Here is a 53742-nt window from a genome sequence, read left to right on the forward strand (position 1 = left end):
GCACCACACTGAAAAATCACTTTTGATAAACCTTTCCATTTTCGACGAGCTCATCCCATTATTGTTCTGATCTGAGTGTAATTCCGTGGGAAAAGCAAATATGCCGTTTCATCTAACCGCTATCAACGGCGGCGCAAAAGTGTACAGATTTGGGCGGAATAACGTGTACACCTGATCGCATAATGGTATCGAAACTCACCCCATGGGTGCGGGAGAAGATCCCCTACTTCGTCGTTCTTTCAACCGGTAGCTATCACCCTTGAAAAACTTATCCGCCGTGGGACATCCCCCGTGTCCGTAATCCAGCATGCCTACACCCTGCTTCATGCCGAAAAACCCGGCAATGAGGGTGCCGAGCTCGTCCGATGCCATCCGCCGTCCGTTTTCAATAGCCGGAAAACGTTTGTCACCCATGGTCTTGACGCGGCGCTACACCGGAAGATCCGTGATGAAACCCTGATTCCCCGGAAACTGGACGGTGCCGGCGAAGCATGCCATATCCAGATCGCCTGCAGCGAACCGCCGGAAGGTCGTTCCCGCTGGACGTTGCAGTTGCTCGCCGATCGCCTCATGGAACTGCAGGTTGCTGACGCCATCTCAATCAAGACCATGGAACGGACACTGAAAAACGAGCTCCATCTGCATACAAAAAAGCAGGGGGTCATCCCGCCACACGAAAACGGAAACTTTGTCGCCGCGACGGAATATGTGCTGGCGGTCTACCAGCGACCTTTTGATCCGGAACACCCCGTTATCTGCATGGACGAACAGCCGATACAACCGCATGCCGAGGTCCGGGAGCCGATTCCAACACAGCTCGGCCGTCCGGAAAGGCACGAGTACGAGAGAACGGGGTTGTCTGCGGGTTCATGTTCACCGAGCTGCTGGGGCAGTAGCGGCGGAACACCCTCTCGGAAACCCGAACTAAGAAGGATTGGGCTCATCAGGTGCAACACCTTCTCGCCGTGGACTATCCCAACGCAAAGAAGGTGATACTTGTCTGCGACAATCTCAATATACATGTACCGGGAGCATTGTACGAGACATTCCCTCCCGAGACAGCAAGAAACATCTTGAGCCAACTGGAAATTTATTACACCCAAAGCATGAGAGCGGGCTGAATATTGCCGAGATTGAACTCAGTGCCCTGACACGGCAATGCCTGAAACGAAGGATCCGACAAACGAAACAATCCAGACGGAAACAGATGCCTGGAACCGGCAACACCAACCAATCCCAGAAAGGCGTCGACTGGCAGCTCACCGCCGAGGACGCAAGAGTGAAACTCAAGCGGCTCTACCCGAAGATCTTAGAAAATTAGAGGACAAGGAGCACTAATAATGCTATGCAGGGCAGAAGGAATGCAAACAGTGAGATACCCCGTGCTAACACAAAGAGCTCATCCCAAAATTTTCCATCTCATGATGGTGCATGCCAAGTGTATCAACCCAAGAAATGAGTGCTCATAGCGTTCAAACCGGGGAGTAATCTTCTTGAACGCCTCTATCCAGCTGAAGAACCGTTCAATGGCACTGCGCTTCTTATAGGGTTCCGGATCGAACCAGAATGGCCTTCCTCGCTTCGGGTGTGTCCGGGATCTCTGGTTAACCGGGATATTACTTTTAATTCTTCTCTTCCGGTTGTACTGGCGAATCTCCCGTGAATCGTAGGCTGCATCTGCGGAGATTATCGAGGAGTGATCCTGAACATCCGGAATTGCAAATGCTTCGAGTGTTGGTTCATAAAGCCGGGAATCATGGACATTTGCCGGGGAAACCGTACAGGCAAGCGGGAGACCATGCCGATCGACCAGGGCACTCAGCTTACTCCCGTTTACCTTTTTATAGCCATCATAACCGGTTGATCCCCCTTTTTGGCTGGGATATCCTTGGTATCGGTGGAACAATGCGTGAGATCGACTTTCCGGATCTCATACCCCGATTGGAGAAGGTTGAGGAAGATCGCCTGGTACACCCTCTTCTCGCAGAGTTCGAGGTGATATCGGGGAACCGTCGATTTTGTGCCGTATTTCTCCGGTACGTCGTGCCAGGTGCAGCCGGTGGTCAGGACGTACAGGATACCGTTGATCAGCCCGCGGGGGTCACGCCGCGGTCGGCCGATATGGGGCTTTGTTGGGGGAGGTGTTTTCGGATGATGTCCCAGAGATCGCCGTCGATTTCCCGGAAGGCCATGACCCTGAGTATTATCTAAAGTGACTTATAAATTTGGGATGACCTCAAAATTAAAAAGAGATTAGTAAAGGATGTTTATCTTGTCCACATATGCCGGGACGGATTTCTTAATCTGGAAAACCGCCCCTACAGCAGGCTGTAGGTTGATAGAGAACGGTTTGTTCACAGTCGTGGATGTGGGAACGGATACGCCTATGATAAACTGCTCACCAGGCTCAAGAAGGGAGTCGTCATCAGCATTGATCTTACTAATTACTCCCCACTGCATGTTTGCTGTAGCAGATGCGGTGTATAACTTGTCCGTCAGGTCATAACCGCTGTCAGTCTGATAGTCCGCATCCGCATCTCGGGCAGTATCATCGCTATAAGATACAGTCATCTTTGAGATATCAAGCCCAGTACCGCCAGCGGTGTTTCCGATCGTAAACTTGACATATTGGAGATACTGAACAGCAGCAGATCTGATGCCATAAGTGTTACCTATGATCTCCATGCTGGAACTCGCCTGATCGACACCGGTGTGGACGACCTCCTGGCTCTTCTGGGTCGTGAAGAACCCAGCACCCAGCACCACATACGAGAACACCGCCGCAACGACGACGAATGCGATCAGCACGATCGCAGCCTCAAGGCCAGTAAAACCTTCATCGTTCTTCATTCTGAAACTCATGGGTCATCACCTCAATAGACCTCATAGTAGTTGTTATCGGTCATTGCAGCAGGGGCCGTTCGTTCAATCGGCAGAGCTGCACCCTTGTCCGGCTTTACCTCAATGGTAAATTTATCATTCACATCAATCTTGTCAGTACCTATGAACTGACCCCCGGCACCAGCAGTGGCAACGGTGATCTGAACCATCTCAAGGCTCTCCAGAAGATCATCTGTATCATGCTCTGGACCGACATAAGCGCGAGTGACGGTATCAATGGAACCCGCGTCATCAGAGTCTGCATCCACATAGGTATACTGTTTACCAGCCGTCGACACCGTATAAGTGACTTTGCTCATGTCAAGAGCAGTTCCACCAGCAGCCACCTGCAAGAAGAAGTAGACCTCCTCAACGGTGTCTGTACCCGAAGCCAGCACTGTAACCGGCCCTGATAATTCTAAGCTAGAACTCGCCTGATCGACACCGGTGTGGACGACTTCCTGGCTCTTCTGAGTCGTGAAGAACCCGGCGCCCAGCACCACATACGAAAACACCGCCGCGACGACGACGAACGCGATCAAGACGATCGCCGCCTCAAGGCCGGTGAATGCATCCTCATTTCGAACGATTTTACTCATTACACGTTACCTCCTGTTCCGGAGGCCGAATGAACGCGTCATTCGGACCATTTCGGTTTAGTTGGAGTATATACTTAAGGAAGTACTTAAACCTATCGAACAGCAAACACGCGCACAATCAACTTATTTCATAATCAGGGGATAATACAAATCAATTTGTTCCGGTTTCATCGCTGAATTGCGTATTTGTTTCACAAATGACACGGGGATTTGCCGATTTGGGTTACTCTTGCCCACCACTTTCCCACCCGGGATCTGTCGCACGGTGCATCAGAATCCCCGCCTGCCGCATCCTCCCCCGGAGAACCGATATCGAAGGTATAAATGGTTGGCAGATCAACACGATGAACGAGAGGCATGGAAAAACAGGATCTGCTCTATGTGGTGCTCGCCGTCGGCATCGTGGTGATCATGGCGCTCGTAGTGAAACCGATGGTGACCGGCGAGCCCGTAAACCTCTTCGGGACGCCCGAGCCTGAGCCGACCACCGCTCCGACGCCGGTCTGGACACCGGCGGCCACCGTGGTGCCCACCACGAGAGCCCCGACACCCACCCCGACCTGGAACGGCGTGGCAAAAGAGCTCGGGTTCGTCGACCCGTCGACGTACCAGATCGACCTCACCAGGGAGACCCCGGGCATCACCGCCCCACCCTCGGGGAGCATGCCGAATGTCACCTGGGTGACCTACACCACCATCACGGGGCAGTGGTCCGGCACGACGGGCATCTTCCATATCCCGACGCCCTACTGGCGGCTCGACTACACCCGCATCGTCCCGATGAACGAGGAGTTCCCGCGGTTCAACCTCCAGGTCATGGACGCGGACGACCCGAACCGCTTCGTCAAGGTGATCACCCTGAATCGCCCGGACTTTATCGGTTACAATACGACAAACAGCACGGCGTACCGGCAGAGCCAGTGGAACACCAAATTCTATGAGGGCAACCGGAACTACTACTTCGTCATCAATACCCTTGGCATAACGTCGTATGACCTGCAGGTGCAGGTCCCGGAGAGCTACGTCTGATCCCCGCCAACAACCTCTTTTTTCCACCGTAACGCGATGAACTCGCGGATCAGCTTCGCCGCCACCGCCGCCGTCTGGCCGGCATCGATCGGGCAGACCTCGACGTAATCGAACCCCACCACCTGCGGGGCGAGGGTCCGCACCACCTCCCGGAGGTCGTAGGTGCTGATCCCGAACGGCTCCGGCGTCCCGACGCCGGGTGTCTCGCAGCAGTCGACGGCGTCGGCATCGATCGAGAGGTAGGTCCGCTTCCCCGCGGTCGCGGCAACGATCTCCCGGAGAATCGCCGTGATGCCCCGCCCCCGAACCTCGTCGGCCGTATACAGCGTCACCCGGCCGGCGAACGCGTACTGCTCGGCACACCCGCTCCGGGCGCCGATGATGAAGATATTCGTAACACCGGCGTCGTAGACCCGCCGCGACACGCAGCCGTGGCTGTAGGGCGTCTCGTAGAGCTCGTCCCGGAGGTCGAGGTGGGCGTCGCAGACGACGAAGCAGTCGGGAGCCAGTGCCTCGACCGCACCGATCGTCACCGTATGCTCCCCGCCGAGCAGGATCGGGAACTTCCCGTCGCGGGCGAGATCGGCGACGACCTCGCGGACCTGCAGGGCAACCAGGTCGGGCAGGCGGGCGGGTTCGATATCACCGATATCGGCGAGGGGAACGTCTGCAAGGTCTATCCCGGCGGCGGGTTCGTACGACTCGAAGTTGAACGAGAGCTCACGAATGGCACGCGGCCCGAACCGGGTGCCGGGGCGAAACGAGGTCGTGCCGTCGTAGGGCACGCCGAAGATGACGTAGGCCGCGTCCTCGTACGCTGCGGAGGCATCGGCAAAATGAGACCGGGTGAACTGATCGAGATCCATAACAGACCTATCGCTTCCTGATAATGTATGTTGCGGGGCGAGGGGAAGCAAGGGTCACCTTCTAAGGTACTCCCGCAACGCTCCCGGAACCTGAGACGTTTCCTCCATCATGGCATTCCCGCCGGATCGTCACGCAAGATCGATACCAGGCTGCAGCAGTGAAACAATCGGATAACGGGATAACACGGCATCCCGGGGAAGAGAGAGCGTTGTACTCCGGGCAGCACCGCATCCAGAAGCATCTGTCTGCAAAAAGGAGTCGCGCACGGCTATCGGGCGCGGCACGCACTATTGAACCCAGAGCCTCCCCCCGGGAAAAGAAATGAGGCGGAAAGTCCAGCCTGAGAAGGAGGCGGGGACTGTTCACTCGAGTTTCTTCTTGTTCATCGAGGCGATATAGGGGACTTCCTTCCCTGCCTCGAGCCCGGCGAGCTGCTCGTCCGAGACGTTCATCTCGAACATCTCGAAGTCCTTGACGTCCATGAACTGAACGGTGTTGCCTGCCACCGAGATGACCTGGGCGGATTTGCGCTCTACGATCGGTACATAGGTCTTCGCCGACACCGGCTGGACGATAGATCGCTTGACCCCGTCGAAGATCCCGACACAGTCGACACGGGACTTCGCCGCTCCGTGCTTGCCCGGCTTTGAGGTTGCAATGGAGAGGATCTTGCAGGGTTCATCTTCGACGACGACGTAACGCCCTTCTTTCAGCTTACCAACTTCAGTCTGTTCCTTCATATTGTCACTCTCGTAATAATCGCGTTATTAATTTATCTTGGTTGCATTACATAAATACAACGCAGGAGAAGCGTACGTAAGAGAGGTTTCATGGTGTTTGTCCGGGCGTGCGAAGAGATGGCGGAATGCGTCAAAGATGCCGTATCAGACCTTGTAGGAAGGCCGGAAGGCGCCGAGTACGTGAAGATGGGCGCGGACGGAACACCCACCAAGAAGATCGATCAGGTCGCCGAGGACGCCGTCGTCGAGTATCTGCGGGAAAAACCGATCTGCAGGACCCTGATCAGCGAGGAACTCGGGAGCATGGATCTCGGCGGCCCGGAAGGGACGATCTTCCTCGACCCCATCGACGGCACCTACAACGCCGTCCAGGGGATCCCCTTCTTCGCCCTCTCGATCGGGTACGCCATAGACGGCACGCTCCTGAAAGGCTACGTCCAGAACCTCGCCACCGGGGAGACCTTCTCCGCGGAGCGGGGATGCGGGGCGTACCTCGACGGCCGGCCGCTCCGGGTATCGGCGATCTCTCTCCTCGAGGAGAGCGCCATGAGCGTCTACGGCCGCCGGTTCGACCCGGCACCGGTGCTCCACCTCGGCCGGAGGCTCCGCCGCTGGCGGCTCTTCGGCGCATCGGCTCTCGAACTCTGCTACGTCGGGGCGGGGAGAATCGACGGGTTCATCGACTTCCGGGGCACCCTCCGCGTAACCGATGCGGCGGCGGGGATCGTCGTCTGCGAAGAGGCCGGCGGACGAGCCACCGACCTCGACGGCGGGCCGGTCCGGTTCGGGAATGAGGTCACCACCGGGTACTGCCTCGTCGCCACGAACGGCGTGCTGCACAATAAGGTGATCGAGTACCTGAGGTAGATGGGATGCGGATAGTACTCATCTCACGGATAGACGACGCCGAGGCGCTCGAGTTCACCGCATCCCTCGCCGGATACCTGACGGGGCTCGGCCACGCCGTCGCCTTCGAGGCGGGGACGGCGAGAAGCCTCGGGAAGGAAGGCATAGCCTTCGAGGATTTCTCCGCCGACCTTGCCGTCGTCGTCGGCGGCGACGGATCGGTGCTGCTCACCGTGCACCGGATGCGCCGGCAGATCCCGATCCTCGGGATCAACTGGGGCGAGGTCGGGTTTCTCGCGAACCTCGAGCCGGAAGAGGCGGAGGCCTTCTTCGCCACCCATACGGATACCTTCGAGGTCGAACAGCGGATGCGGATCGCCCTCTCCGTCGGCGGCGAGGAGTTCGGCACTGCCTTGAACGAAGCGGTCATCGTCACCGAACGGCCGGCAAAGATGCTCAGGTTCTCCGTGCACGTCGACGGGATCGCCGCGGAACGGTTCAGAGCCGACGGCATTCTCGTCAGCACGCCGACGGGCTCGACCGCCTATGCCATGAGCGCGGGAGGGCCGATCATCGACCCGCGGATCGAGGGATTCCTCGTTATACCGCTCGCACCCTACATGCTCTCCTCGCGGCCGCACCTGATCAGCAGCGACCGCGCTCTCGATATCCAGCTCGAGACAGAGAAACCCGCCCACCTCGTCATCGACGGCCAGAGCACCTTCGAGCTCGAGAAGAACACGGTCATCTCCGTAAGACGCGCAGAAGAGCCGGCACGATTCGTCAGGGTCGGAAAACCCTTCTTCGAGAAGGTCGAGTACAAACTTCGCCGCCTCTGACCGATCTTTTGTCACGGACAGAAGGTTAATGCCACTCTAGGAGAACTCTTCCCCCTATAGGAGCGCGATTATGGAAGACCAGATGCGGATGAAACTCCCCTACGCGGCGATAGCAGATATCCTCAAGACCGGCCTTGACCTCAAGGGTTCGCCGGTCGCGGTGAAACTCGCAAAGAGCCCGGAGGGCATCCCCGAAGGGGTGGAGCCGATCGAGGAGACGGTTCGGCACTGCCAGATGATCAGCAGAGCCCGGAAAGACGGCGCCATCTTCTATGCGACGGCGGATAAGCACACCTGCATGGGCGGCAGCTGGGCGCTCGGCCTCAGAGAACTCACCCCGAGCCTCCGCTCCGGAGAGTTCTACTACAAGCTCGGCAAGTTCGAGAGCTGGGCGGCCTGCATGCGGACGATCAACGCGGTCCCGCACGTGCCCGAGAACGAGACCTACGCCACGGTCTACGCACCCCTCGAGAAGACGCCGTTCGACCCCCACGTCGTGATCATCGTCGCGTCCCCGCGGAGCATGTTAAAGCTCGCCCAGAGTGCAATCTATAAACTCGGCGGACGTATCCAGTCGTCGATGTCGGGTATCCAGTCGGTCTGTGCCGATGCGACGGCGCAGCCGTACCTGACGGGCCAGGCCAACTACTCGCTCGGCTGCGACGGATCGCGGAAGTTCTCCGGGATCGAGGACGACGAGATGGTCATGGGCATCCCGGCCGAGCTCCTCCCCGAGCTTGCAGAGGCCGTGACCATCGTCACCGGCGCACCCGGCTCAGTGCGCTAAAGAGACACCTTCTTTTTCAGGCCGACGGTGATGAAACCCGGCGAAGTGGGGTCCATTGTAAAAGGCTTATCATCACGGCGGGTCAACGTACAGGCAGGTGGTTTTTTTTGCGTGTATCCATGAAACTCGAGATGAAGGATACGCCCGGACAGTTGGTTGCCGCGCTCAAACCGATATCGTCAGTGGGTGGCAACATCATCGCAGTCATTCACCAGCGTGACCCCTCCTCGACGGCGGAGACACTGGACGTCCAGATCGTGCTCGAACTGCCGGAGGGCAGGCTCGAGCGGCTGCTCGAACTCCTCCGGGAACAGGGTGTCGACGTGGTGCGGCTCGGAGAGGAACGGCTTTTGCACCAGAGTTCGCTTATCCTGATAGGTCATCTCATGCACACGGATCTCTCGGATACGGTCGACCGTATCGACAAAACCGGATTTGCGGAGGTCACGGAGATCTCCCTCGTCATGCCCGCGATCGATCAGCCCTCTTCGGCACGGATAACCGTCCGTTCGGTCAATCTCGACGATATGAAAGAGGCAATAGCGATTCTCCGCTCGGTTGCGCAGCAGAAGGACATCCTCATGATCGAACCGCTGGAGGAGATCTGATGCGGATCGCAATCCTCGGTTTCGGCTCGGTCGGCCGGGGCATCGCCCGGGCGATTCTCCAAAAAGATCTCGGGATCACCGTCACGGGACTCGCCGACTCAAAGAGCGGCCTTATCGACCCGGACGGTATCGATATCGAGGCGGCACTCGCACGAAAGCAGGAGACCGGCGCTCTCGGCGACCCTGCAGTCCGGCCGATCGACGTCGTCAGAGACGCAGAGTACGACGTTCTCGTCGAGGTGACGCCGACAGACGCCGTAACCGGCGAGCCGGCGCTGACGCATATCAGGACCGCGATCGAACTCGGCAGACATATCGTCACGTCGAATAAAGGGCCGATAGCCGTCGCATACGCCGATCTTGCGGCCGCCGCAGAGAAGCGGGGCGTCTGCCTGAAGTACGAAGCGACCGTCTGCGGCGCGATCCCCCTCATCCATGGCATCGGCGAAGGACTCGCCGGGAACAGCGTCTCACGCCTCTACGGCATCTTCAACGGCACCTGCAACTTCATCCTGACCCGGATGTCAGAGGAAGGGCTGACGTACGAGCAAGCGCTCCTCGAGGCGCGCGAGCTCGGCTATGCCGAGGCCGACCCGACCTACGACGTCAAGGGGATCGACGCCGCGATCAAGCTCGTGATCCTCGCAAACACCGTCTTTCAGAGACAGAGCACACTTCAGGATGTCGATATCACCGGTATCGACCAGCTCACCCCCGAAGCGCTCAGGCTTGCAGAGGAGCAGGAGTGCACGATACGGCTGATCGGTGAGATCGCACCGGCAGAGAATATCCTCCGAGTCTCCCCGCGGATCCTCCAGAAGTCCCATCCCCTCGTGGTCGAGGGGACGCTCAACGCCGTGACCGTGGAGACGGACATGGCAGGCGAGATAACGCTCATCGGCAAAGGAGCAGGCTCGATCGAGACGGCAAGCGCCGTCATCGGTGACCTCATCTTCATCCGCGACAGGTATGTCAAGGGTACTTGAACGAAGGAAACAGTTCCTGCGGCAGATGCGTCAGCTGACGCTTGAAAACGGCTACTTTACGGTGACGGATATCGCGGACGTAACGGACGTTCCCCGGAGCACCGTCCAGGACTGGATCAACCGCCTCGTGGAAGAGGGGTGCGTAGTTCTTCGCGAAGAGAAACGGGGGCGGCATCCGGCAGAGTACATGGCGACCAGCGTCATGCCGACGAGCACCTGCCGCCGCATCTTCACCACCATCGACGGCGACTGCGTCGAGATCTATCACGAGTGCATGAGCGGCGGATGCGCCGCCTTCTGCGCCTTCCACCACACCCGGGCGGGCGGCGCCCTCACCCGGATTCAGCGGGACGGTACGCTCCTTCGCGAGCGCGCACGCCTCGGCCACCAGGATATCGTCATAGGGCTCGACCCGAACGCCGCGGTCGGCATCGCCGGCATTCAGCGGGACGGGGAGTATATCGTCCAGCACATCAAGTGTATCGGCGGGCCTGCCTACTCCCTGACCGATATGATCTCGCTTGCAGACGGCGTCTGCGAGGTGCGGGTTCACCGCACCGGCGCTCTCGTCGAGGGCGACGTCATCACCCGCGCACTCTCCTATGTAGCCATCGGGATCGACGATACCGATACCCGAGAAGAAGGAGCCACCTTTGCCCTCGCGCTCGCACTGCTCCAGCATATGAGCCGGATCGACGGCATCCTTCCGATCGGGCACCGCGTGGCGATGCTCAACCCGAACCTCGAACCGAGGACGGCGGGCAACTCCTGCAGCTGCATCGAACTCGCGGTCGAGCCCGCCCTGCTCGAGCATATCGCCGGGACGGCGGCCCGCTTCGTCGCGGGCGAAGCGCTCTCTCCTGACTGGGGGATCGCCGTCAAAGAGGGGTTCATCGTCCCGAAGGCCATGCGGGAGTACGGGAGGCGCGTCCGGAAGACCGTCACCGACCGGGACGACGCCGAGTCGATCGCGGCAGCGCACGGCATACGCCTGATCGGCGGACGGGGCGTCATCGGAGCGCTTGCCGCGGTCTCCCTCATCGGGCTTCCGCATACCGTTCTCCTCGACCCGGGGCGGGAGATCGGTGCGGAGGGGGAGGACGCGGCAGGGACGTCCGCCGGAACCGACGAACAGGAGACGCTACCAACACAGTTTATATTGTAGCAGACCCAATACCAACGTTCAGTTGTGTGTACGTAACTGTGTGATCGCTCGCGGGTGTGCAGCACTTTTGATACGGGAGCATATCACGCGAGGATCGCCTGTCAGAATACCGCTCTATCAAGTAAATACACAAAAGGTACGGAATGCATATGCAGTTTCAGGATTTTAATTTCACACCGGAGATATTGAAGGCTATCGAAGATATGGGATTCGAGGAACCGAGCCCCATCCAGACGCTCGCCATCCCCCCCATCTCTGCCGGCAGGGATGTAACCGGCCAGGCGCAGACCGGCACGGGCAAGACGGCCGCATTCGGGCTGCCGCTTCTCGAGAAGATGGACCCGGCCGATCGCAACGTCCAGGCGATCGTGCTCTGCCCTACGCGGGAACTTGCCATCCAGGTCGCCGAGGAGTTCCAGAAACTCCTGAAGTACCGGAGGGGCATCAACGTTCTCCCGGTCTACGGCGGCCAGCCTATCGAACGGCAGCTCAAGGCTCTCCGGCAGGGAGTGCAGGTCGTCATCGGAACGCCGGGGCGCGTGATCGACCACCTCGAGCGGGGCACCCTCTCACTGAACCACGTCAAGATCGCAGTCCTCGACGAGGCCGACCAGATGCTCGATATGGGCTTCCGGGAGGATATCGAGACGATCCTCGACGAAACCCCGGCAAAGCGGCAGATGGTGCTCTTCTCCGCGACGATGCCAAAGCCCATCTTAGAGATCTCACGCCGGTTCCAGACGAACCCGGAGTTCCTGCAGGTCGCCCACCGCGAGATGACGGTTCCGCAGGTCGAGCAGTCCTACATCGAGGTGCGGGAACGCGATAAACTCGAGGTGCTCTCCCGGCTGATGGACATTCACGATCCCAAGCTCGCCCTCATCTTCTGCAATACGAAGCGCAAGGTGGACGATCTCATTCAGCACCTGCAGACCCGCGGGTACTTTGCAGAGGCCCTCCACGGGGATATGAAGCAGACGCAGCGCGACCGCGTAATGGCAAAGTTCAGGGGCGGTTCGATCGATATCCTCGTGGCGACCGACGTTGCGGCACGCGGTATCGACGTCGAGAACGTCGATGTGGTCTTCAACTTCGACGTCCCCCAGGATACCGAGTACTACGTCCACCGTATCGGCAGGACGGCACGAGCGGGCAGGGCCGGCATGGCAATCACTTTCGTCGCCCCGAAGGAGATCTACAAACTCCGCGAGATCCAGAAGTTCGCCAATATCCGGATCACCAAGATCCCGGTGCCGACCCTGACGGACGTCGAAGAGACGAAGACCCGAGTCTTCCTCGACAAGGTCAAGACCACCATCCAGGAAGGAGATATCGATAAGTACATCCGGATCATCGAGCAGGTGATGGAAGAGGAGTTCACCTCCACCGAGATCGCCGCCGCACTCCTCAAGTTCGAGCTCGAACCGCGCCAGGAGGCCGCTCCTATCCAGGAGACTCGCATCGCCGAAACCGGAGCAGAGCCCGGGATGGTTCGGCTGTTCATCAACGTCGGGAGGAGCCACAATGTCGGACCCGGCGATATCGTCGGGGCAATCGCCGGGGAGACCGACGTTCCGGGCAAGGCGATCGGGGCGATCCGTATTCACGAGGGATACTCCTTCGTCGAGGTGCCGGAAGAATACGGCCAGCACGTTCTCTCAGTGATGAAGGGACGGACAATCCGGGGGCACGAGATCGACATCACCCCGGCGCAGGGCAGACAGCGGTAGGGGATGAGCCCGACCCCCTTTTCCGCAGATACCGTCCGTAAACGCTACCAACACTATATCGAGGAGCAGGAGCGCCTGCATCGGCGAGACCTCCGCGCTCTCCTCCGCCTCGACATCATTCCTTCCGAGACCTATGCCGTCTACGAGCGATGGCTGCCGGAGGACGGTGTCGACATGCTTCTCATCGCCGAGGCACCGCCGTGGCGGGGCGTCGGGGATCCGCACCGGTACCGCTATTTTTACAATCCGGATCAGGCGCCCATTACCGGGATGAGCCGGGAGATCTTTGCCGGTCTCGGGATCCGGGGCGGCACGAAACAGGAGTGCCTCGAGGCATTTCGGCAGCGCGGCCTCTTTCTGACGGATACCATCAAGTGCATCGTCAACAAAGACCTTCGTGCCCATATTCCGCGATCCCTGATCGAGTACAGCGCAAGAACGCTCCTTGCCGATGAGATCGGGCGGCTCGACCCCGGCACGATCGGCCTGCTCGGTTCGACGGCGCTGCATGCTCTCGCGTCCATCGAGCCGTATGCAAGCGAGTTCGGGGACAGCAGGACGATCAGAGATGCCGTGCTCCGCCAGCGCGAGCAGGTGTTCCGCATCGACGGACGGTCGGTTATCGTCTCGCCGTACCCGAGTGTGCGGAACGACCGGCGGGCGATCACCGAAGCGTTCCGGCTGCTCGGAGAGCATACGCGCCGAAGATAGAGATTATATATAGAAGGTGCTCCGGAGAGAGTGCCGATGACCTCTCCTGCAGGCAGGCGGAACGCACTTATCACCGTGGCGCTCGCCTCGTCCCTGGCACCCTTCATGGTGGCGGGCACCATCGTTGCGATCCCGACGATCGGCGAAGAGTTCGCCGTCGATCCGGTGACGCTGAGCTGGGTGCCGACGGCATTCTTCCTCGCAGCGGCCATGTTCCTCGTTCCGTTCGGGAGAGTTGCCGACATCTACGGAGTTAAAAAGGTCTTTTCGATCGGGGTCGCGGTCTATTTCGCTTCAGCTCTCCTTGCCGCCGCCGCACCATCCGCCCCCATCCTGATAGGCGCAAGATTCTTCACCGGCGTCGGGGCGGCGATGATCTTCGGCACGTCCTTCGCTCTTTTAAGCCTGGTATTGCCTGATACTGAACGGGGGACGGCGCTCGGCACGAACATCGCCGCGACGTATACCGGGTTCGCCCTCGGATTTCTGCTCGGCGGTCTTCTCACAACCTACCTCTCCTGGAGAGCGATCTTCCTCCTCATCATCCCGGTAACGGTGCTGGTGCTCTGGCTCATCCGCACGAGGCTCACCGGGGAGTGCGCCCTCTCGCGTGGGAAACACCTCGACCTGCCCGGCGCCGTCTTAAACATCACCATGCTGCTCCTCATCATGGTCGGTTTCTCGATCCTCCCCGAGCCGGCGGGTATCCTTGCCCTGCTCCTCGGGCTCGTCACCCTCGGCGTCTTTGCCGCCTGGGAGCGTCGGAGCGAAAGTCCCATCATCGACCTCCGCCTTCTTGCCCGGAACCGATGTTTTGCGCGCACCATGGCCTCGGTGCTGATCTACAACACAGCAACATTCGCCGGGATCTACCTCTTCAGCCTGTACCTGCAGTACATACGAGGGCAGAGCCCGGAGGCGGTCGGCCTCATCCTCCTCGTCTCAACGCTGATTACGGCATTCCTCGTACGATTCTCGGGGAAACTTGCAGATCTCGCACGACCGCATCTGGTCGCGAGCGGCGGTATCGTCGTTACGGCCGCAGGAATCCTCCCGCTCACCGGCCTCAACACGGCAACGCCACTTGCGATTGTACTCTTCGCACTGGTGATGCTCTCCGCAGGGCTCGCCTTCTTTCAGCCCCCCATCTACACCGCAGCCATCGGGGCTGTCGAGCGGGAGATGTACGGCGTGGCATCCGGCATGGTCGAGACGATGCGCCTCCTCGGGATGACCGTCAGCATGGCCGTCACCATCATCGTCTTCGCCGTATACTTCGGCGGGTCGGCGATCGGCCCTGCGACCTTCCCGATGCTCCTCGAGAGCATGCGGGTAATTTTCGTCATCTTTCTCATCCTGACAATCCTCGCTCTCCTCACCACGCTGCTCGGAGAGCGGGCGGCACGGCGGCGTCAGGAGCGGGAAGGGTGACCGGCCGCCTCTTTTACCCTCTGCACGACCTTCGAAAGATGCCGGTTGACGGGGTGAGCCCTCCGGATTGTAGCGGAGGCTCCGTCCAAGGCGGTGAGAAGCGTTTTCGGGTCGTCGAAGAGCGGGATCTCGACGTAGGTGCGGGAGAGTTCATACGGCAGGTGAGCATCGGAACCCGCCGAGATCGGCTTGCCCAGCTCCTGTGCATAGGCCGCCGCCAGATCGTTCTCCGCAGGCGAAGGGTTCCGTGCGTTAAAGCCCTCGACAATATCGATCCGGTCAATGATCTCGTAGAGCGTCTCCCGGCGGATCGCCGTCGAGCGGAAGGTGCAGAACGGGTGTGGGACGACTGCAAGCGCCCCCTGATCGCGGATAGTATCGAGCGTCTCGGCGGCGCTCATGCCGGGGCGGATCTCTTCGGTGAGGAAGACGCCGATGATTTCTCCATCGTCTGTCGTGATCTCCTCAGCAAGGATCAGCGGAATGTCAGGGTCGATCTCTCGTATCCGCGTGTACGCCCGCCGTGACCCCTCGATACTGTCGTGGTCGCAGACGAGGGAAAGAACACGGTTCTTCCGCCATGCCCTGACAAGAGCATCGATGCTCACCATCGAGTCAAGCGAGTATGCCGAGTGCACGTGCATATCGAGCCGTAAAAGATCGATCCTCCGGTCTCCCGGCGAACCTGCCGCTGCGTTACCTGTTTCCTGAATAAATGTCATTCGTGCTCCCGCCTGCCGGGCGGCCACCAGAATACGGGCCGCCGCACAATACCCATATAGTTCGAGTGAAGAAAATATATCTTTTTCCGGAAATCTCTATTGCACCAAGGTGCGGGAGCGCCCCGATGCCGGGCATGCCACCAACACTTATGCCCTACAACGTTCAACCTCCCGCACACGGTGGTACGAATGAGAGAAACCCTTGGAGTGTATGTCACCTACGTCGTACAGCTCCTCATCCTCCTCAACGCCGGCATCAGCATAGCGGCAGGAAACCTCCTTTATGCCGTATCGTCACTCGGCGCATTCGGCCTGACGCTGGTCCCCTACATCCTGACAAGGAGCAGGAGAATGCAGTTTCCGTGGGGACTCAACCTCCTGATCGCAATATCCCTGTACATGCACGTCGCCGGCCATGTCGGAGGATACTACGTGCAATACGCCCCGTACTACGACAAGGCTGCCCATTTAATCTCGTCCGTAACCATCACGACAATCGGGCTTGTCGTCGCTCTTCTCGCCGACCGCCTCTTCAGGATGAAGATGACACGAGGGTTCATCGTCCTTTTTGCCTTCCTTCTTACCATGGCAACAGGGGCGATCTGGGAGATCTACGAGTTCGCCTTAGATCAGATCTTCGGCACGTCGCTACAGCACGGAAATATCGATACCATGGTTGACCTCATCGTCGATATGGCCGGAGCCCTGCTCATCACCGCGCTCGGATACCTCTACCTCCGAAGTTCCTCGAAAGACGAGGTAGTAAACAGGTTATTAACCCCGTACGTAGATGAGGCGGATACCCCGATGCACCTTGACGAATCAGAGATCGTGCTCTCGGTCCGCGAACAGTAACCACGGTAGTGCACCACCCTGCATTATAAATATTTATGAGATCAGATAGAAAAGGAGTGAAGCTTTCCAGACATAATCTCCAATATCTCGGACTATTCGCCCTCGTCTTTCTGCCATCGATGTTCGGCTATATGGCATGGGAGGCGCAGGAGACCGATGTTACGGTCCTGAGCGTGGAAGGCGGCCCTGAGGGAGTTATCTTCATCTCCGACCCGCATCTCAAGGAGAGCAACATCGGTCACGTGCAGAGGACAATCGAGGAGATCAATCGCCTCGATCCCTCGCTCGTCCTGATCGGCGGAGACTTCGTCAACGGTGACGAGTCCGACTTCTCCCTCCAGGCGGTATGGAGCGCCGTCGATGCCCCGGTATACGCGGTGCTCGGCAACCACGACTACCGGGCGGGAACCGATGCCGGGGGCGGTTTTGCGAAAACAATCGCGCTGGCCGGCCTCGAGCTGACGGCTGAGGAGTACGACGTCAGCGCCCTGCGGGGAGACGAATCCGATCTCCGATTTGCCGACGAGCTGAGAGCGACTCTTGAGGCGAACGGGGTCAACGTACTGCAGAACGAGTACAAGATCCTCCGTGTCGGCGAGAAGGATCTCGTCCTCGTCGGCGTGGACGACGTCTGGGCAGGGATGGCGGAACCCCCGGAGGTGCCGGAGACCGACGCCTTCACCCTGTATCTCATCCACGTCCCCGACGGCAGGGCGAACTGGGACGCCGACCTCATCCTCTCCGGCCATACCCACGGCGGCCAGTTTATGTTCCCGGTTGTCCAGCAGTTCAGCGACTTCGGGTTCATGGAGGTGCGCGGCCTCATTCAGAAGGACGGAACACCGGCGACGTATATCACCCGCGGGATCTGCGGCTCGAGCCTCGGCGGGATCGATCTCCGCTTCAACAGCAGACCCGAGATCGTGCTGATCAACCCGACGGACGAGCAACTCCGCCTCCTTGACGCGAAGACCGGCACCGTGACGGTCGGGTAGAATGCCCGGCGCCGGAACGGTCAGGAGAGGAGCGCTTCGCCTCGTTCGATCAGGATGTCTGCCGTATGCCCCGGAATCCCTGCCGTCTCTACGAGCGCGGCCCTGCCCCGGGCGATCAGATCTCTGACGGTAAGAATTCCGGCGGCGGTCAGCCGTTTCCTGACTGCAGGCGTCACCCCGGTGATGATGGTAACCGGGTAGGACTGCGTCTCTTCGATCATGGTCCGGATGTTCCGGTCGAGCGGATAGTCCCATCCGAGATGTTCAATCCCCCAGCATGCCGCATAGCGTTTCGCATGCTCGGAGAGTTTGGTGTTGCAGACGATCAGAGCGGTATCGACCCGGAACGAATTCTCCCCCCGGCGATAGCCTTCCTGAACGTCCTCGACGATCGCCCGGGCGATCCTGCCCTCATCAAGCCCCGTCACCCGGTGATGGCTGAAGTGATGCTTCACCTCGACGAAGTATACGACGCCGTTCTTCCGTGCGATGGCGTCCACCTCGTGTTCGCCGCACCGTCCCGCAAGAATACGGCCGCCCTCCACCTCGTAGCCGTGGTCACGGAGCAGCCCCTGCACGTACACCTCAAAATCGGGTTTCGGGCTCAGCAGTGCAAGCGCCCGGCGAAGGTTGGTGCGATAGGCAACGGCCGGCCGGTATACTCTGGCACGCGCCCGGATCATCCGGAGCAGCGTCGAGGTCGGAATCCCGTCGTAGACCTGTTCCTCGATCTCATCGACGATCTGCTCGAGATGCTCGGGCGAGACCCCCAGGTTTCTGACAGTCCGCTTCACCCTCTCCCGGTCGAAGGGCTGCAGGCTCCCGTTCATCTTGGTGACGTATCTCATGGCGTAGTGATACCGTTCTTTGGAGGACGGAAAAATGTTTTTAAACGGTGACGCACCGGATTACCGCTCGTGATGTTTTGCGGCAAGTTTCCGGGCGGCCTCCCGGGCTTTCATCTCCGAAGGGTACAGGCCGGTCTTCCCGATCGAATTCCCCGCCGCATCGAAGAGTTCGACGTAGTAGGCACGTTCCTGGCGCGAGAAAGAGACTTCACCAACGATGCCGGGCGCGTATTCAGTCATGCAGAAGATCTCGGAGCGGGGAGATATGAGGATTGTGCACGGGCACCTCACTCCTGCTCGCGGGTCCCGAGTTCCGCCGGGTAGACCTCCGGCGGGGCGATCCCCTGCCGCTTCATCTCGGTCCATGCACGCCTCGTCACCTCCGACGAAAACTCGAACTCGTAGCGGAGATCGCTCGCGTAGGCTTTCGCACGGACACGCTTGTAGAAGGGAAAATCTTCGAGGAGAACCGTGTAGGGACGCGAGGGGGAGATGTAGACATACTTCGAAGTCCGCACGGCATCTTTGAGAATTGCCATGGCGGCGACGGCATCGCTCCGGTGGTCGATATACACGTCGACCACGACCATCATCTCGGCTTTCCCTGCGTTGCTGCTCGAGGTCGCTTCACTGAAGATGACATAGTTCGGTATGGAAACCAGTGAGTCGTCGGGCGTGACGATACGGGTCGACCGAAGGCCGATATCCACCACCTCACCGTAGTTGCCCTGGATCGAGATCTTGTCGCCGATCTGGTAGGGGCGCTCGAAGGAGATGACAAGCCCCCCGACGATATCGGCAAAGACGTCTTTCAGCCCGAACCCGAGTCCCGCCCCGAAGAACCCGGCAAACGCGACGACCTGGGAGAGCGACGGTTCGACGAGGGCCTGGAGGATGAGAATGATGACTGCGATGTAGACAACGATCTTGACGAGCGGGATCAGCATCGTGACCGAGAGCCGCCGTTCTCCCGGCCGGTCGGCGAGCCTTCGGAGGAGGGCGGGTACAATCCGGACGAGTATGTACGCGACGACGATGACGTAGACGATGAAGAGCGCCGTCCCGAAATCGATCTCCTTCAGTGGCAGCCCGGTGATATCGGGAGAGAGTATCTCGGCCATCACCACACCATCCGGATCTTCTGCAGGTAGGCGCTGACGCAGTGAAGCGCCTCGGGTTTGACGCGGTAGGAGTCCCGCTCCTCCTCGATCAGCCCCTGAACCCTGAGGCGGTAGAGCACCTGCCGAACGTCGATATCGGTATGCGCGATCTCCTCAAGGTCGCCGAAACTGATGGACTCCATCGAGAGAATGACCGCAAGAAGGAACGCCTCGTCGATGGTGAGGGAAACGGTGCAGGGGTTTGCAGGGATACTGCTCATCCTGACCGTATCGGACTCGAGGCTCCGCTCCCATATCCGCAGAGCGACCCCGTAGTTGCCGAGGGCGATACGGTTAATCCGATCGAAGATCGCATCCTCGGCGGCTCCGGCCGTCTCCGTCGCATCCCCGGAAGCACCGGGGCGCGGAGCGATCTTCGGCCACGGCAGCGCAACCGGGGAGTCGGAGAACGGCAGGTCGACAAGACGCCTTTCTATGGAAAAACGGCGTTTTTCCTGCGGCGGCGTATCGTCCACAAAAAGGATGGGCCGGTCGTATTGCGAGAGGATCATCGCCTTTAACGTTGCGTTCTCGATGGGGGGGAGCCGGATGGCGACGGGAAAATGCTCCTCAAGACGGGTGACGGCGTTCAGGTACGACCACGCAAAACCGTTCCAGCCCGTAATGAAGAGCTTCTCGGAGGTTGAGAGGAGTTCGAGGAACGCATCGAGCATCGCGAATCCGCCGATACGCCGGAGGGCGAGGAAGTGACACCCCTCCACCAGCACGATATCCTCGGTGCGGCGCATGGTATCGAGAAAACCGGTGTTCCTGACGACCGAATAGAACGGGAGATGGGTAACCCGGTGCGGATAAAACCGGATGATCTGCTGCATCAGCATGCTCTGACCGGCGAAAGGCTCTGCGATCACTGCAATATGAGCGGGGCTCTCACCGGTATACCCATCGATCGCCTCCCGGATCCGGACAACCTCACGCTCGAAGAGTGTTCCGGGCGTCCCGGCATCTGCCTCCACCATACAGAAGTATGGTCAGGAACTCCCATTTAGCCGTTCCGAAAGGCGTGTTACGGGTACTGCCCTCGCGGCCTTCCCCGAATAGATACCTCTCGCAGGGAAGCCGTAAACGCCGCAAGGGCGGGGATCATGGGGCAGCATAGTATCACCCGGGATCAGGCTTTCAGGGGAGCTGTTCTGCTGGCCGTATTCATCGGTATCCGGGCGGTTCCCTATGGGTTCCTCGCCGAAGGTCCGGTGCCGGGAAGCCTTCCTCGTGATCGCGTTCCCGGTGCTCCCGGTCGGACTCGTGTACATCGGGTTTACACGGTGGATCTCGCGTCGTCTACGGCCGGGTGCAGGTTGTACGCGGGTCGGTCATCGCATCCTTCATCGCCTACGGGCTGATCGGATAATCAGAGAGGGCGGCCTGCAAGAGACCTCCGAAAAGCCGATCAGGGGTTCCTGACCGACGGGTATATCTTCAGCCCACGGCAAGGGGAAAAACATGACCTATCTTCGGGCAACCATCGGCAGGTGGACGATCGACCTCTCCTCCGGCGAGGTGGTCGCTGCTTCGGAGCCTTCCGACTGATCCGGACAGAGCAGAACATATCACTCTTCAGCGATCCAGTCGCAGACGGCTCGCCACGCCTTGAGCTTCTCGGCATAGGGCATCGCAGCATAGGCAGAACTCGTCGAGGGGAGCCTGTGGACGGCGAGCTGATCGAAGATACCGGTAAAAGCCCTTCGTAGCAGGTCTTCGGCCTTTCTTCCGTCGCATACGATATGCCGGATCGTCGGGTGCCCGCCAAGCAGGGCAGGGATATCGTTCAGCTCCGCTTCCGTGATCCGGGCATCGCTGCTCCCCTCACGCCTGCACGACCCGATGACGTTCCAGAGCGCAATGCCATGCCGTTCGAGTACGGCAACCTTTCCGGGGTATGGAAGATCGCGGGGATACCGAAGAGATCGGCCATAATGCGCCAGAACTGGTTCTGCCGGTGCCGGTAGTACTGCCCCCGGAGGAGGGCCTCAACACTCGGAAAACTCCCGAGGATCAGAATACGAGGGCACGGACCTATCTCCGGCGACAGACCAGACTTCCTCCCGGAGCCGATCATGCCTGCAGGTGGGTGCCGGAATAGAAATGATCTTCGCTGCCGCTCCCGGTCACGGGGAGGCGTAGAATATCTTCGATGATAGAAAGAGTATTTTGGGTATTCCCAAGGATCTACAGTTCCGGGAGCACTCACTCCGAAGGGCCGGCGGACGCATGTGCTGCATCCGGCGTCCGTCCCGGTGAGATGAGTGCGCCTGTTATGGTAATCCGTTAGAACCCACGAAACTCTCTTCGCGGCTGCTGGGGACGCGCTTCGTCGATCCGTAAGGTACGGCCTTCGTAAACGGTTTCGTTCAGCGCCTCTTTTGCTTTCTCAGCCTCTTCGGGGCTTCCCATCTCGACGAATCCAAAGCCTTTGCGTTCGATGACTCTGACTTCTTTGACTTCCCCGTACTGGGAAAAGAGTTCGTTTAACTGTTCTTCATTTACCGAATAGGTAAGGTTTCCAACGTACAGCTTATTGCTTTCCATTCGGATCTCCTCTGCAACCTAATTTCGCTCGAAGCATAATGTATCTTTTGGAGAAAAGGTTTTTGTTGCCCCGGTAAGAGGCGATTTGGATCGCCGATCACTACCGGGGTCGAGAGATACCGGGTGAATCACCCCCGGCAGAGCGGGTAAACCCACACCTGCCGCACCCGGCATTTGCAGTGAGCATGCCCGCCATACCCGGATAGCAGCCCGGAGGTTCTCCGCCAGAGACCCGCCGGATGACAGTTAATTTATTAACAGTGCGGACCGTTGATATACAAGTGTACATGAGTCTACCTTATGGAGGAGAAGTACCAATGCATCCGGAGTTGATTAACTGACAGAGAAGAAAGGCCAGAGCGAGAGTACGGAGATCGTTCGGGTACGGCTGCCGAAGAAGCGGAACAGAGAGATCTTCGCCCGTGCCGAACTCATGCTTGGATCCAACCATATCCGTGTGCGGTGCGAAGACGGCGTCACCCGCATGGGAAGAATCAAGGGCAAGATCAAGAAGAGACTCTGGATACGAGAAGGCGATCTTCTCATCGTCGTCCCCTGGGATTTCCAGGACGAGAAGTGCGATATCATCTATCGATATATCCGGCCGCAGGTCGAGTGGCTGCAGAAGAACAACTATTTAAGCAAATAACTTTTTTCGACCTCTCCTACACCGCCATCCTGTTTCCGGAAATCCCGGAGGAGGCCGGGGAGGAGTCCGGCTTGCAAAGACCCGATCCCTGCCTCGCCCGACAGGTAACAGGGTCGGAGTGCGGCACTCAGCAGAGGCATGCATTCATTTGAAAGGCCTTGCATGAAGCCGGCCGTTCGGAGAGCCGCTATGCGCACAGGCCATATCGCCGTCGTCTCGCAGTCAGGCCCGGTTGCAGAGCAGAGAAGATTTCCGGGCGACCTACCTGCTGACCCGGCCGATTGCCATCGGGTTCCCCGTCGAGGCTGGAGCAGTTTTCAGATCGCCGGCAGGAGGTGACGGGTGCCGGACGTATCCGTCCCCCCTCGAGCACATGGTGCAGAACAGAATAGATCGTGTGTCGGGGAATGAAAAAATGTCCGGTGCCGGGCTACGGGAGATCCCCGCCCCCGTCTTCGTGCGGACAGGTGTCGCATCCCCGACGGGCACATCCGGCGATTCCGAGGGTCTTTCCGTTCAGCAGGGCATCGGCGACCTTCCGCCGGGCTTCGTGCAGATCCCGCCACGCCGTCTTGCGGGAGACACCAAGCAGGGCAGCTGCCTGTTCCTGGTCGAGACCCTCGAGATCGATGAGCCGCAGCACCTCAACCTCCTCGGGGAGCAGCATCACCGTCCCGCCCTCATGCTCGTCTGCAGGGCAGAGCGGAGCAAAGCAGCGATAAGTGCCTTCGCGTGCGATCGTCCGACGTACGCGCGGCCTCCCGCGCTGTTTCCGGCAGCATCCGTTTCCCTCCGGCGACATTACGCTCTCCTCAGTTCCGAGAAGAGGTTCTCGCTCAGTTCTCCGATGGCTTTCGCTGCAGGAGAATCCATGCGGGTCACCGGCCGGTTGTTCCTGACGGCCTGTACCACCAGCGGGTCGAACGGGATCCGGCCCACCACAGTCAGTCCCTCGGCATCGCAGTACGCCTGTATCTCCTGCGTGATCTGCTCCGCGAGATCGAACCGGTTGACCGCGACGAAGATATCGACGTCGAATCGGCGGCAGACCGTCACCAGCCGCTTAAGATCGTGCAGTGCGGAGATGCTCGGCTCGGTGACGATGAGCACCGCATCCATCCCGCTGATCGTCGAGATCAGCGGGCACCCAATTCCCGGTGGCCCGTCGACGAGCAGGAGATCGCACCCGTCTGCCATCCTGTTCGCACGTTTTTTAACCTCATGCACGAGCAGCCCTGAAGTCCCCGCCCCGGGGTTCAGCCGGGCATGCGCCAGGCGTCCGCGTTCCGTCTCCGAGGTGTAGATCTCCCCGCAGACCCGGGGTTCCATGGTAATCGCCCCCATGGGACACGCGTGTGCACAGGCACCGCACCCCTCGCAGTGCATGGCGTCGATCTGCCAGGCATCGTCCCTGCGCACGATTGCGCCGAACCTGCACCGGTCCGCACAGATCCCGCAGTCACGGCAGTACTCCGGATCTATCCGGGGCACTTCGAGCCCCATAAAGGGCTCCGTACTGATCCGCCGGGGCGCAAAGAGCAGTTCGAGGTTGGAGGCATCCACATCGCAGTCGGCGAGCACCTGGGTCTTCCGGCTGATATCCGCGAGAGCGGCCGTCACCATCGTCTTCCCGGTGCCGCCCTTCCCGCTGATCACGGCAAGCCGGATCATACCTTCACCCCGGCAAGTTCCGAGACCTTCCCAAAGAGGTCGGTGAAACGCTCACTCCAGCCAGGCAGATCACGACTTATCAGGCCGCCGGCATTCTGGACAGCGGCGATCTCGCGGTCGAAGGGGATCGTCATGAGAACCGGCAGTCCATGCTCCCGGCAGAACTCCGTAATCATCTCGTCCTTCCCGTCACTCCGGTTGATCACGACTCCCGACGGGAGACTGAGCCTTTCCGCCACCTCCGCGGCCAGGCGAAGGTCGTGCAGGCCGAATGGCGTCGACTCGGTAACGAGAATGCAGACGTCCGACCCCTCCATTGTTTCGATGACCGGGCAGGCAATGCCCGGCGAGGAGTCGTACAGAATAAGCGGGTGACCTTCCGCCAGCAGTTTAGCCATGTGTATCACCTGCGGCGCCTGCACCTCGCCTTCGCGTAAAAACCCGCTGATGAGGTTCAGTGCAGGAAGAGGCCGGGAACACCGGACAAAACCGATTGGGCGCCGGATCTCCCGTATTGCACCTTGCGGGCAGACGAACGTGCATCCGCCGCAGGAGTGGCAGAGTTCGGGGAAGACGAGAACCGTGTCCTTAAGCACGCTCAGTGCACCGTAACGGCAGAACTTCCCGCATTCACCGCAGAACGTGCAGCGCCCGGAATCGATCTCGGGGACGGTGACGGTAACCGGCAGATCCGTCGAAGCCGACGGGAAGAAGAGGTGGAGGTTCGGCTCCTCTACATCGCAGTCGACGACCGCCACATCGCGTATCAACGAGAGCGAGTACCCAAGGTTTGCCGTCACAGTGCTCTTGCCGGTGCCCCCCTTCCCACTGGCAACGACGATCTTCATCTCTGCATCACTCACAGCAGCGGCTGAAGGGTCCCGGCGGCGTACTGCTCCAGCGCATCCGCCACACTACCGCCTTTGCGGTAGGTATAGCCTTTGATGCCGGACGTCTGCAACGCTTTCGCAGCGTTTCCACCCATCTGCCCGGTGATTAGGACTTCTGCTCCGTTATCGGCGACGAGCTGCACCGCTCTCGGACCGACACCGCCTGCCGCATCAGCAAAACCGTTCGCTACACTCTGCGACTCACCGGTCTCCGTGTCGACGAAGACAAAGTAGGGTGCTCGTCCGAATCGCTCTTCTGCCGGGGCTTCCGTGCCGGAGGCACGTGCTGTAACACATACTTTCATACTAATGTCAACTCCTTTCTGAGATTGATAAACCTATAAGCGTAATAATTGTCTGATTCGCCACTGAACGGCAACCAGAAGCAATCGAATACCTTTAAAAACACCCAGGAAGGGTGATGAAAGGCATCGATGACCGAGATAGTGGTTCGGCCACGGGGCGTTCCCCGGCCGAACCATGAGGATACGTGCAGTCTGATCCGCTCACGCAGGAACCCGGGCGGCATCGGTCGATGCAAGTGCAGGCGCCCGGTGCGGGAAGAGCAGATCCTTCAGTTAGTGCGTTCCGTCGCAGCTCTCGTGCCCGTGGTGGCACGAACTGTCACCCGCCGTGAGGCGGCCTGCGATATACTCCTGTGCGACGAAGTCGATCGGTCCGCCGACACCGAGGAGCACCTCGATGCCGTTCGCTGCAAAGAGCTCGACGGCTCGAGGACCCATGCCGCCCGCAATCACGAGGTTGACCCCGTTTTCACTCAGGAATACCGGAAGCCGTCCGGGCTCGTGTCCGGGGCTTGCAAGGTCGTCCTCTTTGAATATGATCGAGTTCTCGACGCGGTACATTGCGTACCCTTCACAGTGTCCGAAATGCTCGGAGACCTGATTCCCGTCTTTGGCGATTGCTATCTTCATTGACCGATCGCTCCTCACACTCTCCGCCGTCGTCCGCCGGAAAAGCCTCTGCCGCAGCCGCATGGCATGCCGCCGCGGCCAAGACCGTATACCTGGGCCGCCTGTGCGTCGGCGTTCTGTTCGCTTCCGGCCTGTACCTGAGCCGGCACGCACCGTCCCAGACGCCGTCCTGTCATTGCCCCCATTCCCCGGGGTCCTGTTCCATCAAATCCAGGCATAATAGTATTCACCTCACATGTTGTGATATACTACACATATGCGCATAATGCCATAAAGGTTTGGATACCGGAACATGCCGGGAAACCACCCTGAATAGCTCCAAAATGCCAGACAGGTCTCTTTGGCAAGGCACATCCGGCACGAGCGGTGTGCTGCCATGCCACCGAGAAAGAGGGGGCTGCATACCTCATCATGGCGAGAAGGCCGGAAAAGCGGGATCAGAAGCCGGAGGGGAGAAGAATCTCACGAAACACTAGGCTTCGTTCCCCCGCTGGGCCTGCATGTCCGCGACCCTCAGGTCCGGGTGCCGGTACCGCCCCCGTTTTTCTGTGCCCCGCATGACGTGGAGCTGGATTGCCTCGATCGGGCAGAAGTGGAGACAGGCGCAGCAGAGTTCGCAGCGGTGGTTCCAGACCGGGCGGCCGCGTTCGAGCGTGATATTTCCCGCCGGGCAGACCTTTGCGCAGGTGCCGCAACCGGTGCAGGCGTCCGATACTGAGAAGTCTTTGTCCCCCCCGTGAACATTCCGTGCAAACCGACCATACGTTATGGCCTTCGCGAGCAGAGAGATCGGTGCGAATCCCGGCGGAGCGGCCGTGCCGCTGCCGATCACCCCTGCTATATCCCCAAGCCTTTTGTCCGCCGCGGCAAGGATCTCGTCGCGTTTTTTTCCCGACGCCGGGCGATAGAGCGGTGGGAAGTTTCCGGGCATCCCGACCGCAAATCCGGCATCAAGTCCTCTACCCTGCCGTTCCCGAATAATCCCGTTCAGCTGGTGGAGGGCCGAGACGCCCATGCCGCCCATCGTAACGATCGCAAAGACGTATCCGGTACGCGAGAGGTCGAGTCTTTCGGCGAACTCTGCGACCATGACCGGCACACCGCAGTCATATACAGGGCAGACGATCCCGACCCGGTCCGCCTGCGGGCTGATCCTGCCCGTGGTATTTCTCAGCGACGCTATCGGGATGAGATCCGCATTCTCGAGCTCCGCCGCAACCCGTTTTGCTGCTGCAAGCGAATTGCCGGTGCCGGTGAAGTAGTAGATACTGGTCTTCAGGCGGCACCTGCTGGCGGCACCGCAGTCGGGAAGGTCGTCCATAGAAATCGTATTTGCGTGGAGAGACATAGACCTTCTGCAGGGAAACGGCAAACAGGAGCAGAGGAACGTCCCGTTATGCTCAAAGCCGTCGCATCGGATTCCAAAGAGAGATAAAAGATTCATTAAACGACTACCTATCAAAAAAGAGGCTGGAAACACACCCGGAAGAGAAAACTGCGATCTCTCTTCTTCGGCGGTCTTGCCCTCCTTGTGGCCCTCTGTGCCTCCAATTCGTTTATTGTGCCGACCCACCAGGTGAATGCCTTCCTGATGGCACCCGGTGGCTACCGCAACGCGGATTCTATACGGACAAGGGATCTCCTGACCGTACTATTCCTCATCGTTGTAGCAGGATGGCTTTATCTGATCCTCGGGTAATTACCTGCTCGTAGAAGATCCGGGTGAATCAAGCATGTTCATTCAACAATTTTTCATTCCTGGGATCGCGCACAGCTCCTATCTCATCGGAGCTGGCAGCACATGTGCAATCGTCGATCCGGCACGGGATGTCGGGAGATACCTCAATGCCGCAAGAGATCTCAATCTCACGATCACGCATGTCCTGGAGACGCATCTCCACGCTGATTTCGTGTCCGGGCATATGGATCTCGCCGATATCACAGGAGCCGGGATATACGCACCGGAATCGGGGAACTGTGAGTTCGAACACGTTCCGGTTTCGGATAGCACCCGATTCGAGATCGAGGATATCCTCTTTGAGGTCCGGGACACCCCCGGGCATACTCCGGACGGTGTGACCTATGTCATCTCGGATCGCTCCAGGGGGGATGATCCGGTTGCCATATTCCCCGGAGACACCCTGTTTGTCGGTGATGTGGGGCGGCCTGACCTCTTCCCCGGGAGAGCCCGCGAACTTGCAGGCATTCTGTATGACAACCTCCACGCAAAGATCCTCACCCTGCCCGACTCCTGCATGGTATTCCCCTCCCACGGTGCGGGTTCCCTCTGCGGCAGGGCAATGGGTGCGATGCGGTTCTCCACCCTCGGCTACGAGCGGAAGTACAACCAGGCTCTGACCATCGCCGACCGAGAAGAGTTCATCCGGTCCCTTACCGAGGATATGCCGCCGGCACCCGATCACTTCAGCAGATGCAGCGAGATCAACCGCCGGGGTCCCCCGCTCACCCGCACGCTCCCCGAGATCCACCCTATGAGCCCGGAAGAGTTCAGGGTCAGGGCGGAACAGGACGACACCATTGTGCTCACGGTCGGCGATTACACGGCGTTCGGAGGGCAGCACATTCCCCGAAGCTACCACATCGATATCGCCAGCAACTTCTCCACGTTTGCAGGATGGACACTCCCACCCGACAGAGACATTCTGCTCGTTGCCGACAATCCCGCACAGTGTCGCGACGCAGTCACCATGCTCCGCCGGGTCGGACTTGACCGGACCGTCGGCTACCTCGAGGGAGGGACCCATGCCTGGGTCATGGCCGGATGCGCCACCGATTACGTCCCCCTGATCTCACCCGTACAGACCCGCGCCATGATAGAGGGCGGGGCGGTACAGGTCATTGATGTGCGATCCCCGGCGGAGTATCTCGAGGGACATGTCAAGGGGGCTATCAATATCCCTGCGCCCGACCTGAGAACACGGTTCACCGACCTCAATCCCGACCAGCCCATCATCGTGATGTGCAGGACGGGGCACCGGTCGAGCCTGGCATGCAGCCTCCTCAAACAGAAGGGATTTACCAGGGTATACAACGCAGCTGGCGGGATTACCGGGCATCGTGCGGCAGGATACACCTGAAGGGTGAGCGCATGGACTGGACTCCCTATCTCGCCGGCTTGGGGATAGGCATTCTCAGCTGGTTTACCTTCCTCCTCTCGGGCAGACCTCTCGGATGTTCGACGGCCTATGCCCGAACGAGCGCCATGATAGAGCGGGCTATCCGCGGCGATTCGGTGCTTGAGAAACCCTACTACAGGAAATTCGTCCCGCAGATCGATTGGGAATGGATGCTTGTCCTGGGCATTGTCATCGGAGCCTTCATCACAGCGATCATTCAGGGTGAGTTCGCTCTCATCTGGGTCCCCTCGACATTTGAGGCGGCATTCGGATCGAGCAGCCTCCTCCGGCTCGCAGTCGCGCTCGTCGGGGGCGTTCTGATGGGTCTTGGTGCCCGATGGGCGGGAGGCTGTACAAGCGGGCACGGGATCTCCGGGACACTTCAACTGGCGATAGCAAGCTGGATCGCTGTTGCCGTCTTCTTTGTAAGCGGAATCATCGTCGCCTTTCTGCTCTACGGGGTGATCGCCCCATGATAGAGCGTGACGGCGGCGCTCTGCAGCGCCTTCGCCAGAATCAGTCCTTGCAACGGCTTCTGGGGCTGGTGATGGGTGTCGCGTTCGGGGTCTTCCTCCAGCTCGGGGGCGTCACCAGGTACGACGTCATCATCGGGCAACTCCTCCTCTATGATTTCACCGTGGTGAAGGTGATGCTCTCTGCGGTGGCTGTCGGCATGGTGGGCGTCTATCTGCTGGTACATCTTGGTCTTGCCAGCCTCAGCATCAAGCCGGGATCGATAGGCACCACGGTGCTCGGAGGAATCATATTCGGGTGTGGGTTTGCTGTCCTCGGATATTGCCCAGGAACGGTCGCCGGTGCAGTCGGATCGGGGGCGCTCGACGCTCTCTTTGGGGGGGTGGTCGGAATTCTCATAGGTGCCGCGATCTTTGCCGAACTCTACCCCCGTCTGGATGCATCGGTTCTGCAACGGGGGAACATTCCCGACACGACGATACCCGAACTTCTCGGCGTCCGTCCCGGGGCGGTGATTGTTCCGATGGTCATTCTGATCGTCGCCGTCCTCTACGGGATCGAGTACCTGGGTCTCTGATCCCCGTGCAGTGGCTTGAAACCCGGCTCTTTTTTTCTTTTTCAGACCTTGAACGGTCCGGGATGTCACGGCGGTACCTCTGGCTCGACGCGATCGCGGTATGTATCTGGAGTTGTTCAACCGCACAGGCGGCGAGACCTGGCGGAACCTCGGACTGTGCCTCGTTAACCAGAATGACAACCTGCTCTTTATCAGGTGACGTGTTAAAAGAGTGTCATTTCTCACTGCGAACTATACCCGCAGCATCGATGCGAGGGGAGCGATTCGAACGCTCGAACACCTTCGTGACAGGGTCCTAAGCCCTGCGCCTTTGGCCAGGCTCGGCAACCCTCGCTTCCCTATACAGTGGAAGAGTACCGGATTTATACCTTGCTCCGAAGCTCCGGCGATTCCGGGAGAATCAGGGCTGCAGAGCCGGATCTGCGGCCCCGGATCAGGGTGGCGTATCCCGCGACGAGCAGCGCGAGGAAGAGGGGCCCAAGAACGAATCCGATGATACCCATAACGGCGAGTCCGCCGAAGAATCCGATCCACATGATCACCGGATGAATACTGGCACGCCGCCCCATCATCAGCGGGCGGAAGTAGATGTCGGGGAGGGCGCAGACAACCGGATAGCCGACCAGCGCCACGAGCACCGCTCCCCGCATATCCCCTATGGAGAGGGCGAAGATACCGAGGAAGAGCATGATCAGGGACGGGCCGATGATCGGCACGAGCTGGAAGACGCCGGCCATGACCGAGTAGAAGAGAACGTGCCCGTAGCCGAGGACGTAAAAGAACGGGAGGGCAAGAAAGAAAGTGATGACCGACGTCGCCACGTGCACGACGTAGATGGCGTAGAGCGTATCGACGGTGACCTTCGACATCCGGCCGACCGCGTCTCCAAACGCCGCGGGCAGGTGAGATGCGAGCCCTTTAACGGCCTCGGCGCCCTTATGGAGGGCAACGTACAGCGTGAGGAAGAAGACGATGATCTTAACGCCCATAAGCGGGGCGAGCGCCGCCGTGCCGGAGAGGGACGCCTTCAGGTTCGCAGCCTGCCCGGCAAACAGTGCGGCTATGTCGTCCTGCGGTATCGGGAGCAGCGCCCCCGCCTCGCCGAGCGTCGGTGCGGCGATCCAGTCGGCGATGATGCCGAGGATCCCGATGAGGTACTCCGCGTTCCGGGCGAGCACGAGCGTGACGAAGGCTCCGGACGCCAGAAGAACGATGACGACGGCCGCAACCGTCGCACCGGCCGCCGCCGCTCCGGGCATAAAGCGGGAGAGAAAGCGGTGAACCGGGTAGATCACCACGGCGACCGAGAGGGCGAGGATGACCACATCGAGAAGCGGCCAGAAGAGAGCGGCGGCGGCAAGGAGAATGCCGGAGAGAAGCGCGAGCGTGACGGGATCGATGCGCGAGGTATCGGACGGCATGGCGCTCTCTTCAAGGATTGGATCCGAAGGATACATAATGGACTCGAAACTCCACCGATGCGTCCTGCCGCACCTGCCCGGCCGCCCCCTGCAAGCCCGTGGCTTTCCTGCGGCGGTACCGGCAAATCCGGTGAGGGTTACTAATATGCACTAGTAATTATATAAAGTACATCAGATCCCGTCGATATCCGGGGCACCTGCGGTGGCGGCAGAAAAGCCAATCTTCCGGAACGAAACGGGAAAGATGGTAACATGAAAACCTTTATCGAATAGACCGCACGTATTTTTCCATAGTTGGAGTACCGATGCTGAATGAACTCATTCACATCCTGGCAGCGGCGATCATCAGCTGGGCTCTGTTCGTAACGATCGACATTCTCTTCCGGCTACCGGAGGCAGGGGGCGTCAGCGGGGCATCCGCCATAGCCGAAGACATAACGAAAGGCGGAGGTTCCCTGCACGGCGGCACCATGATGGGGAACATCGTCTGCTCTCCCGATGCCTCCGCGGGAACCCTGCTTGCCGCGTGCGGCGTCTACGTGGCCGGGATTCCGGGAGGGCTTGCAGCAGCGGTGCTCGTTTACATCGGAAACCGCATCTGCCACGACCCGGGATATGCCGGGACGACGGGAGCGGTCATCGCCACATTCGTGGTGTACGGATTCACGCTTGCCGGATTTGCCGCCTCCGACTTCATCGCCGGAACTGTCGTCGCTATTCTCGCGATCCAGGGAATATCGCATGTTCACGCGAGCGCCCTGCTCACACGGCTCTCGAGGTGGCGCTCGTGATCGCCCTTCCGCTTCTCGGCGCCATAGCCGTCTTTGCCGCCCTCCGGGCGGTCTTTGAACGGAAGACAGGCAGGAAACTTCCCTACCTCAATGCCATGAACTTCGCCATAGCGGGTTCGCTCGTGCTGCTCCTCGACCACCCGCTCGCACTCGTCGCCGCCGCGGCGTACTTCGTCGGGTCGACGCTCGAATCGAACGCAATCGCGAGCACCTACGCGGGAGGGATACTGAAGGATGAATGATCTTCTCGCGAGTCTTTACGGAGCTATCGCCCTCATCGGGGCGGTGAGCGCCCTTCTGCAGACCAATTCCTTCAATAAACTGATCTCCGTCGGGATCATCGCCGGGGGCGTCATACCGTTCCTCGTCGACCGCGGGTACCTCGACGTCGCGATCGCCGTCGGGCTCATCATCCCGGTGACGACGATCATCATCCTGCTCGTCTGCAGGAGGGGTGCGGCATGACTCCGGAGTTCCTCCTCGGGTGTGCGATCCTCCTCATCGGGGTCGTCGGCGTCGGGTTCCCCCGGGAGAAGACCTACGTCGGCAGACTGATCAATCTCGAGATCCCGGCGTTCGGGCTCCTCTTGATCATGCTCTCGTTCGACGAGACGCTGGCACTGCTCACCTTCGTCGGCGTGACGGCGATCTCGACCTTCGTCCTGGTGCGGGTCATCGAGCGGAGGGGTGAGCCATGAAGCGGCCAGGGCTCCTCATCAGCAGGATATCCCGGACGGTCTCGGACTACACGAACCTCTCGGCGCTCTACGCCCTGCTGGTCGTGGCGGCCGTCGTCATCGGCATGGTCACGCTGCCGTTCATCGGCTACGACGAAGACCAGCTCTACCCGAAGACGATCGACCGGGCAAGCAGCCTCGACCCCTACGACCGGGGCGGGGTGCCGTTCGGCACGACGGACGTCGCGGCGCAGTATCCGGAGAACTCCCCGTACCTCGGCTACGTGACGGCATACCTGACACCGTTCTCAGCGTTCCTGGCGGGGCAGACGCTCCACCTCGGCACGACGATCGTCTCGCACCCGGGCGGTATCACCGACGAGATCCTTTACAATACCCGGGGGCTTGACACGGTCGCGGAGACGAGCATCCTCTTCGTGGCGTTCGCCATCGCCGCATACCTCTTCCGGAGGGATGAGTGATGGATCTCGTCTACAGCCTCGGCCTGCTCGTCGTCTTCCTCGGGATAATCGTCGGGTTCTACGCCCTCATGCGCGAGCGGGACGACCTGCACCGGATACTGCTGACCGATCTTGCGGAGATCCTGGCGCTCGCCCTCATCGCCCTCGTCGCCACCGACCTTGCCGAGGCGCTCATCCTCCCCGGCCTCGTCGTCGGGATATCCGAGCTCCTGGCCGTCTCGGAGGTCTACCTCGCCAAAGAAGAATTACGGACGCCGCCGGTCGCTCCGCCGCTCCGGATCGAGGTGATGGAGAGCGCACCAGGGATCATGGCGCTGATCCTGGTCACGTACGGCATCGTCCTCTCCGGGTTCACCGGCGGGGCGATCGCCGCCGTGGGCGCGCTCTTCTACTACCTCTGCAAGGGGCACGACGAGCGGTTCGACCTCATCGAGACCGTCAGCGGCTACGCCTGGGTCTTCTGGATAGGGGCGTTCTTCATCTTCATGTTCCTGCCTGCGTACTGGTTCTTCGGCGTGATGATCGCCGGCGGCGCGATCCTTGTGAAAGTGATGGCAAAGATGTCCCTCATCGGGACGATGCGGGGTGGCGCGAATGTTTAACCTCCCGGTAACGAACATCGGCGGCAGCGAGCTCTTTGTCCTCGAGTTCGGGGATATCGTCGACTACTTCAGCGTCTATACCGCCGCGCTCTTCGCCTTCGCCCTCATCTTCACCGTCCTTGCGATCGTGAGCCGCCCCGAGCGAATGGTCGATATCGCGTTCGGGGGCGACGCCTACTACACGAAGGAGATCGACCCGAAACTGCTCCGGTTCCAGCGGTTCATGGCGATCGCCTGCGGCCTTGCCACGCTCGGCGCCGTCGTGAGCGGCGATGTCTTCAACTACGCCCTCTTCGTCTCGATGGTCGGCATCACCAACATCGGCATCGTCGCGGCGTACCGGAACAAACACGTCCTGAACGCCGCCTTCCAGTACGGCATCGTTGCGATGCTCGCCACGGTGCCGCTCTTTGGAGGAGCGGCTATCGTACTCGCCTCGACCGGCACCCTGAGCCTCTGGGAGCTCTACCTCCCTGCAGTCGCGGTGCCGCTGATCGCAAAGGTCTTCCTCGTCCTCGGGGTGATGGGCGAAGGAATGGCACCGTTCTACGTGGCGAAAGCGGAGATCACCCGCGCCCAGGGGGCTCCCTTCATCCTGATGGTGCACGTCAGTTCCCTGCTCGTCTTCCTGCGGGTGGTTGAGATAGTCATTTCGATGTGATGAGATGATACAGAAACAGCGTTCACTGAGTATTGCGGCGTTCTCCGGGATCGTCTGCCTGGCCGCGGCGATCGCGGCAGCGGCAGGCCTGCTTGACCTCTGGGTCGCGGAACTGCTGCTCGTCTTCGCATTTCCACCCTTCATTATATTCCTGGCACTATGGTGGAGTGCATCGGATGGAGTTGCGGACATCCCGTTCATAGGATACTGACATGATAGAATACCTGATCTTCGCACTGTTCGCAGGGCTGCTCTTCCACGGCATTCACCGGAAGGTCATCGCACGGGTGCAGGGCCGCCCCGGGCCACCGATCTGGCAGGAGATTCTCCATACGCTGAAGTTCTCGTTCAAAGAGACCTGGATACCCCTGACGGCGAGCCGGACGCTCTTTGTAGCCGTTGTGCTCGTTGCAATCGGGATCTGGAGCGCCTCACTCTTCATCCTGCTCTCCGGCGGTAGCATCCTGCTGCTCTTCGGCGTCTACCTGATCCACAAGATCGTGGAGCACGGGCTCGGCCTCTCGTCCGGTTCGCCCTACGGCAAGTTCGGGGCGATACGCTCGGTCATCTCCGCAGCCTCGGAACTGCCGCTCCTTGCGACGATCGGCGCGATATACTTCTTCACGAACTCGCTGATGCTCTCGGATATCATCGCCTGGCAGCAGGTAAACGGCCCGCTGCTCATCATCGCCTTCCCGGCAGCGGTCGCGATGTACCTCGTGATCCTCTCAAAGCTCCACTACAGCCCCTTTGCCATCATCGAGGCCAAAGAGATCGTGAGCGGCAACATGACCGAGCACTTCGGCGCCTGGCGGGCAGGCCTTGAAGTCGCGTTCGCGATCAAGACCTACGTGCTCCTCTACGCCTTCGTGCTCATCTTTATCGGGCAGCTGCCCTTCCTCGTAACACTGCTCGTGATGCTCCTCATCCTCGTATCGCTCTCATTCGTCTGCGCAGTCTCACCGATGCTCTCCCCGTACGACACCGTTACGGTGCAGAGCCTGGTGACCGGGGCAGTCGTCGTCTATATCATCGTTCTCGGGGTGATTATGGGATGAATCTGATACGTACGCTTATCACGCTCGGAGCCGTATTTTATACTGCAGTAATGCTGGTCCAGGTGACCACGAACGAGAGCATACTCACGCAGGCGGCCGCCGGCATTATTCTGCTCGTCGCTGTCGCCGCGCTCACGTGGCAGCGCGAGAGCCTTGCTCTCAAACGCTACGAGATGACCCTGCTCTGGGTAAGCGTCCTCTGTTTTGCAGTCTACGCACTGGCGGGTGCGTTCGGGAGGGGCCTGTGATGAAGTACCTGTACGAGAAGGATCTCCGGCAGATGAAGTACAATATCTTAACGAGCACCCGGCACGACCTGGCCGTCAAAGAGCTCGCACGCCGCCTCGACGTAAGCGACCAGAAACTCAGGATGATCCTGATTCGGGACTTCGATATGTCGCTCCTCGAGAATCTCCAGGCCCGCTACGAGATGGGGCTTCTGCACGCCGACAGGGGCGATCCGATCGCGGGGGCGCTCGGGTGCGAGTTCTTCACCCGCTTCATCCCCCTGGTCGAACCCGGGACGATGCAGGCGATCTATAACGACGTCAGAGCGGCGATCGCGGCCGGAACACCGGAAGTACCGGCGATCGACGATGGGAAGGCAAAGATACGCGAGGCAATCAAAAGATGAGCATCCTTCAGAAGATCAAAAACACCGTCCGTTCGCGCTCGATTCATGTCGCCTACGTCGACGTCGGGTCCTGCAACGGCTGCGACATCGAGGTGCTTGCATGCCTCGCACCCCGGTACGACATCGAGCAGTACGGCATTTACGTTCACAATAACCCGCGGGAAGCGGACGTCCTGCTCGTCATCGGGTCCATGACACCGCAGTGGGTGGATAAGCTCCAGGACATCTGGGAGAAGATCCCGGAACCAAAGGTGGCGATAGCCGTCGGGAACTGCCCTATCTCAGGCTGTGTCTTCAACCGTTGGCACTCGTACATCGAACCGCCGGTCGCGAAGTACATCCCCATCGCGGCACAGGTGCCGGGATGCCCACCCCGGCCAACGGAGATCCTGAATGCCATACTCGCGCTCGCACCGACGCTGTTTAACGATTACGAGGAGAAGAAGAAATGAAGAAGACCGTCGACGTATCCATCCCCCTCGGCCCCATGCACCCCTGCTGGAAAGAGCCAGTCCGCTTAAAGTGCGAGACGAGCGGGGAGCGGGTGCTTAGAACCGAGGTCGAACTCGGGTACATGAAGAAAGGGATCGAGCGGATCATGCGGGGGCGCCCCTGGCAGGAAGTGATGTTCCTCGCAGAGCGCGTCTGCGGCATCTGCTCCGTCGTCCACAATATGGTCTTTATCGAGGCGATGGAAGGTATCAGCGGGATCGAGGTGCCGCCGCGTGCCGCATACCTCCGCGTCGTCGTCAACGAGCTCGACCGGATAGCAAGCCACATCCTCGCGAACTTCTCCTACTGCTACACAATCGAGCATGAAACCCTCGCCATGTACCTGCTGAACGTCCGCGAGACCGTTCTCGACAACCTCGAACGGATCACCGGCTCCCGGATCAATACCGCCTACATGATCCCGGGCGGCGTGCGGTTCGACATCTCGGACGAGGACAAAGCCGCGCTCCTCGCGGACCTCGCGAAGGTCGAGGCGGATATGAAACGGTATGTCAGCATGTTCGAAACCGGCCCCCTGATCGCCCTTCGGAGCAAGGGAATCGGAGTTATGACGCGGGAAAGGGCGATCGAGGCACACACTGTCGGGCCGACCGCAAGGGCGAGCGGTGTGCCTGAATGCGACCGCCGGCTCCGCCACCCCACCTACCGGCAGCTCGGCTTTGAGCCGATCAGCAGAACCGAGGGCGACAACTTCGCCCGGAACATGGTCAGGTACCAGGAGGTCTTCCAGAGCATCGACCTCATCCGGCAGTGCGTCGACCGGCTGCCGGAGGGCGGTTCGATCCGCGGCGGCGGCGTCTGCAGTGCCGGCGAGATCGTCTACCAGGGCGAGGCGCCGAGGGGCGAGCTGACCTACTCGATCACATCCGACGAATATGGCAGGATCGTCGATATCACCATCAGAACGCCGTCCATCATGAACATCGAGGCCTGCGCCCACCACATGATCACGGATGCAACCTCGATCGCCGACGTGACGTCGACGTTCATCAGCAGCGATCCCTGTATCGCCTGCAACGAACGGTAGGAGGAGAGAATGGGTCTGTCAATCACCTGGTACTTACGCGAATTCCTGCGGATGGAGTGGCTCCGGAAGTTCTTCTTTGCTAAGACCGCTCCGCTGGTTTCCCCGCCTTATTTCAAGGACTACCCGCTGACGACCGGGCACGAGTGTACGGCCTGCTACAGCTGCATGATGATCTGTCCGGCGCCGGGGGCGATCGAGGTTCTCCGGCACCAGGATCACTGGAAACCCATGATCCACCGCGGGCACTGCATCCGCTGCGGCCTCTGCGTCGAGGCCTGCCCCGAAGACGTCCTCTGGAGCGGGCGGGTGCTCGACCAGCAGCAGCAGCAGAAGACGGAGTTCCGGTCGTGGTACCGCCTCACCGTCGACGATACGCTCTGCATGCGGTGCGGGAACTGCGCCGTCTCCTGCCCGGTCAACAAACGCGAGGACCCGCAGCTTGCATCCACCGGCACCTCCGCAAACGACGAGGTTATCATGAAAGTCGAGGGCGGGCGCCTCCGGGTGATCCACGAGGAGAAGTGCGTCGGGTGCAAGACCTGCGAGAACAACTGCCCGAACAAGGCCATCCGCGTCGCCCGGATGGTCGAAGGCATCCAGGAGGAAGCGGCATGAAGTTTCTGATGAACACGGGGCGTACGGTGAACCAGGGCGCGAGCGTGGAGAACAAGCGGTCGGCCGCCTACAACGACGAGACCGGCACCTGCTTCATGCACCTCTTCGACATGATGGAACTCGGCGTCGACGACCGGGAGAACGTGCGGGTGACGAGCCCCTTCGGCGAGGTCGTCCTCATGGTCGTATCCGACGAGCACCTCAAACCGGGAACGATCTTCGTGCCCTACGGACCGTATGCAAATCACATCATCGACGGAGAGACCCACTCGACGGGGATGCCCGACTTCAAATCGACCGAGGTGACGATCGAACCGACCGATGAAGCTCGCAAGTCCGTCTACGACCTGATGGCGGACCTCGGAGGACTGCCCTATGATCATTAAAGACGCCGTCTGCCCCTTCTGCGGATGCCTCTGCGACGATATCGAGGTGACGGTCGATGACGGGAAGATCGTCGCCGTCGACAACGCCTGCACGCTCGGGAACCACAAGTTCCTCGGTGATCACCGATTGCCGGGCCCTATCAGGCGCGACGGTGATACCTGGAAAGATATCAGATACGACGAGGCCGTAGAGTATGCCGTCGATATGCTGCTCGAGGCCGACCGGCCGCTCCTCTACGGCTGGAGCGGCACGCACGGCGAGGCACAGTGCGTCGGCGTCCATATGGCCGAACTCCTCCGGGGCGTCATCGACAACACCTCGTCCGTCTGCCACGGCCCGTCGATCCTCGCTATCCAGGAGGTCGGCCACCCCGGCTGCACCCTCGGTCAGGTGAAGAACCGGGCGGATCTCCTCATCTACTGGGGGTGCAACCCGATCGACGCCCACCCCCGGCACCTCTCCCGCTACACCCGCTATGCCGACGGGTTCTTCCTCGAGAATGCCTTCCGCGACCGGAAGGTGATCGTCGTTGATGTCCGGAAGACCGAGACGACGAACCTCGCCGACGAGTTCGTACAGATACAACCCGGCGCCGACTACGCAGTGCTCTCGGCGCTCCGGGCGATCGCCCGCGGCAAGGGAGACGCGCTCCCCCGCACCGTCGGAGGCGTCCCCCGCGAACAGCTCGTCAGGATCGTCGATCTCTGCAAAAAAGCGAAGTTCGGAGCGGTCTACTTCGGCCTCGGGCTCACCATGACCCGGGGGAAGTACAAGAATATCCGGAACGCCATCGAACTCGTCGACGAGCTCTCCCGGCACACGAAGTTTACCATTTCGGCGATGCGCGGGCACTACAACGTCTACGGGTCGAACGAAGTGAACACGTGGATGACGGGGTACCCGTTCGGGATTGACTTTTCACGCGGGATCGCCTTCTACAACCCGGGCGAGACGACCGCCGTCGATATCCTCGCCCGGAAGGAGTGCGACGCCTGCCTGATCGTCGCAAGCGACCCCGGCGCCCACTTCCCCCGCGCCTGCATCAAGCACCTTGCCGATATACCGGTGGTGCAGATCGACCCGTACGCCAACGCGACCACGGCCTTCTGCGACGTCCAGATACCGGTCGCGGTGACCGGAATAGACGCCGAAGGCACCGCATACCGGATGGACGGCGTACCGATACGGACACGGAAGGTGCTCTCGACCGGCTACCCGAGCGACGAGGAGATTCTTGGACGGATATACGCACGGATACAGGAGGTGCGGCAGCCATGAGCGAGATGCTGATCAAAAACGCCTTCGTCATCGATCCGTTGAACGGGATCAACGGCGAAGTGATGGATATCGCCATCCGCGATGGGAAGATCGTCGAAGCGGTCGGCGATGCGGCGGAGGTCATCGACGCCCGCCGAAACCTCACGCTCCCGGGAGGGGTAGACTCGCACACGCATATCTGCGGCACCAAGGTGAACTTCGGCCGCTACATGAGCCCTGAGGATATGCGTGCGGGGAGGACCCCACGGCGCGGGCATATGCACGCCACCTCGGGTTACAGCGTGCCGACGACCTACGGGAACAGCTACCGCTACAGTGCGATGGGCTACACCACCCTGCTCGAAGGGGCGATGGCACCGCTCGAGGCACGCCACACCCACGAGGAGTTCAGCTACACCCCCCTCCAGGACACCATGGCAAACGCCCTCTTCGACGGGAACTGGTCGGTGCTGGAGGCGGTGCGGGACGGCGATACAAAACGGGTCGCCGCCGTCATCGCATGGGTGCTCTCCGCCGTCAAGGGGTTCGCCGTCAAGCTCACGAACCCCGGGGGCACCGAGGCGTGGGGCTGGGGAGAGAACGTAGACTGCATCCAAAAACCCATCGCCAACTTCGAGGTCTCCCCGGCGGAGATCATCAGGACGATCGTGGAGGCGAACGAACTGCTCCACCTCCCGCACTCGGTGCACCTCCACTGCAACAACCTCGGAAAACCCGGCAACTACACCTGCACGATGGGAACGTTCGGGCTCATCCCCGACCTGAACAAGAAACGCCAGACGCTGTACGCGACGCACGTCCAGTACCACGCCTACGGCGGGTCGGGGTGGAACGACTTCTGCTCGAAGAGCGAGCCGATAGCGAACATGGTGAACATGCGCCCCCAGATCGCGATCGATATGGGGCAGGTGATGTTCGGCAAGACCACGACCATGACCGCCGACGGGCCGATGGAGTTCAACCTCTACCGCCTCCACCACGACAAGTGGAGCAACCACGACGTAGAGCTCGAGACGGGCTCCGGCATCATCCCCGTGCTCTACCGGAGAAAGAACCTCGTCAACTCCGTGATGTGGGCGATCGGCCTTGAGCTTGCGCTCCTCGTAGATGACCCGTGGCGGTGCCTCCTGACGACGGATAACCCGAACGGCGCTCCGTTCGTCCGCTATCCGGAGATCATCGCGCTTCTGATGAGCAAAAGATACCGGGAGGAGGAACTCGCGACGGTGCACCCCGATACGGAGCACCGGGTACCGCTGCCGGCGATCGACCGGGAGCTGGACTGGCACGATATCGCGGTGATGACCCGTGCCGCCCAGGCGAAGGCACTCGGCATCGTCGATATCGGGAAAGGCCACCTCGCACCCGGAGCGGACGCCGACGTCGCGATCTACCCGATCCGCGTCGACGAGACCGACCCGTCCGTCGACTACCGCAGGGTCATCGATGCGTTCAGCCGGACGGAGTATACCATCAAGCGCGGGCGGGTCGTCTGCCGGAGCGGCGAGTGCGTCGTCGACGGGAACAACACCACGATCTGGGTCAAGCCGAAGGTCTCTCCGGAGTACGACATGGGCAAGGATCCCGACTTCATCAGGAAGTTCGACCGCTACTACACCGTCCGGATGAGGAACTACCCGGTCCAGGACGAGTACCTGAAGCGGAATCTCTGCATCGAGACGGAGGCGGAGCTATGATGCGTGTGACGCTCGCGGTGAAACCGCGCAAAAAACCCCTTCTCCCCATCGAGGCGGAGTGCATCGTGCCGAAGACTTTCCTTTCCGGCGAGGCCGTATACGTCTGGCGCGGGAACAAGGAGCTCCCGCTCGACGAAGTCTTCTCCGTTACGATAGAGGGAACGGCTGACCGCACGGAGGACGTCGAGATCTTCATCTCCGGCGACACCTCCCGGATCAAGCGCATCGGGGAGTACCTGGATGCCGGGCGGATCGTCATCGAAGGCGACATCGGGATGCACTGCGGCAACTTCATGAGCGGCGGCACCATCGAGATCGGCGGCGACGCCGACGGCTGGCTCGGCAGGGAGATGCGGGGCGGCACGATCATCTGCCGCGGCAACGCGGCGGACTACTGCGCAGCGGGGTATCGCGGCGGCCGGAAAGGCATGACCGGCGGGAAGGTGGAGGTCTTCGGCAACACCGGCGATTTCCTTGCAGAGCATCTCGCAGGCGGAACGGTAATCGTCCACGGCGATGCGGGCGATATGGCCGGTATCGAGATGCATTCGGGCTCGCTCACCATCGAGGGGAGTTGCAGCCGCCCGTGCGGGAACATGGCGGGAGGTACGTGTGTGGTGCACGGCACCGCTCACGAGATGCTCCCCACCTTCAGAAAGATCGGACCGACCACCCTCGAAGGGATGCCGTTTACGTCATTTACGGGTGATATCGCCAATCGAGGGAAAGGAAACCTTATTGTAAGGGACTACACATACATGGATTAATGGCCAGGCACGAGTGCGGTTTCGAAGCTCCGATACACTGCAAAAAGTGCGGACGGCCGCTGACCTCAAACGAGCGCATCGGCCTGTACTGTCCACACTGCGGCAGAAGAGTCAGTATGCTCTGTCCGGGGTGCGGACGACGCTGGTAATCAGAGCCGGTTTTTAACCCACTCGGCGTATTGAGCCCGTACTTTTTCGATCTCCTCTCTTGAAAACTCCGCCTTTCCCGCCTTTCGGAGAAATGCTTCCAGCTGACGTACAACCAGCTCGGCGTCCTGATGATCGCTGACATCCAGATACTCGGGAGCACGGTTGCTATCGATCACCTCGCCGCAGATATGGCAGAGTTTGAAACGTTGAAACCTATCCATGTAGGTGAATGCCTGGCATCCCGGACAGCGTGTCACGAGGTACATGATCATGGCAATGTGCGGCCCTGAAGATAAATATCTTCCTATATTCCGCGCTTTTCAGCAGAATCGGGGTAACTGAGCAGGGAGCGGCGGTATGGAAAGCCGGAACCGGGGAGCTGCCTGTGGTCGTTCGACCGTCCCCTTCCGGCGTTCCCGATGCGTGAGCGTGGTGCGAGCGGCAGTGAAAAGAATAGCGCGGGGTTTACCCGCGATCGATCGTGCGTTTCCGGAGGCCGTGAACCGCCGGCCCGTGGAGGACCTCGCCGTCGACGGAGTAGCGGGAGCCGTGGCAGGGGCAGTCCCAGGACTTCTCCGCCTCGTTCCAGGAGACGATGCACCCCATATGCGGACAGACCGGATCGAGTGCGTGGAGTCCGCCGCCCATGTCCCGGTAGACCGCCGTCTTATGGCCGTCGACCTCAAAGATCCCTCCTCTGCCAGGAGGGAGCGCGGAGACGTTCGACGATGGACGGGCAAGACGCCCGCCGATCAGCCCTTCCGCTACGTCGATACCGTGCGCAATGACCTCCTTCGCCGAGGTCACCGGTTTGAACCGGGAAGGAGCGAAGACGTCGGTCCAGGAATTGGGTCGCTTCAGGATCAGATCGGAGAGGATCATCCCCGCTGCCGTGCCGTTCGTCATCCCCCACTTCCCAAACCCGGTCGCAACGTAAAGGTGTTCATGCCCGGGGGAGATATGGCCGATATACGGAGCTCTATCGACCGAGATGTAATCCTGCGTCGACCAGTGGTACTCGATCGACCGGACGGTATAGACCGACCTGATGTACGCGTCGAGCGCCCGGTAGTGCTCCCGCGTGTCCCCTCCCTGGCCGGTCCGGTGGTCTCCGCCGGTCACGAGGACGATATCTCCCGCTTCATCGGGGTGCATGCGGAGCGAGTGCGTGGGGCTCTCTGCATTGATGAACATGCCGTCCGGGAACACCTCGTCGATCCGCACCCCGAGGACGTAACTGCGCGAGGGGTACGCCCGGAGATAGTAGAATCCCGGCTTGTCATGGAACGGATAGTGGGTTGCGAGGACGACGTCGTCCGCCGTCACCGACCCGTGTTCGGCCATCACCCTGCAGGGCTCCCCCTCTTTGACGTCGATCGCCCGGGTCTGCTCGAGGACGTAACACCCGCCCCCGTGGATGCGATCGGCAAGCCCGAGCAGGTACTTGCGCGGGTGGAACTCAGCCTGGTTCTCGAACCGGACGGCGCCGTAGGTCTCCGTCGGCAGGGGGACAGCCTCGACGAAGGCGGCGGGCAGACCGAGACTCCGGGCAGCATCGGCCTCGTCCATTATCTTCTCGCGGGATGCACTCGATTCCGCGAACGTGTATGCGGGTTTGCGGGTGTAATCGCAGGATATGCCGTGCCTCCGGGCAAGAACTTCGATCTGCCCGATAGCGGCCTGGTTGGCGTCGGCATACATCCGCGCCTCGCCGTCTCCGAAGTTATCGATGAGGTAGCGGTAGATGAGCCGGTGCAGGGAGGTAACCTTCGCCGTCGTATGCCCGGTCACCCCGGCGGCGACCCTGCCTGACTCGATGACGGCGACCGACCGGCCGGCCTCTTTGAGCAGGAGAGCCGCCGTGAGCCCGGCGATACCGCCCCCGATTATCGCAACGTCTACTCTGAGATCCCCTTCGAGGGGGGGATACCGCGTCCCGGGCGTCGTCGCCATCCAGAGCGACTCGGCCTTTCCGGGGATCTGATCCCCGATTGTATGATCAGCCATCGTCATATCCTCCATGCCATGCTCCGGCCACCTGCAGGGGAGAGAGACTGATAGTCGATAGGTATGGCGCTGAACCGGCACTCGTGAACCTGCACATCCCGGTAACAATGCAGACCCTGGCGTTCCGCCGTGACCGCCCTGGCTGCAACCCATGGGGGGCGGGTCGGGTACTTAACGGTTGTGCACCAGGTGTCAAAGCGGTCAATCGCCGCACGGGGGAATAATACCGTGGTCGCTCCTCCGAAGATCTCACAACGGACAGGAGCAGAATACCGGATAGGTAAATAGTCTGGAGAAGAGCGGACGGCGGTTGCGAGAAGGAAGGGGTTTTCAGGGCAGAAACGAAGGAGAGAGAAGATCAGTCTCTCCGGGAGATGAGGAGGAGTCCGATTGCAACCGCTCCGAGCACCGCAAGAATGCCGACAGGAGCCTCCGGTGCCGGAGTGGTGGCGGGTGTCTGCATCATGACAAGCCCTTTATTGTATACAATGACGTCCGGGATAGTCTCGACGCCCGGGACGGACTTCGGGAAGTTCGTGAAGACGACACGCTGCACGGGAATTCCCTTATCGTTCAGCGCCTCCTCGACACCCTTGCCGAGCTCGCCGGACTGCATATTCTCGATGATATAGGTCACGTTCGCATACTTCTCGGGATTGGCGTTGATATCGTCGACCAGCTTCGCCGCGGTGTATTTACCCCCCTGGTAGTGCTCCGGCGCATAGATGTTGACGACGTTGAGCCCGAGCCAGTTCTCGACGGCATCCCGCTGCCAGACGATCGTGATGACGTCCTGTCCCGAGATAGCCTGCCGCTCGTCGTCGGTGAGATCGGCCGCCTCAATCAGCGTCACGTACGACGCATATCGGTCCTCATAGTACGTCCGGTTATCGGGGTCGGCGGCAACGAGCCAGTCCTTCACAATCGCGACCAGCGTGTTCGCTTTTTCGGGGGTGTTCCAGGTCATTGTCGGATCGCCCGGGGTAGTCCACTGAACCGATCCGTACTCGTTTGCAGCCATGAAGTCATCGACGAACGGCATGACGTAGGCTTGGTCGACCGATGTGTTATGGGCGACGAGGAGATCGGCATCCCTGATGAAATCCCGGTTGAGCTGGATCCGGTTGTTGATAACGTCCTGCTGCAGGTGCGGGCAGAGCGTCGGGTCGGAGATGTACATTACTTCGACCTTCTCCCCGCCGATATACTGGAGCGGCTCGGCGAGGACGGCCGTGGTGGAAACCACCGTCAGATCCGCAGAGACCGGCACTGCGAGAAGCAGCGCGAGGAGAACTGCGGTAAAAATGGGTATGCTGCGCATAACGCAGATCTGGTATGAAGAAAAAGTTAAACCTTGCTATTTGTTACCCTTCTTTTCGGCGACAGTAGCACGGCAAGCAGGAACGCACCCGTGAAGATGACCGCGGTGAGCGGACCTACCGGGAGAGAGTACTCAAGACCCGTCAGTGCCCCGGAGACGCTGATGGCTGCAGCGGTGAGGGGCGCCAGGATGAACATCGTCCTGACGTTGTAGCAGAACTGGTAGACGATCGCGGCAGGCGTCACCAGCCAGACGTAGAGCAGCAGGCCGCCGATGATGTTCAGGGCCAGCGCCACTGTCAATGCGATGATGAAGAGCATGCCGTAGTAGATCGGCGTCACCCTGATCCCGGATGCCTCCGCGATCTTCTTGTTGAAGATGATGGCGGTGATCTCCTTGTAAAAGAGCACCACGAAGAGGATCGCCACCACGGATATCAGGGCAAGGCTGTAGATCTCCTCGCGGTACAGGGAGATGACATCGCCGAAGAGCAGGCTGCTCGCGTTGAACCCCTGCCCGAGGTACTGCATGTAGGAGATAAAGAAGATCGCAACCGCCATCGACATCCCGAAGAGGACGCCGAGTGTCGTGTCCGTTGATATCTTGGCCTTATCCGAGAGGGGACCGAGCAGAACGGCGACGGCGAGGGCAAAGACGATCGCGGTGAAGGTTCCGTTCATCCCGAGGAAGAGGCCGACGGCCGCTCCTGCGAAGGCGGCATGCGCCATGGTGAATCCTATCGACGAGATGTTGATCTGCGTGATGATGACGCCGAGGATGGCGCAGGCGATCGAGGCAAAGAGCATGGCCTCGACGGCGTGGCAGACGATGTTGTTCGGAATAAGAAACTCAAGCATTATTGCACCGTAGAGGCTTTCCGCACCCGTGATTCGACCTCGTCGGGGCGGCATGTCTCATCGAGAGAGAGCGTTCCGTCGCGCATGACGATGATACGGATCTCGCCGTCGGGCAGGCCGTCGAACGCGTGCGAGACCATGACGACCGCAATCCCCTTCTTCGCCAGGTCCTTCAAGACCCCGCTCACGAAATCCCGGGTGCAGAGATCGAGGTTGCTGAACGGCTCGTCAAGCAGGAGGATCTCCGGCTCCTTGGCAAGGTTCTGCGCGATGAGGGCTTTCTGCTGCTGGCCGCCCGAGAGTGTCCCGATCGGCCGGTCTCTCAGATCTTCGAGGCCGAGGAGCCGGATAGCTCTGTCGACCGCCGCATAGTCCGCTTCCCCGGGGCGCCTGAGGCAGCCGAGCAGTCCGTACCTGCCCATCATGACCACCTGCTCGGTAGTAAACGGGGTTAAGGGATCGAAGAAGAAACTCTGCACAACGTATCCGACACGCTTTCGCACCTCGCATCCCTGCCGCCGGACATCGAGCCCGCAGACCGTGGCGCTCCCGTGCGTGAGCCGGAGCATCCCGTTCATCGACTCGAGCAGCGTTGTCTTGCCGGCACCGTTCGGCCCGCCGACGATAGCGTACTCACCGGCCCGGATGGAGAGGGTAATCCCTCTGATGACCGGGAAGGCAGCGCCCTCATAGGCGGTGTAGATATTATCGAGATGGATCAGTGTGCCGTTGCCGTTCATGGCCTTTCACGTGACGGATGCCGAGAAGAGATCGGCGTCGGGGAGTCCGTACATCGCTTCCGCAATCCTCTCGATATGCAGCTCATAATCGGCATCGCGTTCCGGCGGGGTGAAGGGCGCGGGCACTACCGTCACGTTCCGGTCGTCGGCGGTGAACTCGCACCGGAGTTCGTCGCTCTCGATTATCTCGATGTTTCGTTTCCCGAGCGTACAGCCGCTTCCGAGCTGAATGCCGTCGATAATGCAGGACTGCGGCGGCGCACCGGAACAGTACACCCGCACCGACATCCGGAACGGATCGTCACAGAAGGTGTCCCGGACATATCTGCCGATGCGGTAGCCGAGAACAATATATGGTCCGAGGTGGCCGTGGAATGCCGCGAGGTCTTCAATAGAGCACTCTTTGCGGAGATGCATGTATTTGCAGCCCTGATGATCGTGCATACAGATTATTGGAAGGTCGATACTATTAAAGTTGCAAGTTTTCACATCAAATCATATCAACTCCGGATTCGTTGTACCGGATCCCGATATATACTCCGTGCCGGAATACGGGGCTGCAGAGATGAGGAATAGGTGAACGGATGATGAAGGTCACTCCCGTATGGGCGGATAGTCTCGGGGCGAAATCGTTCTGTACTCTCGTGGAAACACCGGATCTTGCGCTGATGATCGACCCGGGCGCATCGATCCTGCAGAAAGGGTTTCCGGCACCCGATGCCGTGAAAGAGGAGCGGCTCAGGGACGCGTGGAAGGCGATCACGGCCGCCGCAGGCAGGGCGACGCATGTTGCCGTAACGCACTATCACCACGACCATTACCGGCAGGAGAGAAGCCTCTATGCCGGGAAACACCTCTACATCAAATCGCCGAACGCCTACGTGAATCGGTCGCAGTGGCACCGCTCCCGGGAGTTCATGCGGTGGTATGCCGCATCGTTCGGCGGCGCTTTGCGGGAGTCGCCCCCCGGGGAAGATACGTTCCCCGATCCCCTGCAGGCCCTGCCGCTCTCAGCCGTTCATACCGGCGGGGATACCGAAAAGCGGCGGCAGCAGTACCGGCGTCACGCCCGGCGATGGACGACGGAGCCGTGGGTGCTGCCGCCGGACGAGAAGGTCGTCTTCTGCGACGGTCGGACGTTCGGCATAGGGAATACCGATCTCCGATTCTCCGCTCCCCTCTTTCACGGCATCGAGTACGCATCGCCCGGGTTTGTGGTGGCGCTCGCTATCGAGCACGCAGCCCGAAAGACGGTCTACACCTCCGACCTTATGGGGCCGCTTCTCGAAGACTATGCGGCCTGGCTCATCGACGAAGCGCCGGACTGCATCCTCCTCGACGGCCCGCCGACGTACCTCCTCGGGCACCTCTTGAGCAGGGAGAACTTCGACCGATGCATCGCAAACCTCCGCCGGATTGCCCGCGAGTGCCCCGGGGCAACCATCCTGCTCGACCACCACGTCACGAGGGACACCCGCTTCCGGGAGCGGATGGAAGGCATCTACGATCTCGCCGGTGTCACGACCGTCGCCGGGTATCTCGGCGAGGAGGTCTTTGCCGATCGGTTCGCCCACCCGGGAGGAGAGGAATGAAAGCCCGGCAGCAGCGAACAGTACCGCCGGCCGATATATATAAAGAGGATCGCCGACACTTTTCGTGCACCCACGCAGGAGATCTGCTGCCGGATGGGCGGACAGGGCAGACATCCCCGGAGGTCAGGATCAATGGAATGGAGCAGGATAAACACCATCAAAGATTACGAGCCGTTCGTCGAAACGGGGACGATCCGGCGCATACAGGATAAGGCCCGGGTGATCAGGGATCTGCATGTCATCCACATGAACTCGACGTACTCGGGCGGCGGGGTGTCGCAGATCCTCTCGTCGCTCGTCATCCTGATGAACAGCCTCGACATCCAGACGGGGTGGCGGGTCATCCACGGCCCACCCGACTTCTTCAGCGTCACCAAAAAGTTTCACAACGCCCTCCAGGGGGGAGGCATCAACCTGACGGAGCGGAAGAAACAGATCTACGAACAGGTAGTCTGCGAGAACACGGTCAGCAACCACCTGGATCACGACCTTGTCATCGTCCACGACCCCCAGCCTCTCCCCCTGATTCGACACTACCGGAAGAAGAGCCCCTGGGTCTGGCGCTGCCACGTCGACCTCTCCAGCCCCAACCGGGAGGTCTGGAACTATCTTCTTCCGTTCATTGAAAAATACGATGCCGTAATCTTAAGCTGCAAGAAATACCGGCAGAATCTCAAAACACCCCAGCTCTTCTTCATGCCGGCCATCGACCCGCTCTCGATCGTCAACCGGGAGATGAGCGAGAAGGAGATCGACGAACGCCTCAACCACTACGGCATTCCGACGGATCTTCCTCTTGTCGTTCAGATATCCCGCTTCGACCGCTGGAAAGACCCCGTAGGTGTCATCCAGGCATTCAGGATGGCCAGAAAAAAGGTGGACGCAACGCTCGTCCTGCTCGGGAACGTGGCGACGGACGACCCCGAAGGGGCGGAAGTATATCGATCGCTTCTCCGGAATCGGGAGGAGCGGATCATCATCCTGAGCCGGCAGGACGGAGCGCTGGTGAATGCGCTCCAGAGAAGGGCAGCCGTCGTCCTGCAGAAATCCATCCGTGAAGGATTCGGCCTTACCGTCGCCGAGGCAATGTGGAAAGGCACCCCCGTCATCGGCGGGAATACGGGGGGGATCAGATACCAGATCACCGACGGGGTGAACGGATTTTTAGTATCCTCCGTCGAGGAGGCGGCCGAACGCATCGTACAGCTGGTCGGCAATCCCGAGCTGGCGGCAGAGATGGGAAAGGCGGCACGAGAGAGCGTCCGGGAGAAGTTCCTCATGACCCGGCTGGTCGAAGAGTATCTCGACCTTATCGATGCGTTCGAGGCGAACTTCACGCTCAGGGAGGGGTTCGGCACCAGGTGAGCCGCTCCGTACCTCATAGCTCCGGGCGTCGGGAACCCTGCTCCCACGATCATCATATCTGCATGGATCTTGCGGTCACCCGCGCCCCGGGTTATGCGTATCCCGGATTAGGATATCCCCGCCGGTTTTTCCCATCCGAAACCCGAGAGCTTTTAAGATAGCGATTCGACATCTCATCGTGAAGAGCATGGACATCCAGGTACTGGGCGTCAGGGGTCTGCCCCTGATCCACGAAGGAGACGATCTTTCCGGCCTGATCGCCGAACGGGTCACGTTCGAGGACGGAGATATACTCTGTATCGCCTCATCGGTCTACTCAAAGGCAAAGGGCTATACCCGCCGCCTCACCGATATCGTCCCGGGCGAGCAGGCCGAACGGATAGCGTCGGGAACACAGGAAGACCCTAGGTTCGTGCAGGCGGTGATCGACAGTTCGAGCGAGATTCTGCTCGAGTATCCCTTCATCCTCTCGGAGCTTCCATCCGGCCATATCGGTGTTCGGGCCGGCGTCGATCACAGCAACATCGAGGACGGCATGATCATCTACCTCCCGCCGGACCCCATGGCCGCCGCAGAGGAGGTGCGGGATGCTCTCCGGGATATCAGCGGAAGAGACGTCCGTGTCATTATCACCGACACCTGCGGACGGGCATTCCGGCGCGGGCAGACCGGCATTGCCATCGGTTGGAGCGGCATGACCGCGATCAACGATTACCGGGGGGATACCGATCTCTTCGGTCACGTGCTCGAGATCACCGAGGAAGCGGTCGTCGACGAGATCGCGGCGTTTGCAAACTTCGTCATGGGTGAGAGCCACCAGGGCGTTCCTGCAGTCGTCTTCAGGAACTGCGGGCGCTGGAAAGGACACGACGCCGTCTACTTCACGCCAAAAGAGGATATCATCAGGTGCGCTCTGAAAAGTATGGAGAAAACAGAATAAAATACCTTTTTAGGGCTCTTTTGTTACGCAACCGGGAACAATGCGTTCAGAATGAATACCGCTGCGCCGATGACCACTGCCGCAACGACCACCGAAACCGGACTGATGTGGATTGCTCGCCGATCTTCGCTGTCATAGTAGTTGACGAGACCCGCAGAGGATACCAGTCTCCCGCCTGATTTTTTTGCCATATAGATGTATTTATCCCTCGGAATATAAAAAGAAGCTACAGACCCATGCTGCCCTCCTCATATACGGTCACCGGCCATGCCCTCCTCGGCGAGGAACTTGACGAGCAGTGCGTCAGCATTATCGTCGAGGACGGTATCATCCGGGCGATAGAGTCTGCATCCCGGGCGCCGGATTTCTGGATTGTCCCGGCCTTCTTCAACGCCCATACGCACTGCGGCGATACCGTCGCCATGGACTGCCCCTGCAGCGGCAGCCTCGCCGATCTCGTCGCTCCTCCGAACGGCCTCAAGCACCGGATCCTCGCGAAAACTCCCCGGCCGCGTCTCGTCGAAGCGATGCACGCGAGCATTCAGACGATGGTGCGGTCGGGCACCCGGGGTTTCGCCGACTTCCGTGAAGGGGGTGCTGACGGGGTTGCCGCCCTCTATGAGGCTGCAGCGGGGCTGCCGATAGCGCCGGTCATCTTCGGCAGGGAAGGGGGGGAGCGCGACGCGGACGGGATAGGGATCAGCAGTATACGGGACGTGGAGGACGTCGAGCGGCAGGTCGCCGAAGCGCGCAGAACGGGTAGACGCGTAGCCTTTCACGCAGGTGAACGCGACGCGGGCGATGTCGACGAAGCGCTTGCCTACGATCCCGACCTGCTCGTGCACTGCACCCATGCCACGGATGCCCAACTCCGCGACTGCGCCGATCGTGCAATCCCGATAGCCATCTGCCCGCGCTCGAACTGGATCCTCGGGGTTGCGGCAACGCCCGCCCGGCCGCCGGTGCAGCGCATGCTCTCCCTCGGATGCCGCGTCTACCTTGGAACGGACAACGTGATGTTCGTTCAGCCGGATATGCTTCAGGAGATGGCATTTCTCTCGGTTGTGTACAATATCTCCGCGGAAGAGATTCTGCGTGCGGCCGTTGCAGGATCGGAACTTACGGGAAGACCATATTTTATCAAAGAAGGGGATCCCGCTAAAATTACTCTCATCAACCCGGCATACGGCAATTTCCGGTTCAGCGAAAATCACCTTGCAACACTGGTACGGCGGGCGGACGCATCTGCTATCGAACAAAATGTTTTAAGCATGAGGTAGAGATTTAGTAAGGAACGGCCGTTTTGTGGGGTAGATATGGTTCGAAAGATACTTGTTGCAGTCGATGGTTCGGAGTCGGGCGAGCGGGCTCTTGGTAAAGCCATCGAGGAAGCAAAAAAATGGGACGCCGATCTCCACGCGATTTACGTCGTTGAGTCGGGTCTCTTTTCGTCGCTGCCGATGGACAATACGCTCGAGG

68 protein-coding genes and 1 tRNA gene (2 of these 69 running past the window's edge) are annotated in these 53742 nt (G+C 60.2%); 41 read left to right on the forward strand and 28 right to left on the reverse strand.

The window, feature by feature from the left end; genetic code table 11:
• A protein-coding gene (locus ABH15_RS11045) for a hypothetical protein (protein ID WP_128694454.1) crosses the window boundary here: on the forward strand, window positions 1–12 show its 3' end. Its footprint begins 1920 nt before the window's first position; 12 of the gene's 1932 nt are visible here — the last part of the coding sequence; the start codon falls outside the window, past its left edge; its stop codon occupies window positions 10–12.
• A 279-nt stretch (window positions 13–291) separates the two neighbouring features.
• Window positions 292–993 carry a helix-turn-helix domain-containing protein gene (locus tag ABH15_RS11050; RefSeq protein WP_128694455.1) on the forward strand — a complete coding sequence of 234 codons (702 nt, stop codon included), beginning with the start codon at window positions 292–294 and terminating at the stop codon, window positions 991–993.
• Window positions 994–1399: 406 nt separating this feature from the next.
• Here ABH15_RS11050 and ABH15_RS11055 read toward each other — a convergent pair whose 3' ends face one another.
• The 4 genes from ABH15_RS11055 to ABH15_RS11070 form a co-directional block, all read right to left on the reverse strand.
• Window positions 1400–1906, reverse strand: coding sequence for an IS5 family transposase (locus tag ABH15_RS11055; RefSeq protein ID WP_128694456.1), 507 nt, complete (start codon window positions 1904–1906; stop codon window positions 1400–1402).
• Complete coding sequence (locus ABH15_RS14155) at window positions 1834–2121, reverse strand: transposase (protein ID WP_394342503.1); 288 nt, start codon at window positions 2119–2121, stop codon at window positions 1834–1836. Before ABH15_RS14155 ends, ABH15_RS11055 begins: the two co-directional genes overlap by 73 nt.
• A 132-nt stretch (window positions 2122–2253) precedes the next feature.
• The gene (locus ABH15_RS11065; protein WP_241648094.1) at window positions 2254–2850 is read right to left on the reverse strand and encodes an archaellin/type IV pilin N-terminal domain-containing protein; all 597 of its coding nucleotides are present in this window, start codon (window positions 2848–2850) and stop codon (window positions 2254–2256) included.
• A 23-nt stretch (window positions 2851–2873) separates the two neighbouring features.
• On the reverse strand, window positions 2874–3479 hold the full coding sequence (locus tag ABH15_RS11070) for an archaellin/type IV pilin N-terminal domain-containing protein (protein WP_128694458.1): 606 nt from the start codon (window positions 3477–3479) through the stop codon (window positions 2874–2876).
• A gap of 357 nt (window positions 3480–3836) precedes the next feature.
• Here ABH15_RS11070 and ABH15_RS11075 point away from each other — a divergent pair, with 357 nt between their 5' ends.
• Complete coding sequence (locus ABH15_RS11075; RefSeq protein ID WP_128694459.1) at window positions 3837–4508, forward strand: hypothetical protein; 672 nt, start codon at window positions 3837–3839, stop codon at window positions 4506–4508.
• Here the strand turns inward: ABH15_RS11075 and speB are convergent.
• The gene (gene speB, locus ABH15_RS11080; RefSeq protein WP_128694460.1) at window positions 4499–5374 is read right to left on the reverse strand and encodes an agmatinase; all 876 of its coding nucleotides are present in this window, start codon (window positions 5372–5374) and stop codon (window positions 4499–4501) included. The genes ABH15_RS11075 and speB overlap by 10 nt on opposite strands.
• A 363-nt stretch (window positions 5375–5737) precedes the next feature.
• Window positions 5738–6115 (reverse strand): translation initiation factor IF-5A, encoded by a 378-nt coding sequence (locus ABH15_RS11085; protein ID WP_128694461.1) that lies wholly within the window; start codon window positions 6113–6115, stop codon window positions 5738–5740.
• 90 nt (window positions 6116–6205) lie between these two features.
• Here ABH15_RS11085 and ABH15_RS11090 point away from each other — a divergent pair, with 90 nt between their 5' ends.
• The 9 genes from ABH15_RS11090 to ABH15_RS11130 all read left to right on the forward strand — a co-directional run bounded on the left by ABH15_RS11090 (window position 6206) and on the right by ABH15_RS11130 (window position 15218).
• Window positions 6206–6982: a bifunctional fructose-bisphosphatase/inositol-phosphate phosphatase gene (locus ABH15_RS11090; RefSeq protein WP_128694462.1), complete on the forward strand. Its 777-nt coding sequence runs from the start codon at window positions 6206–6208 to the stop codon at window positions 6980–6982.
• A 5-nt stretch (window positions 6983–6987) separates the two neighbouring features.
• Complete coding sequence (locus ABH15_RS11095) at window positions 6988–7800, forward strand: NAD(+)/NADH kinase (RefSeq protein ID WP_128694463.1); 813 nt, start codon at window positions 6988–6990, stop codon at window positions 7798–7800.
• Window positions 7801–7870: 70 nt separating this feature from the next.
• Window positions 7871–8587: a DUF169 domain-containing protein gene (locus ABH15_RS11100; RefSeq protein ID WP_128694464.1), complete on the forward strand. Its 717-nt coding sequence runs from the start codon at window positions 7871–7873 to the stop codon at window positions 8585–8587.
• A 119-nt stretch (window positions 8588–8706) separates the two neighbouring features.
• On the forward strand, window positions 8707–9195 hold the full coding sequence (locus tag ABH15_RS11105; protein ID WP_128694465.1) for an amino acid-binding protein: 489 nt from the start codon (window positions 8707–8709) through the stop codon (window positions 9193–9195).
• Complete coding sequence (locus ABH15_RS11110) at window positions 9195–10181, forward strand: homoserine dehydrogenase (RefSeq protein WP_128694466.1); 987 nt, start codon at window positions 9195–9197, stop codon at window positions 10179–10181. Before ABH15_RS11105 ends, ABH15_RS11110 begins: the two co-directional genes overlap by 1 nt.
• On the forward strand, window positions 10165–11346 hold the full coding sequence (locus ABH15_RS11115) for a helix-turn-helix domain-containing protein (protein WP_128694467.1): 1182 nt from the start codon (window positions 10165–10167) through the stop codon (window positions 11344–11346). Before ABH15_RS11110 ends, ABH15_RS11115 begins: the two co-directional genes overlap by 17 nt.
• A gap of 149 nt (window positions 11347–11495) precedes the next feature.
• Window positions 11496–13076, forward strand: a complete 1581-nt coding sequence (locus tag ABH15_RS11120) for a DEAD/DEAH box helicase (protein WP_128694468.1) — start codon at window positions 11496–11498, stop codon at window positions 13074–13076.
• Window positions 13077–13079: 3 nt separating this feature from the next.
• Window positions 13080–13787, forward strand: a complete 708-nt coding sequence (locus ABH15_RS11125) for a uracil-DNA glycosylase family protein (protein WP_128694469.1) — start codon at window positions 13080–13082, stop codon at window positions 13785–13787.
• A gap of 36 nt (window positions 13788–13823) precedes the next feature.
• Complete coding sequence (locus tag ABH15_RS11130; RefSeq protein ID WP_128694470.1) at window positions 13824–15218, forward strand: MFS transporter; 1395 nt, start codon at window positions 13824–13826, stop codon at window positions 15216–15218.
• Here ABH15_RS11130 and ABH15_RS11135 read toward each other — a convergent pair.
• Entirely contained in the window at window positions 15200–15940 is a 741-nt protein-coding gene (locus ABH15_RS11135) for a PHP domain-containing protein (protein ID WP_128694471.1), read from the reverse strand. The genes ABH15_RS11130 and ABH15_RS11135 overlap by 19 nt on opposite strands.
• A gap of 189 nt (window positions 15941–16129) precedes the next feature.
• Between ABH15_RS11135 and ABH15_RS11140 the strand changes: the two genes are divergently transcribed.
• Both ABH15_RS11140 and ABH15_RS11145 read left to right on the forward strand, forming a co-directional pair.
• The gene (locus tag ABH15_RS11140) at window positions 16130–16795 is read left to right on the forward strand and encodes a hypothetical protein (RefSeq protein WP_128694472.1); all 666 of its coding nucleotides are present in this window, start codon (window positions 16130–16132) and stop codon (window positions 16793–16795) included.
• Between the two features lie 56 nt (window positions 16796–16851).
• Window positions 16852–17790: a metallophosphoesterase gene (locus tag ABH15_RS11145; protein ID WP_241648095.1), complete on the forward strand. Its 939-nt coding sequence runs from the start codon at window positions 16852–16854 to the stop codon at window positions 17788–17790.
• A 20-nt stretch (window positions 17791–17810) separates the two neighbouring features.
• Here ABH15_RS11145 and ABH15_RS11150 read toward each other — a convergent pair whose 3' ends face one another.
• The 5 genes from ABH15_RS11150 to ABH15_RS11175 form a co-directional block, all read right to left on the reverse strand.
• Window positions 17811–18638 (reverse strand): ATP cone domain-containing protein, encoded by an 828-nt coding sequence (locus tag ABH15_RS11150; RefSeq protein ID WP_128694473.1) that lies wholly within the window; start codon window positions 18636–18638, stop codon window positions 17811–17813.
• Between the two features lie 60 nt (window positions 18639–18698).
• Window positions 18699–18878 carry a hypothetical protein gene (locus ABH15_RS11155; RefSeq protein ID WP_128694474.1) on the reverse strand — a complete coding sequence of 60 codons (180 nt, stop codon included), beginning with the start codon at window positions 18876–18878 and terminating at the stop codon, window positions 18699–18701.
• Between the two features lie 47 nt (window positions 18879–18925).
• The gene (locus tag ABH15_RS11160) at window positions 18926–19759 is read right to left on the reverse strand and encodes a mechanosensitive ion channel family protein (protein ID WP_128694475.1); all 834 of its coding nucleotides are present in this window, start codon (window positions 19757–19759) and stop codon (window positions 18926–18928) included.
• Window positions 19759–20778, reverse strand: a complete 1020-nt coding sequence (locus tag ABH15_RS11165) for a hypothetical protein (RefSeq protein ID WP_128694476.1) — start codon at window positions 20776–20778, stop codon at window positions 19759–19761. Before ABH15_RS11165 ends, ABH15_RS11160 begins: the two co-directional genes overlap by 1 nt.
• 1309 nt (window positions 20779–22087) lie before the next feature.
• Window positions 22088–22348, reverse strand: a complete 261-nt coding sequence (locus ABH15_RS11175) for an RNA recognition motif domain-containing protein (RefSeq protein WP_128694477.1) — start codon at window positions 22346–22348, stop codon at window positions 22088–22090.
• Window positions 22349–22685: 337 nt separating this feature from the next.
• Between ABH15_RS11175 and eif1A the strand changes: the two genes are divergently transcribed.
• Window positions 22686–22997, forward strand: coding sequence for a translation initiation factor eIF-1A (gene eif1A, locus ABH15_RS11180; RefSeq protein ID WP_128694478.1), 312 nt, complete (start codon window positions 22686–22688; stop codon window positions 22995–22997).
• Window positions 22998–23427: 430 nt separating this feature from the next.
• Here eif1A and ABH15_RS11185 read toward each other — a convergent pair whose 3' ends face one another.
• The 7 genes from ABH15_RS11185 to ABH15_RS11215 form a co-directional block, all read right to left on the reverse strand.
• A complete protein-coding gene (locus ABH15_RS11185; RefSeq protein ID WP_128694479.1) occupies window positions 23428–23799 on the reverse strand; it encodes a DUF134 domain-containing protein in 372 nt (123 codons plus the stop codon).
• A complete protein-coding gene (locus tag ABH15_RS11190; protein WP_128694480.1) occupies window positions 23799–24668 on the reverse strand; it encodes an ATP-binding protein in 870 nt (289 codons plus the stop codon). The genes ABH15_RS11185 and ABH15_RS11190 overlap by 1 nt, the downstream gene beginning before the upstream one ends.
• Window positions 24665–25516: a nucleotide-binding protein gene (locus ABH15_RS11195; RefSeq protein ID WP_128694481.1), complete on the reverse strand. Its 852-nt coding sequence runs from the start codon at window positions 25514–25516 to the stop codon at window positions 24665–24667. The genes ABH15_RS11190 and ABH15_RS11195 overlap by 4 nt, the downstream gene beginning before the upstream one ends.
• An 11-nt stretch (window positions 25517–25527) precedes the next feature.
• Window positions 25528–25863, reverse strand: coding sequence for a NifB/NifX family molybdenum-iron cluster-binding protein (locus ABH15_RS11200; RefSeq protein WP_128694482.1), 336 nt, complete (start codon window positions 25861–25863; stop codon window positions 25528–25530).
• Window positions 25864–26136: 273 nt separating this feature from the next.
• Window positions 26137–26493, reverse strand: coding sequence for a NifB/NifX family molybdenum-iron cluster-binding protein (locus tag ABH15_RS11205; protein WP_128694483.1), 357 nt, complete (start codon window positions 26491–26493; stop codon window positions 26137–26139).
• Between the two features lie 14 nt (window positions 26494–26507).
• Window positions 26508–26711, reverse strand: coding sequence for a DUF5320 domain-containing protein (locus ABH15_RS11210; RefSeq protein ID WP_128694484.1), 204 nt, complete (start codon window positions 26709–26711; stop codon window positions 26508–26510).
• Between the two features lie 254 nt (window positions 26712–26965).
• Complete coding sequence (locus ABH15_RS11215; RefSeq protein WP_241648097.1) at window positions 26966–27814, reverse strand: EFR1 family ferrodoxin; 849 nt, start codon at window positions 27812–27814, stop codon at window positions 26966–26968.
• Window positions 27815–28226: 412 nt separating this feature from the next.
• Between ABH15_RS11215 and ABH15_RS11220 the strand changes: the two genes are divergently transcribed.
• From ABH15_RS11220 to ABH15_RS11230, 3 genes are read left to right on the forward strand one after another with little or no spacing between them, the layout of a single operon-like run.
• On the forward strand, window positions 28227–29591 hold the full coding sequence (locus ABH15_RS11220) for an MBL fold metallo-hydrolase (RefSeq protein ID WP_128694485.1): 1365 nt from the start codon (window positions 28227–28229) through the stop codon (window positions 29589–29591).
• An 11-nt stretch (window positions 29592–29602) separates the two neighbouring features.
• Window positions 29603–30106 (forward strand): YeeE/YedE thiosulfate transporter family protein, encoded by a 504-nt coding sequence (locus tag ABH15_RS11225; RefSeq protein WP_128694486.1) that lies wholly within the window; start codon window positions 29603–29605, stop codon window positions 30104–30106.
• Window positions 30103–30681 (forward strand): YeeE/YedE thiosulfate transporter family protein, encoded by a 579-nt coding sequence (locus ABH15_RS11230; RefSeq protein WP_128694487.1) that lies wholly within the window; start codon window positions 30103–30105, stop codon window positions 30679–30681. The genes ABH15_RS11225 and ABH15_RS11230 overlap by 4 nt, the downstream gene beginning before the upstream one ends.
• Before the next feature lie 249 nt (window positions 30682–30930).
• Here ABH15_RS11230 and ABH15_RS11235 read toward each other — a convergent pair.
• Window positions 30931–31015 (reverse strand) — tRNA-Leu (locus ABH15_RS11235).
• A gap of 28 nt (window positions 31016–31043) precedes the next feature.
• Entirely contained in the window at window positions 31044–32138 is a 1095-nt protein-coding gene (locus ABH15_RS11240) for an AI-2E family transporter (RefSeq protein ID WP_128694488.1), read from the reverse strand.
• A gap of 269 nt (window positions 32139–32407) precedes the next feature.
• Between ABH15_RS11240 and ABH15_RS11245 the strand changes: the two genes are divergently transcribed.
• From ABH15_RS11245 to ABH15_RS11330, 18 genes are read left to right on the forward strand one after another with little or no spacing between them, the layout of a single operon-like run.
• Window positions 32408–32893 (forward strand): hypothetical protein, encoded by a 486-nt coding sequence (locus ABH15_RS11245; protein ID WP_174719429.1) that lies wholly within the window; start codon window positions 32408–32410, stop codon window positions 32891–32893.
• Window positions 32890–33135, forward strand: coding sequence for a DUF2109 domain-containing protein (locus ABH15_RS11250; RefSeq protein WP_128694489.1), 246 nt, complete (start codon window positions 32890–32892; stop codon window positions 33133–33135). Before ABH15_RS11245 ends, ABH15_RS11250 begins: the two co-directional genes overlap by 4 nt.
• A complete protein-coding gene (locus ABH15_RS11255) occupies window positions 33128–33358 on the forward strand; it encodes a DUF2108 domain-containing protein (RefSeq protein WP_128694490.1) in 231 nt (76 codons plus the stop codon). The genes ABH15_RS11250 and ABH15_RS11255 overlap by 8 nt, the downstream gene beginning before the upstream one ends.
• On the forward strand, window positions 33355–33591 hold the full coding sequence (locus ABH15_RS11260; protein ID WP_128694491.1) for an EhaE family protein: 237 nt from the start codon (window positions 33355–33357) through the stop codon (window positions 33589–33591). Before ABH15_RS11255 ends, ABH15_RS11260 begins: the two co-directional genes overlap by 4 nt.
• The gene (locus tag ABH15_RS11265; RefSeq protein ID WP_128694492.1) at window positions 33588–34052 is read left to right on the forward strand and encodes a DUF2106 family protein; all 465 of its coding nucleotides are present in this window, start codon (window positions 33588–33590) and stop codon (window positions 34050–34052) included. Before ABH15_RS11260 ends, ABH15_RS11265 begins: the two co-directional genes overlap by 4 nt.
• Window positions 34052–34654 carry an EhaG family protein gene (locus ABH15_RS11270; RefSeq protein ID WP_128694493.1) on the forward strand — a complete coding sequence of 201 codons (603 nt, stop codon included), beginning with the start codon at window positions 34052–34054 and terminating at the stop codon, window positions 34652–34654. The genes ABH15_RS11265 and ABH15_RS11270 overlap by 1 nt, the downstream gene beginning before the upstream one ends.
• Window positions 34647–35315, forward strand: coding sequence for a hypothetical protein (locus tag ABH15_RS11275; RefSeq protein WP_128694494.1), 669 nt, complete (start codon window positions 34647–34649; stop codon window positions 35313–35315). The genes ABH15_RS11270 and ABH15_RS11275 overlap by 8 nt, the downstream gene beginning before the upstream one ends.
• Before the next feature lie 4 nt (window positions 35316–35319).
• Window positions 35320–35526, forward strand: coding sequence for a hypothetical protein (locus ABH15_RS11280; RefSeq protein ID WP_241648098.1), 207 nt, complete (start codon window positions 35320–35322; stop codon window positions 35524–35526).
• Between the two features lies 1 nt (window position 35527).
• On the forward strand, window positions 35528–36373 hold the full coding sequence (locus ABH15_RS11285) for a respiratory chain complex I subunit 1 family protein (RefSeq protein ID WP_128694495.1): 846 nt from the start codon (window positions 35528–35530) through the stop codon (window positions 36371–36373).
• Complete coding sequence (locus ABH15_RS11290) at window positions 36370–36621, forward strand: hypothetical protein (protein ID WP_128694496.1); 252 nt, start codon at window positions 36370–36372, stop codon at window positions 36619–36621. Before ABH15_RS11285 ends, ABH15_RS11290 begins: the two co-directional genes overlap by 4 nt.
• A complete protein-coding gene (locus tag ABH15_RS11295) occupies window positions 36621–37007 on the forward strand; it encodes a DUF1959 family protein (protein WP_128694497.1) in 387 nt (128 codons plus the stop codon). The genes ABH15_RS11290 and ABH15_RS11295 overlap by 1 nt, the downstream gene beginning before the upstream one ends.
• On the forward strand, window positions 37004–37459 hold the full coding sequence (locus ABH15_RS11300; protein WP_128694498.1) for an NADH-quinone oxidoreductase subunit B family protein: 456 nt from the start codon (window positions 37004–37006) through the stop codon (window positions 37457–37459). The genes ABH15_RS11295 and ABH15_RS11300 overlap by 4 nt, the downstream gene beginning before the upstream one ends.
• On the forward strand, window positions 37456–38547 hold the full coding sequence (locus ABH15_RS11305) for a hydrogenase large subunit (RefSeq protein ID WP_128694499.1): 1092 nt from the start codon (window positions 37456–37458) through the stop codon (window positions 38545–38547). Before ABH15_RS11300 ends, ABH15_RS11305 begins: the two co-directional genes overlap by 4 nt.
• Window positions 38548–38556: 9 nt before the next feature.
• Window positions 38557–39162, forward strand: coding sequence for a 4Fe-4S binding protein (locus ABH15_RS11310; RefSeq protein ID WP_128694500.1), 606 nt, complete (start codon window positions 38557–38559; stop codon window positions 39160–39162).
• A complete protein-coding gene (locus tag ABH15_RS11315; protein WP_128694501.1) occupies window positions 39159–39548 on the forward strand; it encodes a molybdopterin dinucleotide binding domain-containing protein in 390 nt (129 codons plus the stop codon). Before ABH15_RS11310 ends, ABH15_RS11315 begins: the two co-directional genes overlap by 4 nt.
• Window positions 39538–40827, forward strand: coding sequence for a formylmethanofuran dehydrogenase subunit B (locus ABH15_RS11320; RefSeq protein WP_128694502.1), 1290 nt, complete (start codon window positions 39538–39540; stop codon window positions 40825–40827). Before ABH15_RS11315 ends, ABH15_RS11320 begins: the two co-directional genes overlap by 11 nt.
• A complete protein-coding gene (locus ABH15_RS11325) occupies window positions 40824–42524 on the forward strand; it encodes a formylmethanofuran dehydrogenase subunit A (RefSeq protein ID WP_128694503.1) in 1701 nt (566 codons plus the stop codon). The genes ABH15_RS11320 and ABH15_RS11325 overlap by 4 nt, the downstream gene beginning before the upstream one ends.
• Window positions 42521–43291 (forward strand): formylmethanofuran dehydrogenase subunit C, encoded by a 771-nt coding sequence (locus tag ABH15_RS11330; protein WP_338323536.1) that lies wholly within the window; start codon window positions 42521–42523, stop codon window positions 43289–43291. The genes ABH15_RS11325 and ABH15_RS11330 overlap by 4 nt, the downstream gene beginning before the upstream one ends.
• 149 nt (window positions 43292–43440) lie before the next feature.
• Here ABH15_RS11330 and ABH15_RS11340 read toward each other — a convergent pair whose 3' ends face one another.
• The 6 genes from ABH15_RS11340 to ABH15_RS11365 form a co-directional block, all read right to left on the reverse strand.
• Window positions 43441–43707, reverse strand: coding sequence for a DUF1922 domain-containing protein (locus tag ABH15_RS11340; RefSeq protein WP_128694505.1), 267 nt, complete (start codon window positions 43705–43707; stop codon window positions 43441–43443).
• A gap of 199 nt (window positions 43708–43906) precedes the next feature.
• Window positions 43907–45448: an FAD-dependent oxidoreductase gene (locus ABH15_RS11345; protein ID WP_128694506.1), complete on the reverse strand. Its 1542-nt coding sequence runs from the start codon at window positions 45446–45448 to the stop codon at window positions 43907–43909.
• A 358-nt stretch (window positions 45449–45806) separates the two neighbouring features.
• Window positions 45807–46769, reverse strand: coding sequence for a metal ABC transporter substrate-binding protein (locus ABH15_RS11350; RefSeq protein WP_128694507.1), 963 nt, complete (start codon window positions 46767–46769; stop codon window positions 45807–45809).
• Window positions 46770–46795: 26 nt separating this feature from the next.
• Entirely contained in the window at window positions 46796–47626 is an 831-nt protein-coding gene (locus tag ABH15_RS11355; RefSeq protein ID WP_128694508.1) for a metal ABC transporter permease, read from the reverse strand.
• A complete protein-coding gene (locus tag ABH15_RS11360; protein WP_128694509.1) occupies window positions 47626–48366 on the reverse strand; it encodes a metal ABC transporter ATP-binding protein in 741 nt (246 codons plus the stop codon). The genes ABH15_RS11355 and ABH15_RS11360 overlap by 1 nt, the downstream gene beginning before the upstream one ends.
• Before the next feature lie 6 nt (window positions 48367–48372).
• Complete coding sequence (locus tag ABH15_RS11365) at window positions 48373–48810, reverse strand: formylmethanofuran dehydrogenase subunit E family protein (RefSeq protein ID WP_128694510.1); 438 nt, start codon at window positions 48808–48810, stop codon at window positions 48373–48375.
• Between the two features lie 140 nt (window positions 48811–48950).
• On the opposite strand from ABH15_RS11365, the gene ABH15_RS11370 reads away from it, so the two are divergent.
• The 3 genes from ABH15_RS11370 (at window position 48951) to ABH15_RS11380 (ending at window position 52263) form a co-directional block, all read left to right on the forward strand.
• Window positions 48951–49958, forward strand: a complete 1008-nt coding sequence (locus ABH15_RS11370; protein ID WP_128694511.1) for an MBL fold metallo-hydrolase — start codon at window positions 48951–48953, stop codon at window positions 49956–49958.
• A gap of 132 nt (window positions 49959–50090) precedes the next feature.
• Window positions 50091–51323 (forward strand): glycosyltransferase, encoded by a 1233-nt coding sequence (locus tag ABH15_RS11375; RefSeq protein WP_128694512.1) that lies wholly within the window; start codon window positions 50091–50093, stop codon window positions 51321–51323.
• A gap of 187 nt (window positions 51324–51510) precedes the next feature.
• Window positions 51511–52263, forward strand: coding sequence for a coenzyme F420-0:L-glutamate ligase (locus ABH15_RS11380; RefSeq protein ID WP_128694789.1), 753 nt, complete (start codon window positions 51511–51513; stop codon window positions 52261–52263).
• Between the two features lie 23 nt (window positions 52264–52286).
• On the opposite strand, the gene ABH15_RS11385 is transcribed toward ABH15_RS11380, so the two are convergent.
• The gene (locus tag ABH15_RS11385) at window positions 52287–52454 is read right to left on the reverse strand and encodes a preprotein translocase subunit Sec61beta (RefSeq protein ID WP_128694513.1); all 168 of its coding nucleotides are present in this window, start codon (window positions 52452–52454) and stop codon (window positions 52287–52289) included.
• Window positions 52455–52499: 45 nt separating this feature from the next.
• On the opposite strand from ABH15_RS11385, the gene ABH15_RS11390 reads away from it, so the two are divergent.
• Together ABH15_RS11390 and ABH15_RS11395 are read left to right on the forward strand one after the other, a co-directional pair.
• Complete coding sequence (locus ABH15_RS11390) at window positions 52500–53543, forward strand: amidohydrolase family protein (RefSeq protein ID WP_128694514.1); 1044 nt, start codon at window positions 52500–52502, stop codon at window positions 53541–53543.
• Window positions 53544–53579: 36 nt separating this feature from the next.
• A protein-coding gene (locus ABH15_RS11395) for a universal stress protein (RefSeq protein WP_128694515.1) crosses the window boundary here: on the forward strand, window positions 53580–53742 show its start. 266 nt of this gene lie beyond the right edge of the window; only the first 163 of its 429 coding nucleotides appear in the window; the start codon lies at window positions 53580–53582; its stop codon lies beyond the right edge, outside the window.

This window comes from Methanoculleus taiwanensis (genome assembly GCF_004102725.1).
Classification (GTDB): domain Archaea; phylum Halobacteriota; class Methanomicrobia; order Methanomicrobiales; family Methanoculleaceae; genus Methanoculleus_A; species Methanoculleus_A taiwanensis.

What these genes read in the sequence shown, in the direction of transcription:
- ABH15_RS11065 (WP_241648094.1), bottom strand. Translation starts at nt 2,850, where the DNA reads ATGAAGAACGATGAAGGTTTTACTGGCCTTGAGGCTGCGATCGTGCTG.
- ABH15_RS11070 (WP_128694458.1), bottom strand. Translation starts at nt 3,479, where the DNA reads ATGAGTAAAATCGTTCGAAATGAGGATGCATTCACCGGCCTTGAGGCG.
- ABH15_RS11075 (WP_128694459.1), top strand. Translation starts at nt 3,837, where the DNA reads ATGGAAAAACAGGATCTGCTCTATGTGGTGCTCGCCGTCGGCATCGTG.
- speB (WP_128694460.1), bottom strand. Translation starts at nt 5,374, where the DNA reads ATGGATCTCGATCAGTTCACCCGGTCTCATTTTGCCGATGCCTCCGCA.
- ABH15_RS11085 (WP_128694461.1), bottom strand. Translation starts at nt 6,115, where the DNA reads ATGAAGGAACAGACTGAAGTTGGTAAGCTGAAAGAAGGGCGTTACGTC.
- ABH15_RS11090 (WP_128694462.1), top strand. Translation starts at nt 6,206, where the DNA reads ATGGTGTTTGTCCGGGCGTGCGAAGAGATGGCGGAATGCGTCAAAGAT.
- ABH15_RS11095 (WP_128694463.1), top strand. Translation starts at nt 6,988, where the DNA reads ATGCGGATAGTACTCATCTCACGGATAGACGACGCCGAGGCGCTCGAG.
- ABH15_RS11100 (WP_128694464.1), top strand. Translation starts at nt 7,871, where the DNA reads ATGGAAGACCAGATGCGGATGAAACTCCCCTACGCGGCGATAGCAGAT.
- ABH15_RS11105 (WP_128694465.1), top strand. Translation starts at nt 8,707, where the DNA reads ATGAAACTCGAGATGAAGGATACGCCCGGACAGTTGGTTGCCGCGCTC.
- ABH15_RS11110 (WP_128694466.1), top strand. Translation starts at nt 9,195, where the DNA reads ATGCGGATCGCAATCCTCGGTTTCGGCTCGGTCGGCCGGGGCATCGCC.
- ABH15_RS11115 (WP_128694467.1), top strand. Translation starts at nt 10,165, where the DNA reads ATGTCAAGGGTACTTGAACGAAGGAAACAGTTCCTGCGGCAGATGCGT.
- ABH15_RS11120 (WP_128694468.1), top strand. Translation starts at nt 11,496, where the DNA reads ATGCAGTTTCAGGATTTTAATTTCACACCGGAGATATTGAAGGCTATC.
- ABH15_RS11125 (WP_128694469.1), top strand. Translation starts at nt 13,080, where the DNA reads ATGAGCCCGACCCCCTTTTCCGCAGATACCGTCCGTAAACGCTACCAA.
- ABH15_RS11130 (WP_128694470.1), top strand. Translation starts at nt 13,824, where the DNA reads ATGACCTCTCCTGCAGGCAGGCGGAACGCACTTATCACCGTGGCGCTC.
- ABH15_RS11135 (WP_128694471.1), bottom strand. Translation starts at nt 15,940, where the DNA reads ATGACATTTATTCAGGAAACAGGTAACGCAGCGGCAGGTTCGCCGGGA.
- ABH15_RS11140 (WP_128694472.1), top strand. Translation starts at nt 16,130, where the DNA reads ATGAGAGAAACCCTTGGAGTGTATGTCACCTACGTCGTACAGCTCCTC.
- ABH15_RS11150 (WP_128694473.1), bottom strand. Translation starts at nt 18,638, where the DNA reads ATGAGATACGTCACCAAGATGAACGGGAGCCTGCAGCCCTTCGACCGG.
- ABH15_RS11155 (WP_128694474.1), bottom strand. Translation starts at nt 18,878, where the DNA reads ATGACTGAATACGCGCCCGGCATCGTTGGTGAAGTCTCTTTCTCGCGC.
- ABH15_RS11160 (WP_128694475.1), bottom strand. Translation starts at nt 19,759, where the DNA reads ATGGCCGAGATACTCTCTCCCGATATCACCGGGCTGCCACTGAAGGAG.
- ABH15_RS11165 (WP_128694476.1), bottom strand. Translation starts at nt 20,778, where the DNA reads ATGGTGGAGGCAGATGCCGGGACGCCCGGAACACTCTTCGAGCGTGAG.
- ABH15_RS11175 (WP_128694477.1), bottom strand. Translation starts at nt 22,348, where the DNA reads ATGGAAAGCAATAAGCTGTACGTTGGAAACCTTACCTATTCGGTAAAT.
- ABH15_RS11185 (WP_128694479.1), bottom strand. Translation starts at nt 23,799, where the DNA reads ATGTCGCCGGAGGGAAACGGATGCTGCCGGAAACAGCGCGGGAGGCCG.
- ABH15_RS11190 (WP_128694480.1), bottom strand. Translation starts at nt 24,668, where the DNA reads ATGATCCGGCTTGCCGTGATCAGCGGGAAGGGCGGCACCGGGAAGACG.
- ABH15_RS11195 (WP_128694481.1), bottom strand. Translation starts at nt 25,516, where the DNA reads ATGAAGATCGTCGTTGCCAGTGGGAAGGGGGGCACCGGCAAGAGCACT.
- ABH15_RS11200 (WP_128694482.1), bottom strand. Translation starts at nt 25,863, where the DNA reads ATGAAAGTATGTGTTACAGCACGTGCCTCCGGCACGGAAGCCCCGGCA.
- ABH15_RS11205 (WP_128694483.1), bottom strand. Translation starts at nt 26,493, where the DNA reads ATGAAGATAGCAATCGCCAAAGACGGGAATCAGGTCTCCGAGCATTTC.
- ABH15_RS11210 (WP_128694484.1), bottom strand. Translation starts at nt 26,711, where the DNA reads ATGCCTGGATTTGATGGAACAGGACCCCGGGGAATGGGGGCAATGACA.
- ABH15_RS11215 (WP_241648097.1), bottom strand. Translation starts at nt 27,814, where the DNA reads ATGGACGACCTTCCCGACTGCGGTGCCGCCAGCAGGTGCCGCCTGAAG.
- ABH15_RS11220 (WP_128694485.1), top strand. Translation starts at nt 28,227, where the DNA reads ATGTTCATTCAACAATTTTTCATTCCTGGGATCGCGCACAGCTCCTAT.
- ABH15_RS11225 (WP_128694486.1), top strand. Translation starts at nt 29,603, where the DNA reads ATGGACTGGACTCCCTATCTCGCCGGCTTGGGGATAGGCATTCTCAGC.
- ABH15_RS11230 (WP_128694487.1), top strand. Translation starts at nt 30,103, where the DNA reads ATGATAGAGCGTGACGGCGGCGCTCTGCAGCGCCTTCGCCAGAATCAG.
- ABH15_RS11240 (WP_128694488.1), bottom strand. Translation starts at nt 32,138, where the DNA reads ATGTATCCTTCGGATCCAATCCTTGAAGAGAGCGCCATGCCGTCCGAT.
- ABH15_RS11245 (WP_174719429.1), top strand. Translation starts at nt 32,408, where the DNA reads ATGCTGAATGAACTCATTCACATCCTGGCAGCGGCGATCATCAGCTGG.
- ABH15_RS11255 (WP_128694490.1), top strand. Translation starts at nt 33,128, where the DNA reads ATGAATGATCTTCTCGCGAGTCTTTACGGAGCTATCGCCCTCATCGGG.
- ABH15_RS11260 (WP_128694491.1), top strand. Translation starts at nt 33,355, where the DNA reads ATGACTCCGGAGTTCCTCCTCGGGTGTGCGATCCTCCTCATCGGGGTC.
- ABH15_RS11265 (WP_128694492.1), top strand. Translation starts at nt 33,588, where the DNA reads ATGAAGCGGCCAGGGCTCCTCATCAGCAGGATATCCCGGACGGTCTCG.
- ABH15_RS11270 (WP_128694493.1), top strand. Translation starts at nt 34,052, where the DNA reads ATGGATCTCGTCTACAGCCTCGGCCTGCTCGTCGTCTTCCTCGGGATA.
- ABH15_RS11275 (WP_128694494.1), top strand. Translation starts at nt 34,647, where the DNA reads ATGTTTAACCTCCCGGTAACGAACATCGGCGGCAGCGAGCTCTTTGTC.
- ABH15_RS11280 (WP_241648098.1), top strand. Translation starts at nt 35,320, where the DNA reads ATGATACAGAAACAGCGTTCACTGAGTATTGCGGCGTTCTCCGGGATC.
- ABH15_RS11285 (WP_128694495.1), top strand. Translation starts at nt 35,528, where the DNA reads ATGATAGAATACCTGATCTTCGCACTGTTCGCAGGGCTGCTCTTCCAC.
- ABH15_RS11290 (WP_128694496.1), top strand. Translation starts at nt 36,370, where the DNA reads ATGAATCTGATACGTACGCTTATCACGCTCGGAGCCGTATTTTATACT.
- ABH15_RS11295 (WP_128694497.1), top strand. Translation starts at nt 36,621, where the DNA reads ATGAAGTACCTGTACGAGAAGGATCTCCGGCAGATGAAGTACAATATC.
- ABH15_RS11300 (WP_128694498.1), top strand. Translation starts at nt 37,004, where the DNA reads ATGAGCATCCTTCAGAAGATCAAAAACACCGTCCGTTCGCGCTCGATT.
- ABH15_RS11305 (WP_128694499.1), top strand. Translation starts at nt 37,456, where the DNA reads ATGAAGAAGACCGTCGACGTATCCATCCCCCTCGGCCCCATGCACCCC.
- ABH15_RS11310 (WP_128694500.1), top strand. Translation starts at nt 38,557, where the DNA reads ATGGGTCTGTCAATCACCTGGTACTTACGCGAATTCCTGCGGATGGAG.
- ABH15_RS11315 (WP_128694501.1), top strand. Translation starts at nt 39,159, where the DNA reads ATGAAGTTTCTGATGAACACGGGGCGTACGGTGAACCAGGGCGCGAGC.
- ABH15_RS11320 (WP_128694502.1), top strand. Translation starts at nt 39,538, where the DNA reads ATGATCATTAAAGACGCCGTCTGCCCCTTCTGCGGATGCCTCTGCGAC.
- ABH15_RS11325 (WP_128694503.1), top strand. Translation starts at nt 40,824, where the DNA reads ATGAGCGAGATGCTGATCAAAAACGCCTTCGTCATCGATCCGTTGAAC.
- ABH15_RS11330 (WP_338323536.1), top strand. Translation starts at nt 42,521, where the DNA reads ATGATGCGTGTGACGCTCGCGGTGAAACCGCGCAAAAAACCCCTTCTC.
- ABH15_RS11340 (WP_128694505.1), bottom strand. Translation starts at nt 43,707, where the DNA reads ATGTACCTCGTGACACGCTGTCCGGGATGCCAGGCATTCACCTACATG.
- ABH15_RS11345 (WP_128694506.1), bottom strand. Translation starts at nt 45,448, where the DNA reads ATGGCTGATCATACAATCGGGGATCAGATCCCCGGAAAGGCCGAGTCG.
- ABH15_RS11350 (WP_128694507.1), bottom strand. Translation starts at nt 46,769, where the DNA reads ATGCGCAGCATACCCATTTTTACCGCAGTTCTCCTCGCGCTGCTTCTC.
- ABH15_RS11355 (WP_128694508.1), bottom strand. Translation starts at nt 47,626, where the DNA reads ATGCTTGAGTTTCTTATTCCGAACAACATCGTCTGCCACGCCGTCGAG.
- ABH15_RS11360 (WP_128694509.1), bottom strand. Translation starts at nt 48,366, where the DNA reads ATGAACGGCAACGGCACACTGATCCATCTCGATAATATCTACACCGCC.
- ABH15_RS11365 (WP_128694510.1), bottom strand. Translation starts at nt 48,810, where the DNA reads ATGCACGATCATCAGGGCTGCAAATACATGCATCTCCGCAAAGAGTGC.
- ABH15_RS11370 (WP_128694511.1), top strand. Translation starts at nt 48,951, where the DNA reads ATGATGAAGGTCACTCCCGTATGGGCGGATAGTCTCGGGGCGAAATCG.
- ABH15_RS11375 (WP_128694512.1), top strand. Translation starts at nt 50,091, where the DNA reads ATGGAATGGAGCAGGATAAACACCATCAAAGATTACGAGCCGTTCGTC.
- ABH15_RS11380 (WP_128694789.1), top strand. Translation starts at nt 51,511, where the DNA reads ATGGACATCCAGGTACTGGGCGTCAGGGGTCTGCCCCTGATCCACGAA.
- ABH15_RS11385 (WP_128694513.1), bottom strand. Translation starts at nt 52,454, where the DNA reads ATGGCAAAAAAATCAGGCGGGAGACTGGTATCCTCTGCGGGTCTCGTC.
- ABH15_RS11390 (WP_128694514.1), top strand. Translation starts at nt 52,500, where the DNA reads ATGCTGCCCTCCTCATATACGGTCACCGGCCATGCCCTCCTCGGCGAG.